This is a genomic window from Mesorhizobium sp., assembly GCF_004963255.1.
GTDB lineage: Bacteria > Pseudomonadota > Alphaproteobacteria > Rhizobiales > Rhizobiaceae > Mesorhizobium.
The window spans coordinates 1-52,096 of the sequence record NZ_SUGA01000037.1 but is presented as its reverse complement, the minus strand read 5'-3'; the positions used below and the strand labels follow the sequence as shown (position 1 = coordinate 52,096).

Genomic DNA, 52,096 nt, shown 5'->3' with positions numbered 1-52,096 from the left:
GTGCTTTTTTCTTGAAGGCCATCTGAAGTCGTCCGACTTCGCCCGCTGGTCGGCGCTGGTCATCTTCCTGCTCGCCTCGATCACCGATTACTTTGACGGCTATTTCGCGCGCGCCTGGCAGCAGACTTCCAACATCGGCAAGATGCTCGACCCGATAGCCGACAAGTTGCTGGTCGCCACCTGCCTGCTCCTGCTTGCGGCCGACACCGACCGCCACGCCGGCATCGCCGGCTGGTCGCTCTGGGCGGCGATCATCATCCTGTGCCGCGAGATCCTGGTTTCGGGCCTGCGCGAATATCTGGCCGCCTTGAAAGTGTCGGTGCCGGTCACCCAGCTCGCCAAATGGAAGACCACCATCCAGATGGTCGCCATCGCCTTCCTGCTGGTCGGCCCGGCCGGCGACAAGATCTTTCCGCTGACCACCCAGATCGGCCTGGTGCTGTTGTGGGTCGCGGCGCTCGTCACGCTCTACACAGGCTACGACTATTTCCGCGCCGGCCTCAAGCACATCATGGACGAGTGAGATGTCGACCAAGCTCATCTATTTCGCCTGGGTGCGCGAGCGGATCGGCAAGCCGGAAGAGGACGTCGACTTGCCGCCGGGCATCGAGACGGTGGGCGACCTGCTGCGCTGGCTGAAGTCGCGCGGCGAGGAATATGAGAATGCGCTGCAATACCCCGACGTGATCCGCGTCGCCATCAACCAGGAACATGTCGGCCACCGCGAGAAGATCGCCGGTGCGCGCGAGATCGCGCTGTTTCCGCCGATGACCGGAGGCTGACATGGCCGGCGCCGTCGTGCCCGCCATCCGCATCCAACGCGAGGATTTCGACGTCGCCGCCGAGATCGCCGGCCTGACCGAGGGCCGGACCGATATCGGCGCCGTGGTGACTTTCTCCGGCCTATGCCGCGACGAGCAGGGCGCACTGTCGGCGCTCGAGCTCGAGCACTATCCCGGCATGGCGGAGGCCGAGATCGGCCGCATCGCGGCTGAGGCCGGCGAACGCTGGCCGCTGCAGGGGCTGACCGTCATCCATCGCCACGGCAAGATTGCGCCGGGCGAGAACATCGTGCTGGTGGTCGCGGCCTCATCGCACCGGCAGGCGGCCTTCGAGGCGGCGAATTTCCTGATGGACTATCTGAAGTCGCGCGCGCCCTTCTGGAAGAAGGAACATCTTGCCGACGGCTCAGAGGGCGGATGGGTCGAGGCCAAGGAAGCCGACGACCACGCGGCGGACCGCTGGAAGAAGTCGCGTGAATAACCACGGCCGGGAACATGGTTTCATGTCACGTGCCAGTGTTGTGGTTCGCTCGCCGTAAGTGAGCCGGGCAACTATGAAATCTGCCAAAAATGCGGGTGGGAAGACGACCCGGTGCAGGCCGCCGACCCCGATTATGCAGGCGGGGCAAACGAACTCAGTCTAAATCAATACCGCGATCGAATTTCAAACGAGGCCACCGGTTGCGGCCATTGAACGACCGCAATCCTTCCCGACCTTGCCAATCGGTCTGATTTGCTTGGGCGTGCAATCTCATGCTGGATCGCATCGCGGAATTCTTCCTCTTCGGGCTGGTGCCGCTGGTCGTGGGCGTGCTGGCTGTGCCGGAAGTGATCAAGGCCGGGGAAACGACGATTGCCGGCGAGGTGACCTGCCGCGAGCGCATCACCCTGCCGCCGAATGCCGTGCTGGTGGTCGAGCTTGCCGATGTCTCGCTGGCCGATGCGCCGGCAATCGTGATCGCCAAGCGCAGGGTAGCGCCCACCGGACAGGTGCCGATCAAGTTCGATATCGGTTTCGACCCCAAGGCGATCCAGAAGGGCCGGACCTATGCGCTGCAGGCGCGCATCACGGTCGGCGAGCGGCTGATGTTCATCACCGACACAAACCACCAGATCGATCCGCTGGCCGGCACGCCCCAGACGGTGTTGGTGAAGATGCCGCGCTGACGTCGGGCGCCGACTGGACGGCAGCGATTTTTCAGCCAGGAAACCGTGCTCGCCGGAATAAACCGGCGGCGCCAGGCGTTGACCTATGCAGATGGCGGGCAGGCAAAGGGACAAACGTCCCTTCACTCAAACCGCCAGACCGAATGCGCGGGATCGATCTGGCACTCAATGGAGACCAGATATGAAAAAGCACGCGCTCATTCTCGCAGTCACAAGCGTATCGCTGATCGCCTTCGCCGGTTTTGCGCGCGCGGACGACCATCTGTTCAACGCCACGCAGCATGGCCTCAGCCCCGACGGTCAGCCCTTCCAGACCAACAAGGCCGGCCATAGCGGCGACCTTGCGCCTGGACAGGGCAGCCCGTTCAGCGGCGAGGAGACGAAGACGCCGGCCACGGACACAGAGGCGGCGAACGCCCATGCCAATGTGAAAGACCGTCAAGCCAAGTGATTCCTTTGCCCGCCGGGAGGGGCGGCGGGTTTGTCACAATTGACCCCGCCGCCATAGCCGCATAGGCTCGTCCGAAAATGGGGATGGGGTTCCCCCGAAACCGCCCTTGGGCTGATGACTCCTGCCAGGCGTGCTCTTGCGCGGCAGGATTTGTTTTTCCCGCTCGCATCATGCCTGATTTCGTGAAGTGATTCCCGTGCGGGGATCGCATTGGAAAGGCATTGAGACGATGACCCTTGCGGCCTGCGCCCTGGTCCTGATCGGCGGTTTCCTCGGCGGCGTCTCCCGCTTCTTCCTGTCCGGCGTGATTGGTCGCGGCGTTGGGGAGACCTTTCCCTGGGGCACGCTGGCGGTCAACGTCTCCGGCGCCCTTGCCATCGGCGCCTTCGCCGGCGCCGCGCGGACGGTGGGCGGCGCCTTCGCCAGCGATCTCGTGCGCGACCTGATCGTCGTCGGCCTGTTCGGCGGCTATACCACGGTATCGTCCTTCTGCCTGCAGACGCTGAACCTGGCGCTCGAGGGGGAGGGGCGGCTCGCCGCCTTCAACGTCGTCGCTTCGTCGGTGCTGTGCGTGCTGTTCGTCGCCCTCGGCTTCTGGGCGATCGTCTGGGTGGCTGAGTCAGCCACCTGGCTGGCTGATCCAGCAACGGGGATGGCGGGCTGAGCGATGACGGATAGACAGGCGGCAATGCGGCTTTATCTGGCGGTCGGCTGCGGCGCGGCGATCGGCTCCCTGACCCGGTTCCTGTCGGGCTACGTCATCGTCTCGCTGCTCGGCCTGAACGCTCTATGGTCGACCGCTTTCGTCAACATCGTCGGCTGCTGGATCATTATGGCCTTTGCCACGCTGACCGGACCGGATGGGCGCATGATGGCCGGACCGGTCAGCCGCAATTTCGTCATGGCAGGCTTTTGCGGCGGCCTCACCACGTTTTCGGCGATGAGCCTCGACACATTCATCCTGCTGTTCGAGGGCGACTTGCCGCTGGCCGCGACCTATCTCATCAGTGTGGTCGGGCTGTCGCTCGTCGCCGCGTGGCTGGGTTATCTCATGGCATCCAGGCTCAACCGCTTGCCGAAAGGCAGTCAGGCAACAGGTAGCTAGAACAATTCCAGGAAAAGTGTGAGCGGTTTTCCGTCCGGAATTGCGTCAAAACAAAGAGATAGAGCGGTTCGCCGTTTCTGTGAAACGGTGAACGCTCTAGGGAGGAGAATATGGAACTTCCCGCGCAATGCGCGCTGCTCAGGATCTTCTTCGGCGAGGACGACAGGGCGGCCGACGGCAAGCCGCTGCACGAGGCGATCGTCATCAAGGCGCGCGAAACCGGCATGGCCGGCGCCACGGTGCTGCGCGGGCCGCTGGGCTTCGGCCGCTCCAGCGTGCTCCACACCGCCAAGATCCTGCGCCTGTCGCAGGATCTGCCCATCGTCGTCGAGATCGTCGATGCGCCGGAGAAAATCGATGCGCTGATCCCTGTGATCAAGGCGCTGACGAGTGAGAAGAGCTGCCTGATCACCAGGGAGAAGGTCGAGGTCGTCCGCTACGGCGACGCGGACTGATCCTGGGACCCTCGATTAGCCGCCGCGCAGACGTCTTCCGATCGTTCCTTCGTCGAAGATACCGGCGGAAAAGAGGTTCATGGCCTCGATCGCCAGGTCCGATGCCTCCGAACTGCCGCGGGCAATACCGCGCTCCTCGCAGACCTGATCGTAAATGCGCTTCAGCAGGACAAGATCGTCCGGATAGGCAACGCCGCTCTTGGAAATATGGGGACCAATCATCGCGTCCTCCGTTGTGGTACGGAAGCGCGACAGAGGTTCGCGGGGGCGGGTGAACCCTCTATCGCTAGAGCTGGCTACCATAGGTTGATCTGCCCACGGCGCATTTACCCATGTTAAAAGGGCAGCCCAAAGGGCCGCCTTTGTTTTCGGCAGATTTCAGAGCGATTCCACGAAGCGGTTTTCCGTTCGGGATCGTGTCAGATAGATCAGCCGACGATCTCGGTGTCCGAGAACCAGTACTTGATCTCCTGCGCGGCGGTTTCCGGCGCGTCCGAGCCATGCACCGAATTCTCGCCGATCGACAGCGCATGCACCTTGCGAATGGTGCCCTCGGCGGCGTTGGCCGGGTTGGTTGCGCCCATCACTTCGCGATTCCGGGCGATGGCGTTCTCGCCTTCCAGCACCTGCACGATGGTGGGCGCCGACGACATGAATTCCACCAGCTCGCCGAAGAACGGGCGATCCTTGTGGACGGCGTAGAAACCTTCGGCCTCGCGGCGGCTCATCCACACGCGGCGCGATGCGACGACGCGAAGGCCAGCGTCTTCCAGCATTTTGGTGATGGCGCCCGTCAGGTTGCGCCTAGTCGCGTCCGGCTTGATCATGGAGAAGGTGCGTTCGATCGCCATAGGGTCGTCCTTGTTCTTGGGAATGGAAATTGGAGTGGCGGGCTCTATACAAGCCGCCCGGCGGCTTGCCAAGGGGAGGCGGCTTCTGGTCAAGGCGGCCGCTTTGCGGGATAATTAGACGGCTGCGAACATGCTTCGCACGGAAATCCGGGGCGTTGCGGCGGCGGAGCCGGACGCGATGAACTGGCCTTATCTCAACTGGCCTTATCTCAGACGCGGCGCCATTGTGGGTATCGTCTTCATGGCGCTCATATGCGCCGTGATCGCCTTCTTCCTGCTGGCTCTGCCGGCGCCGGATCACAATTTCGGCTTCGGCCCGGAATGGCAATGTACGCGCATGGGTGAAGGCGATCCGATCTGTGTCAAGCTGATCGACAAGGACGCGCTCAAGCGGAATTAAAGCGCGATCTCAATGGACACGATCGGCGCGTCGCCGGCCTTCAGCCTCTCAGCCTGCCGCACCGATGCCTTGACCGGCAACAGCAGGCTGCCGGTCGTCTTGTCGGGGAAAAGCGACGTGGTCCATTTTGTTTTGCCGATGACAGCCGTCACGCCAAGCGAGCCCCAGGGGCGCGCCAGCCCCGCCATGGCTGCCCTGATCCGCGCCGCGACATCCGTTGGCAGCGTGATGAAATGCCAGCCGCCCTTGCCGGGGTAGACCCAGATCTCGCCCTGCATCTCATAACGCAGCATGGCAATTCCGATGGCCGTCACGCCGCCGCCGCGACCTGCCGTCCGATCCCGCCATGCAGGTCGAGGCAGCGCTCGAACCAGCGGGCGATGCTGTCGCCGTCGTCGAGCAACTGGAAAGGCGAGGCAATGCGCCCCCATTGCAGCGCCCCGAACACGATGTAATCGGCAAACAGCGGCGCCTCGCCGCCGATGAAGGGCTGGTAGGTGAGCATCGAGCGCAGCGGCTCCAGCGCGGCGCGGAAGGCCGCGAGCCCGGCATCGCGTTTCGCCACGACCTCTTCCAGGCGCTTGCCGTAGCGCTGCTCGCGGCTTTCGCGGAAATAGGCGGCGTTGGGCTCGTCCTGCATGTCATGCAGATCGGTCAGCGCCACCGTCGCGACGTAGGGATGGATGGTGAATTGCGACCAGCGCTCGATGAAGCGCGCCAGCGCCTTGCCGCCTTCGCCGGCAAACAGGGTAGGCCGATCCGGGTAGGCTTCGTCGAGATAGAGCGCGATGGCGAAGGAATCGGCCACCACGCGCTCGCCGTCGCGGATCACGGGCACCGTCTTCGACAAGCCGCCTTCCACCTTGGGCACTTCGAGGAAGCGCGTCGGCACCTGGGTCGCGGTCAGTCCCTTGTGGGCCAGCGCCATCTTCGTCTTCCAGCAATGCGGGCTGAACGGGCGTTCGGCGTCGTGGCCGACGAGGTCATAGAGAAGAATGGTCATTGGCGCGTCCGTTGCTGCGGGTTACGTAGAGCCAGGATTCGTTGCGAACCGGTGGATGATGAAACAGCATTTCATGATGTTTGCGGCCTATAATCAATGGGCCAACCAGCGTCTCTACGATGCCGCGGCCCATCTCAGCGACGAGGAATTCAACCGCGACACCGGCGCCTTCTTCGGCTCGATGATGAGAACGCTCAACCATATCCTGACCGCTGATCGAATCTGGATGAAGCGTTTCACCGGTGAGGGACAGGCGCCGTCTTCCCTTGACGCCATTCTTTACAAGGCGCTGCCACCCTTGCACAGCGCGCGCGAGGCGGAGGACAAGCGGATCATCGACTGGGTCGGCGGCATGAGCGAAAAGGCGCTCGCCGGCCGCTTCTCCTATATGACCCTCTCCGACATGCGAACTGTCTCGCAACGCGTGGCGCCCGCGCTCAGCCATTTCTTCAACCACCAGACCCATCATCGCGGTCAGGCGCACATGGTGCTTACAGTGCTAGGTCGCCCCGCGGTGCCGCTCGATCTGGCGCTGTTCCAGCGCTCCGAGGAAGGCCGCGCCTACGCTTGAGGCTTGTTGGATACAAGAACTTTGATCCGGCAATTCCGTCAAACATCTAGTCGGCGGCACTGTCCACGCGCGGCCGATTTCACCGCTCGTTTAATGAGATCTTATAAGTTTAAGAAAAATCTAATACATTTTGGCAGGCGGAAGAAAGAAATAGAAAACTACAATATATTCATGCAAAGGCGCCTGCGAAACCACACGAAACTTCGCGCGTAACTCATCCGTGTATTCTGCACTGCATGCAGGCGATGCTTGTATGCGTAAGTGCTGATGTGCTGTCTGTGAAAAGGAGAGTGTCATGCGCAATATCGTTAAACAAGCCGCCGCGGCTCTGACTCTTGGCACGATGGTCGCCGTTCTGGCCATGCCTGCGAATGCTGCAAGCCTTGGCGTTGGAGCATCGATCGGCGGGTCCGGAGGCGTCAACGCTGGTGCCGGCGCCTCTGTCGGCGATGGCAGCGGTGTCAATGCCGGGCTTGGCGCTTCGGTTGGCGGCACGAACGGCGTGAACGCCGGCGCGGGCGCATCTGTTGGCGGTTCGGGCGGCATCGACGCAGGGGCCACGGCTTCGGTCGGTGGCTCGCAGGGCATCAATGCCGGCGTCGGCGCCAATGTCGGCAACGGCGTCAACGCTAATATCGATGCCAGCGTCGGCAATAGCGCCAATGTCGGCGTAGGGGTTGGCCTCGGCGCGGCGCCCTCCGCTACGGGAACTCCCGGCGCCCTCGGACCGGAGCCTTCGGCCGCTGTTGCGCAGATGTCGGGCACCCAACTTGCGCGCATGAAGAAGCGCTGCGCCGACGTGCTTTCGAGCCAAAACACCTATGACAGCGATCTCAGGGCGCTCTGCCTGATGATCGCACGCCGTTGACGCGTTCGAGTGGTAGCCGCAACGCCGGACCGGCCGTGAGGCTCTGCGGCATCTCCCAACCGACCGCCGCCATGGCTGGCGGTGCGTTGACGAGAACCTCCGGCCAGTCGGAAAGCCTGCTGCCTTTGGCGGCGGGCTTTCTGCTTGCCTGCCGCCACGGGAGGTCCCGACGGCCTGTTAACCACACTTGCATTGAAGCTAATATGTTAGGACTTCCTTTGCGCTCGCGCTCCACAATAGGCCGGTAGCAGTGGGAGCAACGGCATGCGCATCGATTTGTCCCCGACAAGCTGGGGCAGGGTCGTGGTGGTCACCGCCGCCGGCACGGCCTTTTTCATTGCCGTCGCCTTCTTCGTCGATTCCTTCAATTTTCCCTCGCTGTCGCCGCAGGCGCTGCTGTGGGCGCAGCTCACGGACCTTTTCTTGCCGCTTGTCCTCGGCGGCTCCTTTCTGTTTTTCCTGATGTGGAAGATGCGCCAGCTGGCGATCACGCAAAAGGAGCTCAGCGTCATCGCCGCGACCGACAGCCTGACAGCGGTATTCAACCGCGGCGCCTTCTCGATGCTCGTCGAGGCCTATCTCGACCAGGCGCGCGACCAGACGGTGGCCGACGCCGGCGCGCTGCTGATCGTCGATGCCGACCATTTCAAGTCGATCAATGACCGGCTGGGCCATGACTGCGGCGACCAGGCCCTGAGGTTGATCGCCGCGACGATCAAGGGCCAGCTGCACGGCGCCGACATCGTCGGACGCATCGGCGGCGAGGAGTTCGCGGTCTTCCTGCCCGGCGCCGATGCCACACGCTCCTTCCTGGTCGCCGAATCCATCAGGCGCCGCATCCGCGAGGCCGAGTTTGCCCCCGACGGGCGGCCCTGGCCGCTTTCCGTGAGCATCGGCGGCATCGCCTTCAGCGGCCCCACCACCTACCACGACATGTTCCAGGTCGCCGACCGTCATCTTTACAAGGCGAAGTCCAATGGCCGCGACCAGGTGAGCTTCGAGAGCCAGCGCAGCGGGACGGCTGGCAATGCCGGCGGCACCATGCACTAAAGCATGTCTCCCGAAAGTGGGAACCGGTATCGGGATAAAGACATGCGTAAAATCAAAAACCTAAAGCGCATGGAGCGAATCTGAAAGATCGCGACGCGCTTTAGGCGTCCCTTGGCGCCATCAACGGTCCGTTTATCCTTTGGCGGCTAGTGTCGGCGGCTGACCTCTGCCGATCCGCGAGCGACCGTGTTCGATCTTATCGACTTCAAGGCGGTGCTGATCATCGCCCTCATCTTCATCCCGCTGGAGCAGCTCCTGCCGCTGCATGGCGAGCAGTCGGCGACGCGCCGGCATTGGCTGAACGATGTTTTCTACCTGCTCTTCAACGGCATCGTCATCAAGGCCGGCATAGTATTGGTGGTTGGCGCGGCGATGCTGCTGGCGCAGCGTTTCGTTCCCGAGGTGCTCACCGCCGCCGTCCAGTCGCAACCTGTATGGCTGCAGGCGATCGAGGCTCTGATCATCGCCGACATCGGCTTCTATCTTGCCCATCGCGCCTTCCACGCGGTGCCGTTCCTGTGGCGCTTCCACGCCATCCACCACTCGATCGAGGAGATGGACTGGCTGGCCGCGCACCGCGTGCACCCGGTGGACCAGATCCTGACCAAGTCGGCTTCCTTCCTGCCGCTGTTCGCGTTAGGTTTTTCCGCCGAAGCTATTCTCATCTATGTGCTGATCTACCAGTGGCAGTCGGTGTTCATCCACTCCAACACGCGCATCAAATTCGGGCCGCTGAAATGGCTGATTGCCTCGCCGCAGTTCCATCACTGGCACCATGCCAACGAACGCGAGGCCTATGACAAGAACTTCGCCGGCCAATTGCCCTTTCTCGACCTGATCGGCGGCACTTTGTTCATGCCGCCGCGGATGCCGAAAAAATACGGTGTCGACGAGCCTGTGCCGCAGCTCTACCACCGGCAGCTCGTCTATCCTTTCGTCGCAGCGGCCGAACCGGCCGCGCCGATCGCCGAAGCCTCGGCCGCCGGCAAGCCGGAATAACGGTAAGGAAAGGCCTCTCGGTGAACTGACTCGGGGGCAGTTCATAGGCGGCGGGCCTGAGAAGATAGTCTTGCCGTAAGTTCAGGCGGCAAAACCGCCATAGCCGCGCGCGACCGGCTTCACCGAGACGATCGGCTGGTCCGACGGCCACAGAATGCCGGCCGTCACCGCGAAGGTGATCAGCGCGTCGCGCGCCGCCTCGGCGGAGATTTCTCCGGCCCGCGCCGCCTCGCATGCCTTTACCGCGGCGCCGTGGCTCAGCCGCCGCCGCGATGGCGGAAACTCGGTCAGGAATTCATGCATGTCGAACAGCGAGGCTATCATGCGCCGGTGGCCGGCGCCGACGCTAAGGGCAACCGGGGTGAAGAACATCCTGTCGTGCATTGAGACCTCGTCTGTTGGCTGCGGAGGCGGCGGCCTCCGGTCTGGGGAGGGACGCCACACAACGCGGATTGCGGCGTGAGGTTCCGCGCACGCCGATTTTTCCGTCTTGGACCTGATCCGTCGCGTGAATCGGCAGGAGGGGGCAGGCGGCCTATTTCCACATGCCGCGCATGCGGGCGCCAAGGTCGACCTTGACGCCTGGCCGCTGGCGCGGGTCGTCCTTGAGCGCCGCACTCGCCCAGGACGACTGTTCGAAGGCCGGAAGCATCGAGGCCGGGATGAAACGGGTGCGCGAGGCATAGACATGGCGGTCGCCGCGCGCCGCCTGGTTGTGCGGGTAAAAGCGCTGCGGCACCACCAGATGCAAACTGTCCTTGGCCCTGGTCATCGCGACATAGAGCAGCCGGCGTTCCTCCTCGACGTCCTCCTTGGTGCCGACTCCCAGATCGGCTGGAATGCAGCCATCGACCGTGTTCAGCACGAAGACGTTCTTCCACTCCTGGCCCTTGGCAGAGTGGATGGTCGACAGGATGAGGTAATCCTCGTCGCGATGCGGCGGCCCGGCCTGGTCGCTGGTGGCGTCGGGCGGATCGAGCGTCAGCTCGGTCAGGAAGCGTTCGCGCGACGGATAGGTCGATGCGATCTGCTCGAGCTGCAGGAGATCAGCGCGTCGCGTGATCGTGTCCTCGTGGATGCGTTCCATATGCGGTTCGTACCAGAGCCTGATCCGTTCCAGATCGGCCGGCCATTTGGCGCCGGCGCGTAAGCCGCTATAGATGTCGAGGAACACCGGCCAATCCTGCGCGGCGCGCTGCGGCGGCCGGAAGCGGGCAAGGCCGAGCGTCTCGTCGAGCGATGTCGCCATGGCATCCACGATCTGCGAGGCGGCGGACGGGCCGATGCCCGGCATCAGCTGCAGCACGCGGAAACCGGAGACGCGGTCGCGCGGGTTCTCGGCGAAGCGCAGCATCGCCAGCATGTCCTTGACATGCGCGGCGTCGAGGAATTTCAGTCCGCCGAACTTGACGAAGGGGATGTTGCGGCGCGTCAGCTCCACCTCCAGCGGCCCGCTGTGGCTCGAGGTGCGAAACAGCACCGCCTGCGCCTTCAGCGCTGTGCCGGCCTCGCGTTCGGCCAGGATCGCCTGGCAGACATAATTCGCCTGCTCGGCCTCGTCGCGCACGCTGACCAGCTGCGGCCTGTGCGAGGACCGGCGCTCGGTCCACAGATTCTTGGTGAAGCGCTCGTTGGCCTCGCCGATCACCCTGTTGGCGGCTGCCAGGATCGTCTCGGTCGAGCGGTAATTGCGCTCCAGCATGACGACCGCCGCTGCTTGCGCGAACTGCTTTGGGAAGTCGAGGATGTTGCGCACTTCGGCGGCACGGAAGGAATAGATCGACTGCGCGTCGTCGCCCACCACCGTCAGGCCGGCGCCGTCCGGCTTCAGCGCCAGAAGGATCGAGGCCTGCAGGCGGTTGGTGTCCTGGTACTCGTCGACCAGCACGTGGTCGAAGCGGGAACCGAGATGAGCGGCGATTTCCGGCTCGGCCGCTATCTGCGCCCAGTAGAGCAGCAGGTCGTCGTAATCGAGCACGTTCTGCGCTTGCTTGGCCTCGACATAGGCCGCGAACAGCTCCTTCAGCTGGTCCGCCCATGCCGCGCACCAGGGAAAGGCGGAGCCGAGCACCTCGTCCAGTGGCGCCTGCGCGTTCACCGCCCGCGAATAGATCTGCAGACAGGTGCCTTTGGTCGGAAAACGGCTTTCGGTTTTCGAGAATCCCAGCTCATGCCGTGCAAGGTTCATCAGGTCGGCCGAATCCTCGCGGTCATGGATGGTGAAGGCAGGATCGAGCCCGATCTGCTCGGCATAGTCGCGCAAGAGCCTTGCGCCGATGCCGTGGAAAGTGCCGGCCCAGGCGAGCGCGTCGGCGATGATCGCCGCGTCGCGCCCCAGCACCTCGCCGGCAATGCGCTCGACCCGCTTTGCCATCTCCGCCGCGGCACGACGGGAGAAGGTCATCAGCAGGATGCGGCGCGGATCGGCGCCCTTGACGATGAGATGGGCGACGCGATGCGCCAGCGTGTTGGTCTTGCCGGAGCCGGCGCCGGCGATCACCAGCAGCGGCGCCGCCACCTTGCCGTCGCCATGCACCACCGCCAGCCGCTGCTCATCATTCAGCCGGGCAAGATAAGCGGGCGTCTCGAAGGACGAATCACGGGCGGCGATGTTCATCGCCCATCAAGCATCGTTTCCGCTTTGTTCGCAATAATTTCCTCGCGTTGCGAGAGAGCCGGGAGGGGACCGCAGCGGCCGGAGAGGAGGCTGAGCCGGTGTGGGCGCATGCATTGTCTATGGAGCGCTGGTCGACCCCCACTCCGTCTCGGCTTCGCCGAGCCACCTCTCTCCCGATCGACGGGGTAGAGGAAAGGCGCCGAGCTCCAGCAACGCTCCCTTCCTTTCCCTCCGGAGAGGGGAAAGGTGGCGCTGCGAAGCAGCGACGGATTGGGGGGAACCACGTGGCAATCAAACCTCGGGTCGATCAGTCGCGCCGTCACAGACGATGTGTGCATGGCGTAGACGAAGGTGGGGCGAGCAAGGGCGCTACCGCTTCGGCTCCACCCCCATTGCCGCCGACTGGCGCCGCAACTTGCGCCTCTCATCGCCCGGCATGTCCAGCGGCGCGACATCGCCGGGCACCTCGTCGATGATCCTCACGGCGACGCGGTAGGCGGTGTAGGCGAAAAGGCCGGTAAGCAGCAGGCGGATCATCATCATCTCCTCATGCGGTTTGATTGGCTTTCAACCGGACGCGGGCCGGTTGGTTCCCCCTCACGCGCAACCAAACCGCCACCGCCTCGTTTGCCCTTTATGAAAGGGGCGAACGAGAGGAGGTAGTCATGATGAAGCTTCCTGTGCTGCTGGCTCTTGCGGCAGGGCTCGTGCTCGCCGCCTGCGACAACAGCGTGCAACCCACCAAGGCGCCGGGCGACGAAGTCAACCAGAACCCGCAGGTCGACAAGAACCCGGTGCCGAAATCGACCACCGGCGGCGACCAGCCGGGCACGCCTCCAAAGCAATAGGGCAGGGCGAGTCGGGTTATCGTCGGCCCTAAAGGTCAAGCTGTCGTCGGGCTGAAACGAAGAAGGCCGGCGCTGCTTGGGAGGAAGCTGGATAGCGCCGGCCAAGCGGGAAAATCAGGCCCGCCGCGCAATCCAACATAGCTGAGTCTCGACGTTGCGTCATGGTGCGATCGCGCTAGCCGGCTACACTCAGTGGAAACACCCGGAAAGTCAGTACGCTGCGCGAGCGGCGCTGCTTAGGCCACCGCCGCCCGTCCCGGCTGTCCGCCGGCGATCTCGATGTCGAGCTGGCGTTGCGTCAGCGCCGCTTCGGCCAGGATCCACTGCTTGAACAGTTCCACCTTGCGGGCGCCGAGCGCCTTGACGGGGCTGACGAAGTACCAGCCCGCCGTGTTGGGATGGTGGACCGCGAAGGGAGCCACCAGCCTTTCGGCGCGGATATCGCTTGCCATATAGGCGCGGTTGGCGACGGCAAAGCCCATGCCGGCATTGGCGGCTTCGTAGGACATCATGCAGCTATCGAAATAGACGCTCCTGGTCTCGCCAAGCACGAAGCTCGCGCCGGCAAAGCCCAGCCACGATTGCCAGTTCTGGGTGCAGGTGTCGGAATGCAGCAGCGTGAAGAAGCGCAGGTCCTCCGGCACCACCTTCGACAGCGGCTTGTCGCCCAGCACATCGTGAAACAGCTTGCGGCTGCACACCGGCGTCAGGTCTTCCTTGAACAGCAGTTCCGAGGTGAGGCCGGGGAAATTGCCGTCGCCGTAGCGGATCTCGAGATCGTATTCCGAGGTCGAGAATTCATGTGTGGCGTAGGATGTCGACACCCGCATCTCGATGTCGGGATATTGCTGCTGGAAGGTCATCAGCCTGGGAAACAGCCAGCGGGCCGCGAAGGTCGGCAGCACGCAGATACGCAGCACATGCGCCTGCGACTGGCCGGTAGCCTCCATGCTGGCCGCCACGATCCGTTCCAGCGCCTCGCGCACGCGCGCCACATAGGTCTCGCCCTCCGGCGTCAGCGACACCGCGTTGCCGCCGCGCTCGAAGATCTTGAAGCGAAGCTGATCTTCAAGGCTTTTCACCCGCTGGCTGACGGCGGAAGCGGTGATAAACTGCTCTTCGCCGGCGCGCGTGAAATTCCTGTGCCTCGCGGCGCTCTCCACGATTTTCAGCGAGTTGAGGTTGACCTGACTGAGCAGACGCACGGGGTTTCGACCTTAAGCTGGCCTTACGCTACCACCAGCTTTCCTAAATTTACAGGGGTGGGCGTTTAAATGACTGTTAACCAAGTGTTGCCCCCATCTTGGAGAAAGTACAATGAACGCCCATACAATTCCCGAACTGCGTTGTGCAATGAGCCGCGAGGCCATCATTGGTCATGAGACCGCCTGGAAAGTCTCGACCTTCGGCGTCGCCCAGTATCCTCACGGTTACGACCCGGCTCTGCTTGCCGCGATCGAGGAAGCCGCTCTGAAGCTGAAGGCCAGCCATGCCGTTCACAAACATCTCGACCTCACCTTTATCACCGGCGCCGACCGCTATATTCCCGAGATCAAAGAGCTTTTGCACGACAAGCTGCGCCTGGAAAGGCTGTCCGACATGATGGGCGCCAAGCTCGAACCCTATCCGCTGTCGATCGTCGGTTCGACCGTCACCTTCATGAACCCCAGGGATGGTGCCGTCGAATGGCATTGCGACGGCGTCCCGGTGACAGAACTCATCCCGCTCTCGATCAGCGAACCTCTCATCGGCGGTCATCTTGAGATCTATTGCGACGATTCCGAGACCGGCCGCTCGATCCTGGAATCCGGCCGCGACCTGCCGCGCAACAAGATCATGCGCATCGACCACAAGATGAACTACGCCACGCTCGGCCAGTTCCTGGGCGTGCTCCACCGCACCGCGCCGATCCAGCTCGGCGAGCGCGTCACGCTGGTGCTCAATCAGCGCTCGGCGATCAAGCCCTATGTCGACGACAACCGCATGTTCTACCTCGCCGCCGACAACGACCATGATCGTGCCTGGGTGAACGAGCTGGCCGAGGATGTCTGGACCAACCAGCTGCCCGCCTATCGCCGCCATGCCGAGGAGCATCCCATGCTGCAGCCCGCCGCGGAGCCGGTTTCCGGCGGAGCAAGGGAGTCGTGGTAGTGACCAACGATCCGGTCGAGCGCCAGCCGCGTTCAGCGTCGCTGAGCCTCGGCCCGGCCGTGCCGGACTGTCGAGACCGTCCCAGCGCCGCCCCGGCGGCGGCGCTGGCCTTCGCCCTCGGCGCCGTGGCGCTGTGGGCGACCAACGCCCTGGTCGGCAAGACGCTGCTTGCCCTCTATCCGGTATCGCAAGTGCAGTTCCTCCAATTTTGCGGGGCGGCCGTCGTGTTTGCGCTGATCCGGCTTTTCCCTTCTCCCCTTGTGGGAGAAGGTGGTCTCGCGAAGCGAGGTCGGATGAGGGGTGCTGGACGGATCGCCGAGGCTGGCGTTTCTTCCAACACCCCTCATCCGTCTCGGCGCTCCGCGCCGATCCACCTTCTCCCACAAGGGGAGAAGGAAAGAGTCTCGCTTGCCGCCTATGCCGTCGGCTTCCTGGGGCTGGTCGGCACCATGGTGTTGCAATATATCGGCTTCGCCTCGATGCCGGTCATCGAGGCGAACCTCGTCGCCTATACTTGGCCGCTGATGACCGCCGCGGCGGTTATCGTGCTGGGCCGGCCGCGCCGGCCGCTGCTGCTCGGGCTGGCCGCCGCTGTCGGCTTCGCCGGCGTGGCGCTGGTCATTTCCGGAGGGCGCGCCCATTCTTGGTTCAACAGGGCCTGGTTCGAAGGCGGCAGCGTCGTCGGCTATCTCGCCGCTTTCGGCTCGGCGCTCTGCATGGCCTTCTACTCGCTTACTGTCGGCCGCCTTGGCGTGCCGCCGGAACGTCTGCTTTTGCCCTCGGCGCTGATCGGCGTCGCGCTCACCTTGGCCTGGTGCCTGCATGACGGCGCTGGACGCCTGACCGGTGCGCATCTCCTGCTCGGCCTCTATCTCGGCGCCGGCCCGATGGGGCTCGGCTACTATTTCTGGTCGCGCGCGGCAAAGCTCGATCACGGCGGCAGGATAGCGGTCGTCGCCTATCTGACGCCGATCGCTTCCACGTTTCTGCTGGCCCTGTCGGGCGAAAGCCTGTCGATGACGGCTGTTGCCGGTGCCGTCCTCGTCATTGGCAGCTGTCTCGCGGTCGGCATCGAAGGTACGGAGACCAGACACAATGTCCAGAATGCCCGTTGACGAGGACGAACGCCGCGCCAGACAGGAGGCGCACTGGCTGGTCAGGGAATTTGGCGCGGAAGCGCCGCTCTATGCGGCCATGAAGGCGGAAAAGGCCATTGAGCAAAAAGACTTTGGCCGCTGCGCGCGTTGGAAACGCGTGCTGGAAATCCTGTCGGACAGCCCTTCGGTGGATATCAGGCGCGGCGTCGCCGTCAAATGAGCGATTTGCCCTGGCGCCGCCCAATTGCGAATGGCCGACATCCAACGGGCGGATTATCGTTGTCGTGGCCGGACTTGACCTGAACTTCGATTTTTCAGCAACTTCCTTGGCCGAGCGAGTGCTACAGTAGGTTCTACCTATCCATCCGGACCGCCGGTTCTATAAAGCATCTGTTATAGCTATTAGAAATCCTAACTTGCGCGTTTGCAGCCCGCGTAGAAACATCACCTCGTATTGAGTCGCGTAGCTTTACTGACTCTGGACGGTCCGTTGGGGGGCTTGTCCAATTCGATACACCGACAAAAGTCTTAAAAAAGAGCTGGCGATTTGAGGGCCGGCAGAAGGTGAAAAAATTGTCCAACATCGACGATAAAACAGCAATCGAACTGACCGCCGACATTGTCTCCGCCTATGTCGGCAACAATCCGCTCCCTGCTTCCGGCCTGCCTGATCTGATCGCCAGCGTCAGCGCGTCGGTGCGCAAGCTCGCCGGTGGCAGTGTCGTCAAGGAGGCGGTGGCGCTGACGCCCGCTGTTAACCCGAAGCGTTCCGTCTTCCCGGATCACATCATTTGCCTGGAGGACGGAAAGAAGTTCAAGTCGTTGAAACGCCACCTTGCGACCGATCACAACCTGACGCCGGACGAATACCGCGCCAAATGGGGCCTGCCTGCGGATTATCCGATGGTGGCGCCCAGCTATTCGGCGACCCGCTCGGCGCTGGCCAAATCTTCCGGCCTCGGACGCAAGCCGGCCGGCGGTGACGCGGGCAAAGGCAAGCGCAAGGGCAAGGCCTGAGGCCGGACCTAAAGCATGTCTCCCGAAAGTGGGAACCGGTTTCGGGATAAAGACATGCGACGCGCCTTAGCTGCTGCCTAAGGCAATGAATGACGCCGCGCCATCGTCATGGCGCGGCCGTCGGACCGCTCTCTGCATGTAGCGTCGCCGCGTGACTGGTTTCCGCAAACGCGCCGGACACGCGGCATCAGTTACGGGGCGGCTTGCTCCCGTCGTGGCGGTCGCGGTCCTGCTCGGCAGCGAGGCTGTCCGCTTCGACGGCGGTCATTTCAAGAAGATAGACGAGCATCTGGTAGCGCGTGCGCGAGAGCATCTTCGCCAGCCTGCGCGCGATCTCGGCCACATATCTCAGCGTTCGCAGATCGTTGACCGCTTTGCCCATCGTGAGCTCCTGACATTCCGTGGGCCAAGTTGCTTGGACCAACTTATCGTTGGCGCCCACTCACGACTCGCGGCGCGTCTGCAAGTTCGCAGGTTCGCGACAAAACTGAAATCAATTTTGATAAGCATCATGCTTGGCCGGGAAGATTTTGCCGCTCTTTTTTCAAGGGTATCGTCACTCGCTGCATAAATATTAAACACAAGGCAAACTTGCGGTTGTCTTGTTGCGCCGGATTGATCTTCCGCTCGGGAATGTTGATTCCCTCGGGCTTGCGGCTGGGCGGGCGCGCGGCTCAGCCCTTATAGGCGGAACAGAAGGCCGGCGGATTGTCATTGCCGATCATTGCGCAGCCGCGCTTGATCTCGTCGATCATCATGCTGCATGCGTTCTGGCCATTGCAGGGCGCGTTGGTCGCCGGCGAAACCTGGACGCATTGCGAGACATATTGGTCAGACTTCGCCTTGCCGGCGGACTGCACGCATGGCCGCGTGTCATTCTGGCCAGCCTGGGCAGGGGCGGGTTTCGCAGGCGCGGCTTTGGCCGTCGCAGGCGCGGCCTTCGCGGGCGCGGCATTGCCGCCGCTTTGCGGCACGCAGGAGAGATCGCCTTCCGGGCATTGCAACTGGTGCTGCAACTGCGCCAACCGCGCCTTGGTCAACTCCGCCTTGCAAACTCCGACCAGGCTCGAATAGATCGAGCCATCGGCATAGGGCTGGGTGCGGAAGGCGCATTCCTTGTCGCGAAATGGGATCCAGGCGCGCTGCGCGTCACGCAGGCGCTTCAGGTCGGCGGGAGCGAGACGTGCCGCCAGCGCCTTGTAGACAGCGTTGAGCCCAGCGTCGGCCGAAGCGGCATTCGCGGTCGTGCAGGTGGCAAGGTCGGCCTGCGTCTTCGCCGCCGCGCAGTCGACGGCTGCTGCGCGGGCGGCGGGCGTGGTGAGAAACAGGCCGGCCGCGACCGCGAAAATCGTGACCGCCAGCGAGGCCGAAAGGAGCGAGGTCTTGCCCGACATATCGTCTGCCCTCTGTTTGAAACGGCCCCGGCGCCTGTGCCAGCATAGGTTGAGACAATGGCGGCGATCAACGCCAAATCCATGACGTGGCAAGCAAAGTATGACCGGCGGGCGAAAGCCGGGAGTGAACGATCTCACTGCTTGTGTGGAGATGCCCGGCGGGGCGGTGGGAGCGCTGCCCAGCCAGCCTCTTAGTCATTCATGGGCCGGGCCGGAGTTGTTTACCGCTGTCGATCTGGATCAGCAGGTGTTCCGTCGCGCGCCTCACCACGGGGGAGATTGGCTGTGTTGGTGCCCCGCTTGTCGATTCAACTGGAAGCGCAATTGGAGCGGTCTCGCTCTCGAACAGAACCACCTGCGTCGCCAGCGCGGTTGTCGTGGCGACCTGGAAGAAGATGAAGGCGAGGGCGAGATAGCGGATCACGGGCCTCCAAACGCTGGGGCCGGCAACTGGTTCCAGCCCGGTCGCGTTTTTTTGCTGAACGCCACGGACGGCGTGCGGTGGGCCTCGTCCGGGCGCTGGCTCTTGCGAAGCGCCGATCTCCCGTGCAAAAGCCCGCTATGCTTATCATCAACGACCTTACGCTGCGCATGGCGGGGCGGCTGCTTCTCGATCATGCCTCATTGACCCTGCCGGCCGGCACCAAGGCCGGCCTCGTCGGCCGCAACGGCACCGGCAAGACCACGCTGTTCAAGGCGATCACCGGCGATTTCCCGTCCGAGACCGGCTCGATCAGCCTACCCAAGAACACGCGCATCGGCCAGGTGGCGCAGGAAGCGCCCGGAACCGAGGAGCCGCTGATCGAGATCGTGCTGAAAGCCGATGTCGAGCGCCAGGCTTTGCTCGAGGAAGAGAAGACCGCAACAGATCCGCACCGCATCGCCGAGATCCACACCCGGCTGGCCGACATCGACGCGCATTCGGCCGAATCCCGCGCCGCCACGATCCTGGCCGGCCTCGGCTTCGACGATGCCGCCCAGCGGCGGCCGGCTTCGTCCTTCTCCGGCGGCTGGCGCATGCGCGTGGCGCTTGCCGCCGTGCTCTTCTCCGAGCCCGACCTTCTGCTGCTCGACGAGCCGACCAATTATCTCGACCTCGAAGGCACGCTGTGGCTGGAAAACTACGTCTCCAAATATCCGCACACGGTGTTGCTGATCTCGCATGATCGCGACCTGCTCAACCGCGCCGTCAACTCGATCGTCCACCTCGATCAGAAGAAGCTCACCTTCTGGCGCGGCGGTTACGACCAGTTCGAGCGCCAGCTGACCGAGCAGCGCGAATTGCAGGAGAAGAGCCGCGTCAAGCAGGAAGCGCAGCGCAAGCACATGGAATCCTTCGTCGAGCGTTTTCGCGCCAAGGCTTCCAAGGCGAGGCAGGCGCAGTCTCGTCTGAAGGCGCTGGAGAAGCTGAAGCCGATCGCCGCGGTGGTGAATGACACGGTGCGGCCGTTCTCCTTCCCCGAGCCGGTGAAGACGGTGGCCTCGCCGATCGTGGCACTGAACGGCGTCAATGTCGGTTACACCGAGGGCAATCCGATCCTGAAGAAGATGACGCTGCGCATCGATGCCGACGACCGCATCGCGCTGCTCGGCGCCAACGGCAATGGCAAGTCGACCTTCGCCAAACTGCTCGCCGGCCGGCTGAAGGCCGAGACGGGTTCAATGACCATCGCGCCGGGCCTGAAGGTGGCGATCTTCGCCCAGCACCAGCTCGATGATCTGCGTCCCGAGGAGAGCGCCTACGAGCATGTGCGCCGGCTGATGCCAGATGCGCCGGAAGCCAAGGTGCGCGCCCGAGTCGCCCAGTTCGGCCTGTCGACCGAGAAGATGAACACGGCCGCCAAGGATTTGTCCGGCGGCGAGAAGGCGCGGCTCTTGATGGGGCTATCGGCCTTCGAGGGACCGAACCTCTTCATCCTCGACGAGCCGACCAACCATCTCGACATCGACAGCCGTGAATCGCTGATCCATGCGCTGAACGATTTTCCGGGCGCGGTCATCCTGATCTCGCACGATCGGCATCTTCTAGAGGCGACAGCCGACCGGCTCTGGCTGGTCAAGGACGGCGCGGTCAATCCCTATGACGGCGACCTGGAGGATTACAAGACGCTCGTCACCGGCGTCTCCTCCAACCGGCGCGAGCAGAAGGAAGCCGACAAGGCCTCCAAGGCCGATCGCCGCCGCGAGGCGGCCCAGCGTCGTGCGGCGTTCGAGCCTCTGGCCAAGGAGATCCGAGCCACCGAGGCGCTGATGGACCGCATCCGCAAGCGCATCGACCTGATCGAGGACGAACTCGCCAATCCGGCGATCTACGAAAAGGATCCGTCCACCGCGACGCGGCTCGCCAAGGAACGTTCGCAACTGGCGCACACGCTGGCGCTCAACGAGGACAAGTGGCTGACGATGTCGGCGGAATATGAGGAAGGGATCGCGGAGTAGCGCGGCTTCCCTTCTCCCGCAAGGGGAGAAGGGAAGAAGTCTGTGGCCCTACACCTCTCTCCGAAAACCCGCTACACAGCCCGCATGAACCAGCACGCCAAGCTCCGGATCGGCCATTCGGCCTGTCCCCACGATTGCCCTTCCACCTGCGCGCTCGAAGTCGAGCTGCTCGACAACAACCGCATCGGCCGCGTGCATGGCGCCAAGGCGAACAGCTATACGGCCGGCGTCGTCTGCGCCAAGGTCGCGCGCTATGCCGACCGCGTCCACCATCCCGATCGGCTGCTGAAGCCGCTGGTGCGCGCCGGCGCCAAGGGCGAGGGCGCCTGGAAGGAAGCGAGCTGGGAAGCGGCGCTCGATCTCGTGGCGGAAAAATTCATCGCGGCGGAGGAGAAATACGGCTCGGAGACCGTCTGGCCGTATTTTTATGCCGGCACGATGGGTCTGGTGCAGCGCGACGGCATCGAGCGGCTGCGCCACGCCAAGAAATATTCAGGCTTCTTCGGCTCGATCTGCACCAATCTCGCCTGGACCGGCTGGATGATGGGGGCGGGCGCCTTGCGCGGTCCCGATCCGCGCGAGATGGCCAAGGCCGATTGCGTGGTGATCTGGGGCACCAATGCCGTGGTCACCCAAGTCAACGTCATGACCCATGCGACTAGGGCGAGGAAAGAACGCGGCGCGAAAATCGTCGTCATCGACATCTACGACAACGCCACGATGAAGCAGGCCGATCTCGGCCTGGTCTTGAAACCTGGCACCGACGGCGCGCTCGCCTGCGCGGTCATGCACGTCTTGTTCCGCGACGGCATGGCCGACCGCGCCTATCTCGAAAAATACACCGACGATCCGCGCGGACTGGAAGAGCATTTGCGCACCCGCACGCCCGAATGGGCCGCCGCCATCACCGGCTTGAGCGTCGGCGAGATCGAGGCTTTCGCAAAGCTCGTCGGCACCACCAAGAAGACCTATTTCCGCCTTGGCTATGGTTTTGCGCGCCAGCGCAACGGCTCGATCAACATGCACGCCGCCTCCTCGATCGCCGCCGTTACCGGCGCCTGGCAATATGAGGGCGGCGGCGCCTTCCATTCCAATTCCGGCATCTTCAAGCTGAACCAGGACGTGCTCGAAGGCACCGCGATGCGCGATCCGAACATCCGCTATCTCGACCATTCGCGCATCGGCCCGGTGCTGACCGGAGCCGAAGACGCGCTCTATGGCGGTCCGCCGGTGACGGCGATGCTGATCCAGAACACCAATCCGGCCAATGTCGCGCCGGAGCAGCGGCTGGTGAGAAAGGGTTTCCTGCGCGAGGACCTGTTCACCTGCGTGCACGAGCAGTTCATGACCGATACGGCCAAGCTCGCCGACGTCGTGCTGCCGGCGACGATGTTTCTGGAGCATGACGACCTCTACAAGGGCGGCGGCAACCAGCACATCACGCTCGGCCCCAAGCTGATCGAGCCGCCGGAAGGCCCGCGCACCAACCACTATGTCAATGAGGAACTCGGCAAGCGGCTGGGTGTCGGCGATCGTCCAGGCTTCGGCCTGACCGAGCGCGAGCATATCGACATCATCCTCGGCAAGCGCGGGCTCGGCAGCTTCGACAGTTTGAAGGCTGAGAAGTGGGTCGACCTGCAGCCCGACTTCGACGACGCGCATTTCATCAACGGTTTTGGCCATGCCGACAAGAAGTTCCACTTCCGGCCCAACTGGACAGGGCAGTCGGCGCCCAACCGGCCGCCGAAAAGCATGGGCCTGTTCGGCCCGGTCAAACGGCTGCCGGAATTCCCCGACCATGTCGAGCTGATCGAAGTGGCGGACGAGGAGCATCCGTTCCGGCTGGCGACCTCGCCGGCGCGCAACTTCCTCAATTCCAGCTTTGCCGAGACGCCGGTGTCGAAGGCCAAGGAAGGCAGACCCGAACTGCTCATCCACCGCGAAGATGCCGCCGCGCTCGGCATCGAGGATGGCGGCCGCGTCGAGGTCGGCAACCGGCGCGGCGACCTTGTGCTGCACGCCAGATTCTTCGACGGCGTGAAGCGCGGCGTGGTCATCGCCGAAGGCATCTGGCCGAACAGCGCGCATGAGCGCGGCGAGGGCATCAACGTGCTGACCGGCGCCGACGCGCCCGCACCCTATGGCGGCGCCGCCGTCCACGACAACAAGGTGTGGCTCAGGGCGGTCTGACGAACCCGGCTACTTCGCCGCCTGCGCGTCGAGCGCCTTGATCTCTTCCGCGGCCGCCTTGCGCGCCGCCGCATCGACACCGGACGCGCCCTTGCCCTTGGCGAAGGCGATGAGGGCCGTGCGCGTACCCTCGTCGCATCCCTCCGGGCCCACGCCGGCGATGCCGGCTTTCCTGGCCGCGGCGAGCACGGAGTCGCAGGCGTCCGGCGCAAAGGCGAACTGACCCATGATGGCGCCGAGCGTCAGCGGGTCCTGCAGGCGCGGATCGTCGCGGATCGCCTGCAGAGTGGCGCCGCCGACCGCCTTCGATTTCCGGTCCTGCGCGATCTGCGTCAGGTCGAAGATGAACTCGAATTCCGGCTTCTCGACGCCCTCGGGCTTCGACACCAATATGTCCAGCGCGTAGCGGGTGATCTCGTCCGGCGTGACGACCGAGCGAATGGCCCTTGCCTGATGGTAGTTGCGCACCAGCACCCAGCGCGAGGGCAGGTCGCCGTAGCGGGCGAGAATGCCGAGCTGCTTGATGGCGGCAAGTTTCTGCTTGTCGGTCTTGGCGGCCTGCGCCTGGGCGAAGACCTTGTCGCGGATGCGGTTGACGACGTCCGCGTCGAGACCGCCGGGAGCTGGCGCGGCCTGCTGCTCCGCCGTGGTTTGCGGGCTGCGAGGGTCGCCAAGCGGACCCTTCGCATCGACCCAGGCGGCGAGCGCCTTGCGCGCGTCTGGGCCGAAATAGCCCTTCGGCTCGCCCGTATAGAAACCTTCGCTCTTCAGCCTCGTCTCGATGGCGACGCGGATCTCGTCGGGCAGCGCCTTGCCGATGCCGACCAGATTGTCGTCGTCGAGGCCGGCCGGCGCCTCGCGAAACGCATCCATCACCGCGGCCGCGATCGCCGCGTTTCCGGCGCTGGAGGCCGGTCCGGAAAAGAGGCCGCTCAGCTCAATGTCGGCGTCGTTGGCGCCGAACACACCGACGCCCATCCTGCCGATGCCGTCATTGTAAAGGGCGATGCGACCGGTGATGCCTTCGCGCAGCGTCATCAGATGGTCGAAACTGTCGAAGGTGAAGGCGTTGGCGAGCTTTCTCTTGGCCTTGAGCGAACCGAGCCGCGCCGCCTCGCGCCAGGCATGCAGCCGCTCGCGCGGGTTCTTGTCGACGCCGAGACCATCGTCATAGGCATCGCCCAGCAGCACGATCGCCTCGACGCTGCCGAGATTGGCGGCGTTGATCAGCATCGCGGTCGCCTTCTGGTCGTCTTGCGGATAGACCACGCCCTTGCGCAGAAGCTTCGCGTGCAGGAGATAGGCCTGCTGTTCCTTCTTGGCCTCGCCTTCGTCGATCAGTGTTTTCAGTTGATCGTCGCTTAGCCCGTCTTCGCGGCGCGACGGGCGATAGCTGGTCGAATCGAGATTGGCATATTGCGTCGAGGCGTAGAGCCAGAGCGCGTCGCGGTCGCCCGCATCCGCCAGCGGCTTCAGCATGGCGCGCGCCACAGCCTCGTTCTTGAACCGCTGATCGTCCGACAGTTGCAGCCGCGCCAGCGCCAGCGCAGCGCCTGGCTCGCCGGCCGCGGCGGCGTCGCTCAGGCGCTCGATCAGCTGGTCCGGATTGTCGATCTGAAAGCCGTCATAGTCGGGGAGCAGCTTCGCCAGCCTGATGCTGGCGTCGAGGTCCCACGGGGCATTGAGCAACCGGATCGCCTCGCGCGGCTGGCGGCCGACGAATTTGCCGTCGAGCAGCAGGCCGGCGAGCATCGGCCCGGCGCCGGCGACATTTTTGGAGGCGGCACGCAGCATGGCGATAGCGCGCTTGCCGTCGGCCGGCCCGCCTTCGCCCTTGGCCAGCATGTCGGCCAGCATCGGCACGGCGTACTGGTCGCTGCCGACGCGCGTTTCCAGCAATTGCCTGGCCTTCGCCGCGTCCTGCTGTGTGCCTCGGCCGAGCCGCAGCGCTTTGATATAAGCGAGCACCGACTGTTCAGGCCCGCCAGTGCCGGCCTTGGTATCCGCAGCCACGGCCTGAAAAGCCTTGTGCTGCTCCTCGTCGGCAAAGCCGTCGTTCTCCAGCGTCGTCCGCGCAATCAGCAGCGGCATGGCGGCACGGAACTGGCTGTCCCATTCGCCGGGCGATTGGCCTTGGGCCGGCGCGTCGATGACGCGTTGCGCGGTCTCGACCACCTTGTGCGCATCGCGGCGCAGCAGCGGCCCATCGATATACTGACGCAGCAGTATCTCGAGCGCCGTGAGATGGCCGGCAGCGCCTGCCTTCTGCAAGGCATCGAGCGCCATGCCGCGCGAGACGGGTAGCGGACCGGCATCGGCGGTGTCGTGCCGGTGCACCGAGTAGACCTCGTAGAGCAGATAATTCGCCTCGGGACTGCCGCCGTCGGCGATGAGCTGGATCTGCGGCAGGAGAAAGGCAAGTCCCGGCTGGTTGAGCGCGACCTGGACCCGCAGCCATTCAAGCGCCAGCCGCTTTTCCTGCGGCGCGCCGAGCATCGCCGCCTGGCATCTGTCGGCCAGGACTTTGAGCTTGGTGAGATCGAAGTCTTGCGGAAAGAGCGCGCCATATTGGACAGGCGGCGCCTTGGCTTCAGGATCGAGCGGCACGGAAGCGCCCCGGTCGCAGACGCCGAGCGCCTCGGCAAGCGCGGCCTTTTTCGCCGTATCGTCCGCAGCCTTTTTGGCCGCATCGTCGGACTTCTCGGAAGACGCCTGCGCTCCCAGGGCCGCTCCGGCAAGGGGCGTCAAGGCAAGGCAGGAAAGAACCAGGGCATGCACTGGCCGCAGCATGAGCGTCCCCCCTTGGACTTGGATCCGGCGTACCCGGACACAGGCGCTAAATTAGCATGCCACGTCAGTGATCTTGAGTGTGGCGCTTCACAGTCGCGTATAGTTCGCCCTCGTATCGCCCGCATGTCGCGGCCCGCAGTCGTTTGAATCAATTCGCCAAGGCGGCGTGCTAGAGGATTGTCACGACTCGGATTTGCAACAGGGACCGCCATGCCGCAGCCGCTCAGGATAGCCATCGCCGGCGCGCTCGGCCGCATGGGCCGGCAGATGGCGGAGACCGTCGCGGCCGACCCGCGGCTGCAGTTCGTCGGGCGCTTCCATCGGCCGGGCAGCACGGGCGAGGGATTGGTCGAGCGCGACGAAGCGCTGGCGCTTGCCGACGTGGTGATTGACTTCACCACGCCCGCGGCGTCCGCCGCGCTGGCCAAAGCCTGCGCCGCGCGCGGCGGCCCGCCGCTGGTGATCGGATCAACCGGTTTCACCGCCTCGGAGCTGACCGCAATCGCCGAAGCGGCAAAGACAATCGCCGTGGTGCGCTCCGGCAGCTATTCGATCGGCCTCAACATGCTGACCGGCCTGGTCGAGCAGGCCGCGAGGGCGCTTGGGCATGATGACTGCGACATCGAAATCCTCGAAGCGCATCATCGCATGAAGGTCGACGCGCCGTCGGGCACGGCGCTGATGCTCGGCGAAGCGGCTGCGCGCGGACGTGGCATTGAACTGGACGATGTGGCCAAGCGCGCCCGCGACGGCCTCGTTGGTCCGCGCGGTGCCGGGGAGATCGGCTTTGCCGTGCTGCGCGGCGGCGGCGTCGTCGGCGAGCACAGCGTGAGCTTCCTTGCCGAAGGCGAGACGCTCACGCTCTCGCATGCCGCGGGCGATCGCTCGATGTTCGCCCGCGGCGCCATCGCGGCGGCGCTCTGGGTCGTCCGGCGGCCGCCCGGCGAATACGATATGCGCGATGTGCTCGGCTTTGGCGCCGTTTGACCCGCTTGTATTGCAGGATTTCGTTTCAGCAGCCGTCAAAACGGCTGAAAGCCAGCTGAAAGCTTGGCCATGCCATGACAGTTTTGTGGCGTTCGCCACATGAGCGGCTGGGAGTGGCCGCGAGGAGGAAATGCGGCGCGCTGCGTCGCCCAGTGGAGGAAATTACGTGACCAGTCTCATCTCTAAACGCGTCCTGCGTTCGGCGCTGCTGACGCTTGCCATGGTTGGCGCTGGCGCATCGGCGGCCTCGGCTGCCGACAAGATCACCATCATCGTCGGCGGCATGGAAAAGCAGATCTATCTGCCGGCCGTGCTTACCCAGCAGCTCGGCTACTTCAAGGATGAGGGGCTGGACGTGGAGTTGGTGAACTCCCGTGCCGGCGTCGAGGCCGAGAACGAACTGCTGGCCGGCGCGGTGCAGGGCGTCGTCGGCTTCTACGACCACACCGTCGACCTGCAGTCGAAGGGCAAATACATCCAGTCGATCGTGCAGTTCAGCCAGGCGCCGGGCGAGGTCGAGCTGGTCTCGGCAAAACACCCGGAGATCAAGTCGCCGGCCGACTTCAAGGGCGCGACGCTTGGCGTCACCGGCCTCGGCTCCTCGACCGATTTCCTCACCCAGTATCTCGCCGTTCGCAACGGCCTGAAGCCGGGCGACTACACGCTGCTTCCGGTCGGCGCCGGCAACACCTTCATCGCCGCCGTCAAGCAGGACCAGATCCAGGCCGGCATGACCACCGAGCCGACCATCGCCAAGCTGCTCCAGACCGGCGAGGCCAAGGTGTTGGTCGACATGCGCACGCCTGAGAAGACCAAGGAAGCGCTGGGCGGCGACTATCCGGCGGCCTCCTTCTATGTGCAGTCGAGCTGGCTTGAGGGTCACAAGGACGAGGCGCAGAAGCTCGCCAACGCCTTCGTCAAGACGATGAAGTTCATCGCCAGCCATTCGGCCGAGGAGATCGCCGACAAGATGCCGAAGGACTATTACGCCGGCAACAAGGACCTTTACGTGCAGGGCCTCGCCGGCGGCAAGGCGCAGTTCACGCCGGACGGCCGCATGCCGGCCGATGGTCCTCAGACGGTGCTCAAGGTTCTGTCGACCTTCTCCAAGAGCCTGCAGGGCAAGCAGATCGACCTTTCCAAGACCTACACGACCGAGTTCGTCGACGCGGCGAAGTAGCAGCCGGCAGGCGAGGGCGGACGGACCTGTCCGCCCTGAAAAACAAGGGCTTGCGCCGGCTGCCTGAATCAATCCGGCAGCTGCGCCTTGAGATGCCGGCGAGCGGGCCGCCGGCCCCGAGCCGCCATCCCCGCATCACCACCACAGGAGTGTGCCATGCAGTCGCAGACCATGGCGGCAGAGAAATTGTCTCCCGCCGCGCCGCCGGCCGATGCCGCTATAGCCATCGACGATGTGACGCTGCGCTTCGTCACGCCGGACGGACACATGATGACGGCGATCCGCGATTTCACCATGACGGTGGCGCGCGGCGAGTTCGCCTGCGTCGTCGGCCCGACCGGCTGCGGCAAGTCGACTACGCTCAACCTCGTCACCGGGCTCTTGCGTCCGACGACCGGCGGCGTCCGCGTCATGGGCAATCCGGTCACCGACATCAGCCGCGACATCGGCTTCGTCTTCCAGGCCGATGCGCTGTTTCCCTGGCGCAGCGTCATCGACAATGTCGCTGCCGGCCCGCTCTTCCGCGGCACGCCGAAGGCGCAAGCCTATGAGAAGGCGCGCGACTGGATCGGCCGCGTCGGCCTTTCACGCTTTGAGAAGCATTACCCGCACCAGCTCTCGGGCGGCATGCGCAAGCGCGTGGCGCTGGCCCAGACCTTCATCAACCAGCCCAAGATCCTGCTGATGGACGAGCCGTTCAGCGCGCTCGACATGCAGACCCGCACCGCCATGCAGGACGAGTTGCTGGGCCTGTGGTCGGGACTCAAATCCTCCGTCGTCTTCGTCACGCATGATCTCGAGGAAGCGGTGGCGCTGGCCGACAAGGTCTATGTGCTGACCGCCGGTCCCGGCACGGTGAAAAGCGTCTACCGCATCGACCTGCCGCGCCCGCGCGTCATGGCCGACATCCGCTACGACCCGAAATTCATCGAGATCGCCAAGGTGATCTGGAACGATCTGCGCGAGGAAGTGCAGCTCGGCCAGAGCCGTGGGCTTCAGACCGGCCATTGAAAGGGGAAACAGCATGACTGCCATCTCTCCTACCGAACAGGCTGCCACCCGCGCGACGTCGATCGTCGCCGCCGAAGCGCAGGCGAGGGCGCGGCTGCGCAAGCGCCATGCCTTGGTTATCGGCCTGCGGCTTGCGATCCTCGTCGTCTTCCTCGGCCTTTGGGAACTTTGCGCCGATTACAACATCATCGACCCGTTCTTCTTCTCCAGCCCGTCGGGAATATGGGAACAGATCTGGTCCTGGGTCACCGAGGGCACCTCGCAGGGCCCGCTCTGGCTGCAGATCTATGTGACGCTCGAGGAGACCTTCCTCGGCTTTGCCATCGGCGCCGTCGGCGGCATCGTGGCAGGCATCATCCTCGGCCGCAACAAGCTGCTGGCGGATGTGTTTTCGATCTACATCAAGATCGCCAACTCGGTGCCGCGCGTGGTGCTGGGCTCGGTCTTCATCATCGCGCTTGGCCTCGGCATGGCGTCCAAGGTGGCGCTGGCCGTCGTCATGGTGTTCTTCGTCGTCTTCGCCAACGCCTTCCAGGGCGTGCGCGAGGCCGACAGGGCGATGATCGCCAACGCCCAGATCCTCGGCGCCTCGCCGATGCAGATCACGAGATCGGTCATCATTCCTTCGGCGATGAGCTGGATCCTCGCCAGCCTGCATGTCTCGTTCGGCTTCGCCCTTGTCGGCGCCGTGGTCGGCGAATTCCTCGGCGCCAAGCAGGGCATGGGCCTCCTGATCTCCACCGCGCAGGGCGCCTTCAACGCCAACGGCGTCTTCGCGGCCATGATCATCCTGGCGGTGATGGCGCTGGTGGTGGAGTTCCTGATCACCCGCTTCGAGAACTATGTGGTGAAGTGGCGCCCCGCGCCGTTCAACGAACAGGGGACGTGATCAGGCTGATCGCTGTTCGGGTGCGGCGAGTGGCAGCCGCACCTCGACCTTGAGCCCGCCGCCGGCGGCGTCGCCAAGCGTGACGCTGCCGCCGGCATTCTCGACCACCTCGCGCACAATCGCGAGCCCGAGGCCGCTGCCTTCCTCGACCGAGCCGGGGAGGCGGTAGAAGCGCTCGAAGACATGCTCCCGCTCTTCCGGTGGGATTCCTGGACCGGCATCGCTGACTGTGAGTTCCGCCTCGCCATCCGAGGCGGAGAGCCTCACGGTGACGCTGCCGCCCGGCCTGGAATAGCGCAGCGCATTGTCGACCAGGTTGACGATCATCTCGCGCAGCATCGTGCCGTCACCGATCACCCGCACCGGTCCGTTCTCATCGAGGCCAAGGTCGATATTCCGCTTGATCGCCGCCGGCGCTTGCGCTTCCAGCACCTGGCGGGCGGCTTCGGTGAGGTCGATCCGGTCGGCGCGCGGCCGCCGGCTGCCGGGTTCCGCTCTCGACAAGGTAAGCAGCTGTTCGGCCAACCGCGCCAATTTGCCGGAACTCGTCTGCAGCGCCACCAGCGCCTCCTGGCGACGGTCGGCCTTGGTCTCCCGCAACGCATAGCTTGCCTGTGTCGACAGGAGCGCCAGCGGCGTGCGCAGCTGATGCGCGGCATTGGCGATGAAGCGCCGCTGCGCCGCCATCTGCGCCCGCACGCGTTGCATATAGGCGTTGAGCGCCTCGATCAGCGGCCGGATCTCGCTCTGCGCGCCTGGAACCTCGACCGGCTCGAGATCGCTGCGGCTGCGCGAACGCACCGCGTCGCGCAGCCGGATCAGCGGCGCCAGCCCGCGGCGCAGGCCGAGCAGCACGAACACGCCGGCAATCGCCACCAGGGCAAGCTGCTGCGCGAAGGCGCTGAGCCACAGCCGCTTCACCATCGCGTCATGGCCGGCGAGCGTGACGCCGACCGTGACCTTGATTGGCGAATCTTCCCCGGCGCCGATCACCGCATGGCTTAGCGTCGCCAGGCGCAGCGGATGATCGCGATAGGAGGCTTCGATGCTGTTCCGCCCCGACGCCACGGGCAGGTCGGGATAGCCGGTCAGCAACCGTCCGCCGGCGGTCTCGACGCGATAATAGACGCTGTCGCGGTCGCCTGTGTCGAACATCTCGATCGCCGCCGGCGGCACGGTTGCGTCGAGCACGCCGTCGGCCATCGCCACCTGCTCGGCGATGGCGCGCGCCGAGCCGACCAGCATGCGGTCGGTGACGAGGTCCGCCGTCGCCAGCGCGTTGCGCTGGCTGGTCCACAGATTGATGGCGGCCAAACCGGCCAGCGGCAGCACCACCCAAGCCAGCAATTGCAGGCGAAGGCTGCCGATCCGAAGACTGCCGATTCTCATGGCGCCGGATCGTCTTGGCGCAGGAGGTAGCCGAGGCCGCGCAAGGTGGCGATCTGGACGCGCGATCCCTCGAGCTTCTTGCGCAGCCGGTGCACATAGATCTCGATGGCGCTTGGGTCGGCGTCGGTATCGAAGTCATAGATCGCCGCCGAGAGCGCCGCCTTGCTCACCGTGCGTCCGGCCTTGACGACGAGCTGTTCCAGCACCGCGTGCTCGCGCGGCGTCAGCGACAGCGTCGCGCCGGCAAGCGAGAACAGGCGGGTGTTGGTGTCGAAGACGAGGTCGCCGCAGGAAATGACTGGCGCGGTGCGGTCGTTGGCGCGGCGCAGCTGCACGCGGATGCGCGCCTCCAGCTCCTCGATCTGGAAGGGTTTCGCCAGATAGTCGTCGGCGCCTTCGTTGAGGCCCTTGACCCGGCCGTCGAGGCTGGCATTGGCTGTGAGCACGATCACAGGCACCGGGTTGCCGCGCGCACGCAGCCTTTTCAGCACTTCCATGCCGCCCATGCGGGGCAGGGCAAGGTCGAGGATGATCAAGGCATGGTCGCCGGCGGCCAAGGCATGCTCGACATCCTCGCCGTCATGCACGACGTCGACGACATAGCTCGCCTGGCGCAGCGTCTTGCTCAGCCAATCGGCCAGTTCGCGATTGTCCTCGACAAGCAGCAGCCGCATCGTTCGTCGCTGTTTCCTCCCAACGGCGTCGACCTTCGCCGGGACAGGCGGGCGGCGTCCGAATTGGTTCCCTGAGGCAACCGATAGTATCGATCCGCCCGCAAGGCAAATGTGGTTTGCCGGCGGCCACCAACCCGATCACGGCGCCCGCCGGGCCACTTCCCCGGCCATGCAAGTGATGAAACCGAACCGTTCGGTTCAAATAATGTTGACGGTTCGTGTAGCCACGGTGAACGCCGGCAGGTCTGGCCAGTGTGGCACCTCGACAATCGCTCGCCGTAACCGATTGACATCAAACGATAAGAGTTCGGCCGCTTAGCCTTTCACGGGATTTCAAGATCGAACCGAACGGTTCAGTTCACAACTTTTCGTGATTGGAATCGGCAGCAGGGCAGACCCATTTCGGGGTGGTCCGAGCGACGCGAATTTCCATCAAGGCACGCCACCAGACGGACATGACTTTGAAAATCCGGAGTACTTAAAATGACCAAGATTGCTCTTACTGCCGCTGCCCTCCTCGTCGCTACCAGCGGCGCTTTTGCCAGCAGCGACCATTACGGTTCCGACAACGTCAATCAGCCGGCCGTGACCGCTCCCGCGGGCAAGGTCGACAACAGCATCACCGGCTCGATCCGCAAGCTCGACAAGTTCGAGCAGCGCGACCTCCACATCAAGCCTGATCAGAACCAGCCGCAGTCGGGCCAGGGCATCTGGGGCCGCTAAGCGGCTCGGATCCCAATCGACCGCACCCTCAATTCTCAAATTTGGAGCAACTCAAATGACCAAGATCGCTCTTACCGCCGCCGCCCTTCTCGTTGCCACCGGCGCCGCTTTCGCCGGCTCGGACAATTACGGTTCGGCCAATGCCAACCAGCCGGCCGCTTCGGTCGACACCTCGTTCACCGCTTCGGTCAAGAAGTCGGACGCGGATGTCCAGAAGCCGGTCGTCACGGGCGCCAACCACGACCTTTTCGGCAACCGCTAAACGGATCTGTCCTCGACAGACCTCAAAGCGGCGGGCTTGTCCCGCCGCTCTGTTTTTATGCAGCCGGCTACCGGCAGCATGAATCACTTCACAAGTATTTGCATCACAAGCACTTGTAATCGTTTGTCTTTTTCTGAGCGAAATCCGGGTTGACGCTTCTGCCGTCGCTGAAACGCGGCCACGCCGGGAATAAATCCCGGACTCCACGGGTCTTGTCGGCAGCGGGGCCATCCTCCCAAGGCCACCGCCGATGAAACCAAGGAACGAGGAAATTGACATGATCAGGATCGCTCTCGCCTCTGCTGCAATGCTTCTCGCCGTGGGTTCCGCCTTTGCCGGCAGCGACCATTACGGCGACGCCAATGCCAACCAGTCGACCGTGGGTGTCGACAGCGCCTACACGGCGTCGGTCCGCAAGCACGAGGTTGCCAAGCCGGCCCCCAAGGTCGATAGCACGATCAAGACGGGAGCGAGCGCCGCCACGGATTGGCCGGGCCCGCCCGCGGACAATTGGGGCAATTGATCCGCTTCTTCGAAATACCAAAGGCGGCGGGCAAAACCCGCCGCCTTTGCTTATCGGACCGGCAAGCTTCGGGCCCTAGGCCAAATCCTTCGGCCGCAGGCAATGCGTCAGCCTGGCGCTTCCGAACGCAAGATCCGCCCAGTCGCCGTGCAGCGTGAAACGGGCAAGCGCCGCCGTCGGAAACTTCGCTTCGATCTTCTTGAACACGCTGTCATCCGATCCGGCGCCGGCCAGCCGCAACACAAACTGCTGCAGGCCGGGATTGTGGCCGATCACCAGCAGATTCGTCGCCTTGGCCTGCCGCACCTGCGCCAGGATGGTGGCAGGCGCCGCCTCGTAGAGCTCTTCCGCGAATTCCGCCTGCACATGCTTCGGTAGTTCCTGGGCGACCAGCCGCCAGGTATCGCGGGCGCGCAGCGCCGGCGAGACCAGCGCCAGATCCGGCAGCCAGCCGCGCTGCGAAAGCTCGCGCCCGATCGGCGGCGCGGTCTTCAGCCCGCGCGCGGCGAGAGGACGGTCGAAATCGGCAAGTGCCGGATCGTCCCAGCTCGACTTGGCGTGGCGCAGGATGAGGAGCTGTTTCACGGGCATCGATCAGGACCAGGATTGCTGTCCAGCCGGGCGCGGGCCTTCCGCTTGATCTCGTCGATGTTGAAGGGAGCAAACGGGCCGCTGCTTAACCCGTCTATCCAAGCCTTACGCAGCCGGTCCGTTTCAGTTTGACCCAGGGATTGGCTCGGCAGTTCCGGGGTAAGCGCCATGCTGCAATTTCCGGCCGAGGCCCTACGGCGTGATCCGCGCCAGCTGTTCGAGGTCCGTCTCCTCGCGCAGCGGATCCGGCGCCATCACCACCGAGCTGGCGTTCTCCGCATCGTCGGCGAAATGCGCAAGCACGGTGTGGCTCTTCTCCATCCTCGCCTTGCCCTCGGCGACGAGGCCGAGCGCCAGCGGATAGAGCCGATGCTCGGCCTTCAGCACGCGCGCGGCAAGCGTGTCCTCATTGTCGCCGACCATCACCGGCACGGCGGCCTGCGCGATGATCGGGCCGTCATCCATCTCCGGCGTGACGAAATGCACCGAGCAGCCATGGATGCGCACGCCGGCGCGGATCGCCCGCGCATGCGTGTCCAGCCCCTTGAAGGCTGGCAGCAGGGCAGGGTGGATGTTGATCATGCGCCCCTGCCATTTCTCGACGAGGCCGCGGCCGAGGATGCGCATATAGCCGGCGAGCGCCACGATGTCGGCGCCGAAGCCGGTGAGCGCGGCATCGATCGCGGCGTCGAAGGCGTCCTTGCTCGGGTGGTCGGCGCGCTGGATCACCTTGGTGGCGATGCCGCGCGACTGGGCGATGCCGAGGCCGGCGGCGTTGGCGCGGTCGGAGACGACGCCGACGATTTCGGCCGGATAGGCGGGATCGGCGGCGGCCGCGATCAGCGCCGTCATGTTGGAGCCGCGCCCCGAGATCAGGACGACCGTGCGCTTCCTGCTCATAGGCCGATCGAGCCCCTGTAGATGACGCCGGCGTCGCGGCGCGGCACGATCCGGCCGATCGGCGTCACCGTCTCGCCGGCTTCCTGCAGCACTGCTGCCACCTGCGCCGCCTGGCCGGAGGCGACGGCGAGGATCATGCCGATGCCGCAGTTGAAGGTGCGCATCATTTCTTCCGGCGCGACGCCGCCGGTCTTTGCCAGCCACGAGAACACCGGCGGCACGTCGATCGCCTCGAGGTCGAGCTCGGCGGAAAAATCCTTGGGCAGCACGCGCGGGATGTTTTCCGGGAAACCGCCGCCGGTGATGTGGGCCAGCGCCTTGATGCCATGCGTGTTGCGGATCGCCTTCAGGATCGACTTCACATAGATGCGCGTCGGCTCGAGCAGCGCCTCGGCAAGGCTGACCTCCTCGTTGAACGGCGCCGGATCGCTCCAGCCAAGGCCGCTGCTAGCCACGATCCGGCGCACCAGCGAAAAGCCGTTGGAGTGCAGGCCCGACGAGGAAAGGCCGAGCAGCACGTCGCCCTCGACGATGTCGTCGGTCGGCAGCAACTGGCCGCGTTCGGCCGCGCCGACCGCGAATCCGGCAAGGTCGTAGTCCTTGTCGTGGTACATGCCGGGCATTTCGGCCGTCTCGCCGCCGATCAGCGCGCAGCCGGCCTGCCGGCAGCCCTCGGCGATGCCGCCGACGATCGCGGCGCCCTGGTCCGGATCGAGCTTGCCGGTGGCGAAATAGTCGAGGAAGAACAGCGGCTCGGCGCCCTGCACGACGATGTCGTTGACGCACATGGCGACGAGGTCGATGCCGATCGTGTCATGCTTGCCGGAATCGATGGCGATCTTGAGCTTGGTGCCGACGCCGTCATTGGCCGCGACCAGCACCGGATCGGTGAAGCCGGCGGCCTTGAGGTCGAACAGGCCGCCGAACCCGCCGATCTCGCCGTCGGCGCCCGGCCGGCGCGTCGCGCGCACCAGCGGCTTGATCTTCTCGACCATCAGATTGCCGGCGTCGATATCGACGCCCGCCTCGGCATAGGTGAGCCCGTTCTTGCGCTTGGCCGGATCGCCCTTGCTCATCGTCGGCTCGTCCCTGTTTGTCATTGCGGGCTCTTCGCATGAATGGTTTCGGGGAGCAAGGATGACGCGCGGGTGAGGGAGGTTGTTCCCGAGGAAAGTGCCGGCGAGTGAGGTGATTGGCAGCTTCGCCGCCCCGCCACTTGCGCCGATCTCCCATCTCCCTCATCTTTTTCCCAACAAAAGACACGACGGGACCTCACGTGACCCTTCCCAACATGATCACGATCATGCGGCTGCTGCTCGTGCCCGCCGTGGTGCTGGCCATGCTGCAGTCGCTTTGGGGTTGGGCTTTCACCGGATTCCTCGTCGCCGGCATATCCGACGGCGTCGACGGCTTCATCGCGCGCCGCTGGAACCAGTCGTCCCGCCTGGGCGCCTATCTCGATCCGGTCGCCGACAAGCTCCTGCTTGTCTCGGTGTTCGTCGTCATGGGCTTTGCCGGCGAATTGCCGCTCTGGCTGGTGGTGACTATGGTCTCGCGTGACGGGCTCATCGTCTGCGCCGTGCTCCTGTCCAGCGTGATGAGCAATCCGGTCGAGGTGAAGCCGCTCTTCGTTTCGAAGGCCAACACCGCCGCGCAGATCGTGCTGGCGGCGCTTGTGCTGGGCGAGCTGGCCTTTGCCGTGCATCTCGGCCCACTGCGGACCGCGCTCATATTGCTGACCGGGGTCTTGACCGTGGCTTCGGCCGCGGCCTATCTCGTGGCTTGGCTAAGGCATATGAGCGGCTATGGCGAAGGCTCCCGGACGAGCGACTCCCAAAACGACAACACCAAGTCGGACAACACCAAGTCGGGCATCGGCAGATCAGGCGGCTCCGGCACCGACGCCTGATTACGATGGCGCCGTGATCGCCGCTGACGACAGCTCCGGCGCGCTTCGCCGCCAAGTCTTCTTCTGGCTGGCGACGGCGGTCCTGCTGGCGCTGTTCCTCTATGTCTTCTCGGGCATCCTCCTGCCTTTCGTCGCCGGCATGGTGCTCGCCTATTTCCTCGATCCGGTCGCCGACTGGCTGCAGCGGCTCGGCCTCTCGCGCCTGATGGCGACCGTGGTCATCCTGATCGCCTTCATCGTCGTTGTGGTGCTGGCCTTCGTCATCCTGGTGCCGGTGCTGGCGACCCAGATGGCCGATTTCGCCCGCAAACTGCCGGAATACCTCACACGCCTGCAGTCGCTCATCACCAGCTTCGACCCGAAATGGCTGGAGCAGCGTTTTGGCGTCAACGCCGCCGGCCTGCGCGACGGGCTGAACTCGCTGTTGACCTCCGGTTTCAGCCTGCTCACCACCGTCTTCACCTCGATCTGGAGCTCCGGCGTGGCGCTGGTCTCGGTGGTCAGCCTGTTCGTCGTCACCCCGGTCGTCGCCTTCTACATGCTGCTCGACTGGGACCGCATGGTGGCCGAAGTCGACGGCTGGGTGCCGCGCGACCATGTCGAGACGGTGCGCGCGCTTGCCCGCGACATCAACACCGCCACGGCCGGTTTCGTGCGCGGGCAGGGCACGCTATGCCTTGTGCTCGGCGCCATGTATGCCACCGGCCTGACGCTGACCGGATTGAACTTCGCCATCCTCATCGGCTTCTTCGCCGGGGTGATCTCCTTCATCCCCTATGTCGGCTCGCTGACCGGGCTGGTGCTGGCCATCGGCGTCGCCTTCGTCCAGTTCTGGCCGGACTGGACCATGGTGGTGCTGGTTGCCTGCGTGTTCTTCGTCGGCCAGTTCATCGAGGGCAACATCCTGCAGCCCCGGCTGGTCGGAAAGAGCGTCGGCCTGCATCCGGTGTGGCTGATGTTCGCGCTGTTTGCCTTCGGCGCGCTGTTCGGCTTCGTCGGTCTGTTGATTGCCGTGCCGGCCTCGGCGGCGATTGCCGTGCTGGTGCGTTTCGCCATCGCCCGCTATCTCGAATCGCCGCTCTACAAGGGTCACGCCACAGAGCCCGTGCCGCCATTGCCGGCCGATCGCGGCGGCGGCCATCGCGCGAAGCCGCGTGGCTGACGTGGCCGGCGAGCGAACCGACATGCCGCGTCAGCTGCCGCTCGATCTCGGCCACGGCACCGGCTATTCGCGCGACGAGCTCGTCGTGTCGGGCACCAACGCGCAAGCCGCATCGCTGATCGACCGCTGGCCGGACTGGCCGTCGCCGGTCGTGGTGCTGGCCGGGCCGCCCGGCTCGGGCAAGACGCATCTCGCACGGATATGGCAGGAACGGGCGCATGCGCTCGCCATCGAGCCAGGCCGGATCGGCGAGCACATTGCCGGCCTGGGCATGAGGCCGGCGCTCATCGACGACGTCGACAAGGCGGCGATCAATGAGCAAGGCCTGTTCCACCTGATCAATGAAGTGCGCGGCGCGGGCTCGACGCTGCTGCTTACGGCGCGGCGTTTCCCCTCGGCCTGGCGCGTCGCGCTGCCCGACCTCGTCTCGCGGCTGAAGGCGGCGGCGACGATCGAGATCCACGAGCCCGACGATCTGCTGCTTGCCGGCGTCATCACAAAGCTGTTCGCCGACCGCCAGGTCGAGGTCGAGCCGCATGTGGTGCAATATCTGGTGCGCCGCATCGAGCGTTCGCTCGGCACCGCCATGCGTGTCGTCGAGCGCCTCGACCGCACCGCGCTTGAGCGCAAGACGCCGATCACCCGCGCGCTCGCGGCCGAGACGGTCAGCGCCATGGACGAGGGGCAGGGCGAGTTCGATATCTAGGGCGGTCACGCCCATAGCCCGGTCAGATGCCGAGCCAAAAGATACACGCCCGTATGCGCCGCGATGTAACAGGCAGCGACAAGGACGAAAACCATCAGGCCGGCGGATCGCGACCGGGCGACGCCGTTCTGCCGCTTGCTCGGCCGGTTGTTCCAGACCCACAGGGCGGCGCACAGAACTGCCCACACGACCCATGACCGGAACTGCGAAGCCGTAATAGGCCAGGTATGCCGGGCCGATCAGCGACAGCACCGCCTCGACAACAGGCATCGACAATCCCACTTCGTCCGAAGTCTAGACCGGCGACAAAGTTGGAAGCGAGGGGGATTGTTCGAGCCGCATACCGGCAGGTTCACATGGCTAGGCCCGATGATAGAAAGGCTGATCGGCCGGCACGTGACATCGAACTGATGACGTGCTAAATTGATATCAATGTAATCGGTTTGATATCAATGACTGCCGTTACGATCAGAAACCTTCCCGAGGAAACGCATCGTGCCTTGCGGGTGCGCGCGGCCATCAATGGCCGCAGCACCGAGGCGGAAATCCGCGCCATTCTTGAAGACGCGGTTCGACCGGAGGGCCGCGTCAGGGTGGGCACGCTATTGTCCGCCATCGCTCGCCGGGCGGGCGTGATGGACGAGGATGTTGAAGCACTCGAACAGGCCCGTGGGAAAAGCCCGGCTGAGCCGCTGAAATTCGAATGATCCTCCTGGACACCAACGTCGTTTCGGAGGTGATGAGACCGCAACCTAATCCCGCGGTCGTGGCTTGGCTGGACGACCAGGTCGCCGAGACACTTTATCTGTCCAGCATTACGCTGGCGGAGGTGCTGTTCGGCATCGAAGCCATGCCGGCCGGCCGGCGCAAAAATGCGCTGGCCGAAGCCTTTGCCGGAATATGCGAAATCTTCGATCAGCGCATGCTGGTCTTCGATATCGGGGCCGCGCGCCACTATTCCGGCCTTGCTGCAAAGGCGAGAGCCGCTGGTAAAGGGTTCCCCGTGCCTGATGGGTACATCGCGGCCATTGCTGCCGCGAAGGGCTTTCAGGTTGCGTCGCGTGACACGGCGCCGTTTCATGCGGCCGGCGTGTCGGTGATCAATCCGTGGGAGCCTGCATCGTAGCCGTCCCATTCCGGAACAGTCTTTCCGGTATCGATCTTGCAACACCGACGGTGCCGGTTAACCCCGGCCCCGGTCGCGTTCCAGATCGGGTGTAGGCTCGCCGGGCTCGAGGGTGTTGGGGTTCTCGCCCGGCGGGTTTACCGTCCCGGCGGCCAATGGGCTCGCTTACCCGTTGATCCTGTCCCTCAACCGGCGCAACCAAGCGGCGAAGGCCTGACCATGGGCTGCATGCATTGGGATTTGATCAAGGTCATCTACTGCCACGAATGCCGCGCCGCCAGCCGTGACGATCGAATTTGCAGTTCACCAATCATGCGGTGACGCCGGAGCAGCGGAACGGCTGGACGCCTTGTCCATAAAGCGGCCCGACAGTTCCGCGCTCTGTTGGGGTGCGTTGAGTTAAACCGCCGGGCCTAGCCGACTCGGGGTGGGGAGTCGGCCGACGCAGAGGTTACATTAGAAAGGCTGCATGGATATCACGGTTGGTTACATTCCACCGGTTTCGCTGAACTCGCCGGGCGAGGCCCCCAACAACTGCCTCAAGCCCGACGAGCTGCCGGAGATCAACCCGGCAATCGCTGCCTTGCAAGGCCGATGCCAGCGTTTCCGTCCTTGAATGATACGCCTAAGCCTCTGAACGCCTTAAAGGAACATGTCGTTTATCGAGATGTTGGGGCGCCCATGGAACCCTGCCACACCAATTCGCCAATGGCAGCGACACTTGCCAAACTTCGCTGGCAGGAACGACTTAACTCGGCGAGGAGGCGGGTTTGGCCGTAAATCCTTGATTTCAAGTGGTCGGAGTGGCGTGATTCGAACACGCGACCCCCTGATCCCAAATCAGGTGCGCTACCAGGCTGCGCTACACTCCGACGTCCCGCGGCGTATAGGGGGCGCACGCCCGGAAGGCAACACAAAAACAGAGCGCGGTTCGATCCGGCGGATGATGATGTCAAGACAGCCTAGAGATCGACCTTGGCGACGTTGTCCTTGTACTCCTCCTTCGGATCGTAGCCGAGCAGCATCTTGATACCCGAGACGACGCTGGAGGCGTCGAGCCAAATCTCGGCCTGTTCAGGCTCGAAGCCAAGCAGCGTCAGCTTCGGATCGTCCCTGCCGCCTTCGAACCACGCTTCCACGTAGCGGTTCCACAGCCGGTCGATCACGACCCGGTCGTTATCGATCTGCAACCGGCCTTGCACCGTTGCAAAAAGGTCATGACCCTTGGATACAAACGTCGCCGTTGCCTGGCTGCCGGAGGAAAGTCCAAGCACAAGCTCGGTTTCACTGGCGGTGAAGAACCAGATCGGGCCCCTGGCCTCGGCTTCCAGTTGCGCCGTCATGGGGCGCGGGACGATGTTCGAGCCGTCAAGCCCGATCATCATTGTCATATCCGATTTCAGGGCTTTCCAGAATTTTGCTTCGAGCTCATCGGGCGTCGGCATCTCGCTTCCTTTCATCAGAGAAAGGCAAACGACCGACCGTCCTGTCTGTTCCTTGTAGCGCACTCAGCGCTTCAGGCCAGCGATCTTCCTGGCAATCGCCGCGGCTTGGATTGTCGAGTTGGCGAAGCAGCCGCGAATGCTGGGCCGCATGCCGGTGAACCAGAGCCCGGGCAGCTTCGGGTCGTTCACGGCGCCATTGAACAGCGGCACGCCCTTGGCGTCCAGCACGCCGAGCTTGCCCAGCATCGGTTCCAGTCCGGTGCGGTAGCCGGTGGCGGCGATGACGATGTCGGGCGCTATTCGCTGGCCATTGTCGAGCACGACGCCGTCGCGCCTGAATTCGCGCAACTGCGGCACGACGATGATGCGCCCGGCCTTGATGGCTTCGACCGCGCCGTCGTCGGCCGCGATCGCGGTATAGTCGGAGCCGAGCCGGCTGGCGCCGCCCGACGGGGCAGGGGGCAGGCCGTATTTCGTCAGATCTCCGAACACCAGGCGTTGCGTTGCCGCCATGACCGCGTCCGCGAGCCATGTGGGCAGGTTGGCCATGAGCGGCGACATGCGGTGCACCGCGATCTTGCCGATGCGCTTGGGCAGCAGCGAAGGTCCGTTGCGCGCCGAAAGCCAGATCTGGCCGGTCTCGACGCGCGAAAGATGGTTGAGCGCGTCGAAGCCGGAATTGCCGGCGCCGACCACCAGCACCTTCTTGCCGGCATAGTCGCTTGCCTTTCCGAAATCGGCCGAATGGATGATCCTGCCGGAAAAATCCTCCATGCCCGTCCAGGCCGGGATGAAGGGCTGCCGGTCCCGTCCGGTGGCGATCACCACATATCGCGCCGCCTTCAAGCCCTCGCTTGTCCGCAGCAGCCAATGGTCGCCATGGAATTCGATCTCGTCGACCTCGACCCCGAAGGCGATCGGCAGCCGGTGCGTCTCGGCGAACTCGTTGAGATGGCGCGCGACGGCGCTGCGGTGCGGGAAGGCCGGTGTCCCCGCCGGATAGGACACGCCGGGCAATGAGGAGAGGTCGCGATGCGTGTTGAGGTGCAGATTGTCGTGGCGGCGGTGCCAGGGCTCGGCCAGCCTCTGCTCGCGCTCAAGGATTTGCGTCGTCACGCCGGCCCTGGTCAACGCATGCGCGGCGGCAAGCCCGGCGGCGCCCCCGCCGACGACAATCGCGCCGTCCAATATCGCTGGCTTGCCGGCCCCCGACGGCGAGACTTCCGTATCCGCGCTCATTCGTATCTTTGTCGTCGCCATCATGCCATCAAGTGGCACGACCATGTATCCGATGTATGCCGCTCGCAGGCCAAAAGGAATAGGCGGGTGTTGCAACGCACCCCGGCATTGTGTCGCGGATTTTGCAAGCGCCGGCTAATGAACCGGGTCGGCATGGCGATGCACCAGCTTGAACGCGCCATCCTCCAGCCGAAACACTTCCGTCACCCGCAAGGTCATCTCGGTCGCCTCGCCGTTCTTGCCGATGCGCGCCTTGGCATGCTGCAACCCGCTCCAGAACGCCAGATCCCCGCTGGACGAGGCTTGCAGCACCTCGAGGTCGGTGTTGCCGCCTTTGTGGAAGCTTGCGGCGTCGCGTTCGTAACGGCCGGCAACCGCTTCGGCGCCTTCGAGATGGTCGCCGCGCGGTGAGAAGAATGTCGCCGGCCCGGCACGGGTGACGATCGCCTTCAGCGAGGCCGCATCGCCATTGACATAGTCCTCGGCGATCTTCTCGCGCTGCTTCATGAAGGCATCGAAGGACGAGCCGCCAGGATGCACCGTCCTGATCCAGGTTTCCAGGCTGGCCATGAAATTCTCGAGGAAGGCGGCGGTGTCGGCATTGGTCACCGCGCCTTTGCCGTCCAAGAGTTCCGCGACATTGCCGATATAGGCCTCCGGCTGCTGCATCACCGGCATGTCGAGGAAGGCGAAGGTTTGTCTCAGCGCATGATTGGCGCCGAAAGCGCCAAGCTTATGCGGTGTGACACTGACGACCCCTGCGGGCAGTCCCTTGAACGCGTTCTTGCTCGGCGGCCGCGAGCCGACATCGAGCGCGTTCTTCAAGCAGCCGGGGATCGAGCGGTTGTATTCCGGGGTGACGAACAGCACCGCGTCGCATTCGCGTATCGCCGCACGGAAGGCCGACCATGCCGCCGGCGGGTCGTCACCGTCCAGATCCTCGTTGTAGAGCGGCAGGTCGCCGATCTCGATGAAGCGGCAGCGCACCGAATCCGGCGCGCGGGCAGCCAAGGCCTTGGCGATCTTGCGGCTGAAGGACTGGGCGCGCAGGCTGCCGACAAGCACGGCGAGCTGCAGGACGGCATGTTCGGTTGCATTGGTCATGGCGAAATGTCCGCTTCTGATTGAGGCTCACAGGAAGGCTTGCCCGGCCCGGCCGCCCGACCTTTCGATAATGTCGCCGGCGCGGCGAGGTTCCCTGCGCCGCGGGAGCGCAGGCGCGCTTGCGGCCTTGCCGCCGCGGCCATTGCACAGTAATGACGGGTTGGCGCGAGATTTCGGGCTCCCGATGGGACCCCGGGAATGGCGCCGAACAACGGTGCCCGGTCTCCGGGCGTTAAAGAGGTGCTCATGTCCGCGCGCATTTTCAGTCCAGCCAAAACCGCGATGCAGTCCGGCAAGGCCAAGACCGGACATTGGGTGCTCGAGTTCGATCCCGCCCAGCGCAAGAAGATCGACCCGCTGATGGGCTACACCACCTCCGGCGACATGCTGAGCCAGGTGAAGCTCACCTTCGACACGAAGGAAGAAGCGGTGGCTTATGCCGAGAGGGAAAAGATCGCCTATCGCGTCGAAGAGCCGAAGGAAGCCAAGCGCCGGCAGATTTCCTATTCGGACAATTTCCGCTATGACCGCAGGACGCCCTGGACGCACTGACTTTCCGAGTCTTGCATCGCCAGGCGTAACGCAGCAGCCGGCCCGGCCGGCCGACGGTCCCGTAGCTCAGCTGGATAGAGCACCGGCCTTCTAAGCCGATGGTCGCAGGTTCGAATCCTGCCGGGATCGCCATTCCTGCCTTTCAAATACCCCGAAATCCTTTCGTGGCAATGCGCCAAGCGCATGAAATCGCTTCGATTTCGGCCTCAACTCCATTCGTTGCCGTGTAAAAGCTTTCGCTGGCTTTCAGCAAAATTCTTGGTATCACTCTTGGTATGGGCGAGAATGCCAAGGCCGCGATACCAAGAATTCGGGGTGGGATGATGGCTCTTTCGGACACTGCAATTCGAGCCCTCAAGGGGCAGGGCACAGCGAAGAAATACTCGGATGGCGGAGGGCTCTTCCTCTTCGTCCCGCCGAACGGCTCGCGGCTCTGGCGCATGGCCTATTCCTTTGGGGGCAAACAGAAGACGTTGGCGATCGGTGCTTACCCCGCTGTGGGGCTTGCGGTTGCGCGCAAAGCCCGAGACGCCGCAAAGGAATTGCTTGCGCAAGGCGTCGATCCTGCCAGGCAGAAGAAGCTGGAAAAGATCAGGTCCGCCGAAGCCTCCGAAAACACGTTCGAGGCTGTTGCTGCCGATCTGCGGAAGAAGCTAAAGGCGGAGAACAAGTCCCCACGCACTATCGAGCGCTTTGACTATCTCATCGGCTTGGCGAATGCCGATATCGGGAAGCTGCCGATCGCTTCGATCTCTGCGGCCGAGATACTAGCCGTGATCCGCAAGCAGGAAAGGCGCGGCAAGCTGGCGTCGGCGGCCAAGCAGCGGCAGGAGATTGGGTCGGTGATCCGATATGCGATCGCTACCGGGCGCGCTGAGAACGACCCTACGATCGCGCTCAAAGGCGCGATCGCCACGCGGAAGATTGTCCATCGACCTGCGATCCGTGACCGGAAGGCGTTCGGTGGTCTCCTACGGGCGATATGGGGCCATGATGCGATGCCCGAAGTCGTGAACGGTTTAAAGCTACTAGCATATGCTTTTCCGCGCCCTGGCGAGCTAAGGCAAGCCGAATGGCGGGAATTCGATCTCGACGCCGGGATCTGGACCATCCCCGCCGACCGCATGAAAGCCCGGAAAGCGCACAGGAAGCCGCTGTCGAAGCAGGCTATCGAGGTGCTGCGGGAACAATTCGAACTTACCGGCGACGGCAAGCTCGTCTTTCCGTCGATCCGAAGCTGGGGGCGTCCGATCTCGGATGCGACGTGGAGCGCCGCACTGCGCGCCATGGGCATTGCACAGGATGCGCACTGCCCCCATGGGTTTCGAGCCTCGGCATCAACGATAATGAATGAAGGTGGGCAATGGGCATCGGACGCGATTGAGCGCGAGCTGGCGCATGTTGATGCGAACGAAATTCGGCGCGCCTACGCGCGGTCGGAGTTTTGGGACGAACGCGTTAAGATGCAGCAATGGTGGGCTGATCTGTGCGACAGCTTGCGCCAAGGCGCGAAGGTGATCTCAATGGCGGAGGCGGTGGCGTAAGTTGGAGCCTGAGCTGCGTTTCGAAATCAATTTGCTGGCGGATGGCTCCGTCGTCACCAAAGACGGCGAGTATCTCGGCACATGGATTACCGACGAAACAGACGCTTTCTATGAGTTCACGCCAGAGGGAGCGTCCGAAGCCACCATCAGCAGCGCGTTCATAGGATCGCTCTGCAAAATGATTGCAGATTGGCACGACGAACGGCCTGAAGGGTAGGTCTGCACGCTCTGCGCCTTGTGGCGCAGAGCGGGTCAATCTTATTCTCGCATTAGCTTTGGCGAGCGGCTCGCAGCCGTTGCTGTCCTTGTCGCTTGCCCGCCGATAGCTGAAAGCCGTTGTCGTCAGCCGTCCGAGCCGACCGGCTCACAATGCTCCCGCCCAGGAGAGCATGCCCGCCACAAACCCGAATGTGAGGAGTATGATTGTTAGCGAAAACATGAGCCCGATGACTGTGGCAAATGCGACAGAAGCAATCTTCGTCACAGCGCCGGCGCCGGCCGAGCTCCTCTCCCGCCACTCCCGTAGGGAAAAAGTGACTGGCCCCCCGACGAAGTCGAGATAACCCCAAAAAACCGTGCGGGATCGATCTAGGATGATGGATGGCAGGTTCGAACGGTTGGCTCGCAACCAGCGGAAAGCGTTCCGTAGTCCGTATAGCCCGTACCCCGTCATTAGCGATAAAACGAACGCTGCCCACGCCCATCCAAGCCAACTGTTGATGGCCACACGCAGGGGATTTGGCACGCCGGTAAGCCCCAACCAAAGCAGATAGGCGGCGAGAGGCGTAAGTATGAAGCCAGCGGCTGTGCTCGCAATAACTGACAGGCGAGCCTCCAAGTTCGACGCGGCGTGCCACTCGTCCCTGATCCAAGATGCAATTGCACCGCACAAAGCGAGAATGGCGAAAACAACGGCGATCGCGACTGCCACATAGCTAAAGCCCTGGAGCCCGCTGACCATTGCATCTTTGCCAAACAGCAGCACGCCAGCGATTATTGCAAGCAGAAGGTTCGTCAGCCCCCGATTGTTCATTGCAGTCACCCCTAGCCAATCATTGCACAACGAGCGCGGGCGGCCAATGGCCGCCTGCAGCGGCTTTAGGAGGTGGCGCGGCCTCGATCGCTTTAGCCCCGAGATCGCGGTACCTCGCCATCGCCTTGGGCGAGGACGAATAGGGGGTTGATCTCGATCGCCTTAATCGCTTGGGCGTCTCAGCAGCTCTCGCCCCGGGCTCGGTTGTAGTGCTCCAAATCAACCGCGTCGAAAACCTGTGGCCGATAGAAGAAGATACCGGAACCGACCTCGGCGGAGCCAGCCTGAGCCTCTCCCCAGGTTGTCACCGTATCGACATCCAATTTTAGCGGACGCCCTGGAACCAGTGAATTCAAGGCGAGAGGCATCTCCATCAGAAAGCGCCAAAATCCGTTCGCGCTGATCGGCGATACGCGATCTCGCACTGCTCGGTAAGCTAAGTGTTGCAAAAATAGCCCGCTCCCTTCATCCAAAACACATATGCCGTGGATGTGGGCACCATCCATTGTTTGGGTCAGATTGGCGAACGTGCGCGAAAGGCCCTCGGCGCTTGGTCCTTCGTAGCCAAATACGAAGAAGCGCGGAGGAACACCACTCGAATATGACTGATGCTCAGCCGACTGCTTTGGTTTTGGTGTTACCGGCCGCAGATACCTCTTGTTGGGCTTCCCTTCTGGCGTCCTGCACAAGGCCCGGATACGGGCACATTTTTCAAATGCGTCTGCAAGCTCGGTGGTGTCTATGCGGGTTTTGACTTCGATGACCCCATAGACCATCTCGACAGGATAAACCTGCCATGCTTCGGAGTAGTAGAACGGCGCGTTGTTAATCGCATCATAAATAACAATGTCACATTGCGCGCTCTGGTCCGCCTTTTCTCCTCCAGACACGATGAAGCCCGTTCCGATCCCGAACTTGGGTGGCAAATACCTGCGAAGCATTCGAACAAGGTGGGTCTCATTCAGTCGGCCAATTTCCCCGCGATGGGAAGTGAGCGAACTGAAATATTCTCGCTCTAGCCGCAGCTGCGCTATGTTGCCTGCCATCAATTTTTCAATATCGAATTCGAACGATGCCATGACTGCCCCCGCTTTTCAAAAGCTCTCCGCGAGACTTATCGCACAAACGTAATTGGGCGGCCAACGGCCGCCCAATTCGCAGTGATGCATCGACCAGATCAGCGCGCTGTGCGGGCCTCGATCGCCACGACAGCGAGATCGCGATAGCGGGCCATGGCCTTCGGCGACGACGAGTACGGCTTGATCTCGATCGCCTTCAAACCGGCGGCATCGCCGACCTGGACGAGGGCGACGAGCTGCGCGAGCTTTCCCCGGAAGCGCTTGTGCGTCTCGGCGCTGAAATCGGGCGCGGCTGGCACTCGCCGCGCTGCGCCGCTTCGAGGGCCGAGGCGGCCCTGCCACCTGCCTTGGGAGCGCCGCTACCTGCCTTGGGAGCGCCGGTCGCCTTCCCGGGGCCGCTACGGGGCGCTGTGGCCCCTTCCTTGCGCGCCTGGGCGATCATGTCGGCCGGCACGTGGATCGATTGCTTGTCGGCGGTGATGGCGTAGATCAGGGCCTTCCTGCCGCTGGGCGTCTTGCCGAGGGCATCGGCGGCCCTGATAACCGCCGCCAGCGTCTTGGCCCGCTTGACGATCTTGTCGTGCGGACCGGTGCGTAAATGCGCTGCGAAGCTCTTCGCCCCCGCGATCTTCTCCAAATCAGACACATCAGCGGGATGCAGATTTAGTGCCATCGATAACCTCCGTGTTTGGACACGGATGGTTTGGTTATAGGCACCTCCGCAAAGAGCAACACCCTCACGCCACACACACAGGATGATCACCTTCGGCACGATTTCCCTGTCTCAGGATGCTTCCAACCCGCTGTTATCGCCGCCACGCGTTCGGCACGACCTGGGTGAGATTTCGATGGCCTTTCATCGAGGATTGGGATGGCAGCCAAGGCATCGTCGAGAGATTGGCCAGCTTTTCGCATTGAGGCGCCGGCAAATCTGTCAGCTTCAAGTTCAAGTCCGGGGCTAGGCCTTCTTCCAAGGTGATGGCAATAGTGATGGCCGAGTTCATGGCCGATGATCATCATAGCGCCCGCATATCCAACCATGGGGCTGAGGCGACGATCGAAGACAATGATACGATTGTCATCCTGGATTATTGCGATGGCGTTTAAGCCGATCTCTGCATTCATCGGATAGATGCGGCATTCATCCTTAACGGCGAGTTGCATGGCGTCGCAGAGGTCGAAAAACATTTCCGTATAATCTTCGAACGCAGGGGTCGCAAGGACGACGCGCTTTCCTGCAGGCATGTGAAGTGCTGGGCTGGTCCTGTCAAGGTTTAACTGTATGCCGTCCTCCGCACATACTATCACCGCCAGTTTGAGGACGATCGCGATGGAACAGGCGAACATTTTGAGGAGCTTCAGAATATTTAACGTACCAGATCTAAACATTGTCGCGAACCTCTGGCGGAACCTAAGACTGAAACACCGGCCTGGCCATGATACCGCGGCGGCCGGATTACCTGCTGCCAACTTCATACGATTTCTGTCAAAAACGAGCCGATAGACCTTGCCGTTAACACCCGTCTTGTGATTTTTTCACCAGCGCTGGGGGGGCGAGATGAAGTCGTCTATCAAGGCATTTATTGATGAATATTTGAGCGAGCTGATTGAAGGCAACGCCGCGATTTTCGCCGGGGCGGGTCTATCGGTGCCGGCAGGATACGTAGATTGGCGGGAGTTAATCCGCCCTTTGTCAAAGGAACTCGACCTCGACATTGATCTCGAGAGTGACCTTGTCACCGTTGCTCAGTTCCATGTAAACGCCAACGGCTACAACAGGCATAAGCTTCATAAGGCTGTGATCGAAGCGTTGTCCGTGGACAACCCACCGACTGAAAACCATCGACTTTTGGCCCGTCTCCCCATCCGAGTTTGGTGGACCACCAACTACGACAAGCTGCTGGAAACGGCGCTTAGAGAGGCAGGCAAGGTTGTAGATGTCAAAAGTGCTGTCCCTCAGTTGGCAACGACACGCCCGCGCCGAGACGCGACCATCTATAAGATGCATGGTGATGTTGATCGGCCAGATGAGGCTGTCGCCACACGAGACGATTTTGAACGGTACTTCAGAGATCGAGGCGCATTCATAACGGCTTTGGCGGGTGATCTCGTTTCCAAAACCTTCCTGTTCCTCGGGTTTAGCTTTACTGACCCTAACCTCGAACAGGTGCTTGCAAGGGTTCGCTTAACCTTCACTTCGAACCAGAGACGCCATTTTGCCGTATTTCGCACCCGCAAAAAGGCTCCAGGTGAGACTGAGAAAGCCTTCGAGCACTTTCGTAATAGACAGGCCTTGGTGATCGAGGATCTCAAGCGGTTCAATGTCCGTGTTTTGCTCGTAGATGAATACTCCGAAATTACAGAATTCCTTGCGGAGCTGGTCAGCCGATATCGTCGCCGGACGGTTTTTGTATCTGGCAGCGCTGCGAACTTCGAGCCATGGGGGCAGACGGCTGTTTTGGATTTTTTGCAGCAGCTAGGTCAGAGGTTGGTCGCCAGCGGAACGAGGACCGCGACAGGACTAGGGACAGGCGTTGGAGATGCTATTTTTACTGGAGCGCTCCGCGAGGTCAGGAGGTCGAACGGCAGCATAGAGGACAGTTTGGTCTTGCGGCCATTCCCGCACACAGGAACTGCGGACGACCTTGCCGCTCTTTGGGAGGACTATAGGCAGGAGATCGTCTCGCACGCAGGAATATCATTATTCCTTTTCGGGAATAGATACCTGGAGGGCGACGTGGTCACTGCCAAGGGAGTTTTTCGCGAATTTGAGATAGCAGTTGCACAAGGATCGGCGGTCGTTCCCGTCGGCGCTACTGGATCGGCGTCGAAAGAGTTAGCGGATGTGGTCCTGGGCGATCCGGCAAAATTTGTTCCCAGCCTGGACGAGGAAGGGATAAACGTGCTGCGCGCCATATCCGCCCCTACAGAAGACTTGATTTCCCTCATCGAGCCAATTCTACATTTAGTGCGCAAGCTTCAGGAAGGGACGCCATAAGATGGCACGAAAGGTATTTTTTAGCTTCCACTATGCTCGCGATGTTAGGCGTGTCCAACAGGTCCGAAACTCGTGGGTAGTTCGCGAACAAGGGGCTGCGACGCCATTTTACGACAATGCAGATTTTGAGGAAGCAAAGCGCCGAGCTGGCGGCATCCAGAAGTGGATCGAAGATCAGCTCGTTGGGTGCTCAGTTATTGCGGTCTTGTTCGGGCGGGAAACTGCTTCTCGAGAGTGGGTGAAGTTCGAAATCAAGCGTAGTTACGAGAGGGGAATGGGGATATTAGCTATCGATATCCACAACATAAAAGATCCTTTGACTGGTACTGATCTCCCTGGTCGGAACCCTCTCGACGAGTTGAGCGTCCGTGGCACCCCTTTTAGCGCCCTGTACCGAACTTACGATTGGGTATACGACGACGGCTACAACAATATTGGCTCCTGGATCGAACTAGCTGCAAGGAATGCCGGCCGCTAGATTTGGCCGCAAAGGCTCATCGCTTCGCCTTCCGCCATCCAGCCGATATAGCTTCAAGCTCGCTGCAAAACCACCGCTCGCCCTTGCTGACCGTGATCACCGTCTCGTCATAGTGCTCTTGCCCAGGCACGTGATAGATGCGCTCTCCCGTGCTCACGCTGATATTACCCTTGATGCTGCAACCTGAGCTGCTACCGAGCGCAAACGCCGGTGCCGCTGGTGTTCGCGCATCATAGGTATGCTGGGCTCGCCAGTCCCATGGCGCTTGAAACGATCCGATCCACAAACCGACCGTAAGCGGTGTTCTCAGGCCACGGCCTTGAGCTCGAGCTTGTTGATGTAGACCC

At 63.3% G+C, this 52,096-nt stretch carries 64 protein-coding genes, 2 tRNA genes, 1 pseudogene and 1 riboswitch (1 of these 68 cut by a window edge); of the genes and pseudogenes, 40 read left to right on the top strand and 27 right to left on the bottom strand.

Features of this window, described 5'->3' with window-relative positions; genetic code table 11:
* From pgsA to E5X34_RS27205, 9 genes and pseudogenes are all read left to right on the top strand, one after another.
* Positions 1 to 523, top strand: the 3' portion of a protein-coding gene (gene pgsA, locus E5X34_RS27240) for a CDP-diacylglycerol--glycerol-3-phosphate 3-phosphatidyltransferase (protein ID WP_027165584.1). It extends 74 nt beyond the left edge of the window; only the last 523 of its 597 coding nucleotides appear in the window; its start codon lies beyond the left edge, outside the window; it ends in the stop codon at positions 521 to 523.
* Between the two features lies 1 nt (position 524).
* The gene (moaD, locus tag E5X34_RS27235) at positions 525 to 782 is read left to right on the top strand and encodes a molybdopterin converting factor subunit 1 (protein ID WP_127882928.1); all 258 of its coding nucleotides are present in this window, start codon (positions 525 to 527) and stop codon (positions 780 to 782) included.
* 1 nt (position 783) lies between these two features.
* A complete protein-coding gene (locus E5X34_RS27230; protein ID WP_292571331.1) occupies positions 784 to 1,263 on the top strand; it encodes a molybdenum cofactor biosynthesis protein MoaE in 480 nt (159 codons plus the stop codon).
* A 39-nt stretch (positions 1,264 to 1,302) separates the two neighbouring features.
* Positions 1,303 to 1,476, top strand: a pseudogene (locus tag E5X34_RS32920) (CPCC family cysteine-rich protein); the annotation flags it as partial.
* 59 nt (positions 1,477 to 1,535) lie between these two features.
* Positions 1,536 to 1,949 carry a YbaY family lipoprotein gene (locus E5X34_RS27225; RefSeq protein ID WP_292571328.1) on the top strand — a complete coding sequence of 138 codons (414 nt, stop codon included), beginning with the start codon at positions 1,536 to 1,538 and terminating at the stop codon, positions 1,947 to 1,949.
* Positions 1,950 to 2,130: 181 nt separating this feature from the next.
* The gene (locus E5X34_RS27220) at positions 2,131 to 2,400 is read left to right on the top strand and encodes a hypothetical protein (RefSeq protein ID WP_292571325.1); all 270 of its coding nucleotides are present in this window, start codon (positions 2,131 to 2,133) and stop codon (positions 2,398 to 2,400) included.
* Between the two features lie 70 nt (positions 2,401 to 2,470).
* Positions 2,471 to 2,531, top strand: a riboswitch (Fluoride riboswitch).
* Positions 2,532 to 2,629: 98 nt separating this feature from the next.
* On the top strand, positions 2,630 to 3,064 hold the full coding sequence (crcB, locus tag E5X34_RS27215) for a fluoride efflux transporter CrcB (RefSeq protein WP_292571322.1): 435 nt from the start codon (positions 2,630 to 2,632) through the stop codon (positions 3,062 to 3,064).
* Between the two features lie 3 nt (positions 3,065 to 3,067).
* On the top strand, positions 3,068 to 3,505 hold the full coding sequence (crcB, locus tag E5X34_RS27210; protein WP_292571319.1) for a fluoride efflux transporter CrcB: 438 nt from the start codon (positions 3,068 to 3,070) through the stop codon (positions 3,503 to 3,505).
* Between the two features lie 110 nt (positions 3,506 to 3,615).
* Positions 3,616 to 3,960: a DUF190 domain-containing protein gene (locus E5X34_RS27205; protein WP_292571315.1), complete on the top strand. Its 345-nt coding sequence runs from the start codon at positions 3,616 to 3,618 to the stop codon at positions 3,958 to 3,960.
* Between the two features lie 15 nt (positions 3,961 to 3,975).
* Here E5X34_RS27205 and E5X34_RS27200 read toward each other — a convergent pair whose 3' ends face one another.
* Both E5X34_RS27200 and ndk read right to left on the bottom strand, forming a co-directional pair.
* Complete coding sequence (locus tag E5X34_RS27200; protein WP_292571312.1) at positions 3,976 to 4,182, bottom strand: hypothetical protein; 207 nt, start codon at positions 4,180 to 4,182, stop codon at positions 3,976 to 3,978.
* A gap of 206 nt (positions 4,183 to 4,388) precedes the next feature.
* Entirely contained in the window at positions 4,389 to 4,811 is a 423-nt protein-coding gene (ndk, locus tag E5X34_RS27195) for a nucleoside-diphosphate kinase (RefSeq protein ID WP_040984737.1), read from the bottom strand.
* A gap of 130 nt (positions 4,812 to 4,941) precedes the next feature.
* Between ndk and E5X34_RS27190 the strand changes: the two genes are divergently transcribed.
* Positions 4,942 to 5,211 carry a hypothetical protein gene (locus E5X34_RS27190; RefSeq protein ID WP_292571309.1) on the top strand — a complete coding sequence of 90 codons (270 nt, stop codon included), beginning with the start codon at positions 4,942 to 4,944 and terminating at the stop codon, positions 5,209 to 5,211.
* On the opposite strand, the gene E5X34_RS27185 is transcribed toward E5X34_RS27190, so the two are convergent.
* Both E5X34_RS27185 and E5X34_RS27180 read right to left on the bottom strand, forming a co-directional pair.
* Positions 5,208 to 5,504 carry a DUF1905 domain-containing protein gene (locus tag E5X34_RS27185; protein ID WP_292571306.1) on the bottom strand — a complete coding sequence of 99 codons (297 nt, stop codon included), beginning with the start codon at positions 5,502 to 5,504 and terminating at the stop codon, positions 5,208 to 5,210. The genes E5X34_RS27190 and E5X34_RS27185 overlap by 4 nt on opposite strands.
* 17 nt (positions 5,505 to 5,521) lie before the next feature.
* Positions 5,522 to 6,214 carry a glutathione S-transferase family protein gene (locus tag E5X34_RS27180; protein WP_292571302.1) on the bottom strand — a complete coding sequence of 231 codons (693 nt, stop codon included), beginning with the start codon at positions 6,212 to 6,214 and terminating at the stop codon, positions 5,522 to 5,524.
* A gap of 58 nt (positions 6,215 to 6,272) precedes the next feature.
* Between E5X34_RS27180 and E5X34_RS27175 the strand changes: the two genes are divergently transcribed.
* From E5X34_RS27175 to E5X34_RS27160, 4 genes are all read left to right on the top strand, one after another.
* Positions 6,273 to 6,785: a DinB family protein gene (locus E5X34_RS27175; protein WP_292571373.1), complete on the top strand. Its 513-nt coding sequence runs from the start codon at positions 6,273 to 6,275 to the stop codon at positions 6,783 to 6,785.
* Between the two features lie 295 nt (positions 6,786 to 7,080).
* Positions 7,081 to 7,653, top strand: a complete 573-nt coding sequence (locus E5X34_RS27170; protein ID WP_292571299.1) for a hypothetical protein — start codon at positions 7,081 to 7,083, stop codon at positions 7,651 to 7,653.
* 264 nt (positions 7,654 to 7,917) lie between these two features.
* Positions 7,918 to 8,703 (top strand): GGDEF domain-containing protein, encoded by a 786-nt coding sequence (locus E5X34_RS27165; protein WP_292571295.1) that lies wholly within the window; start codon positions 7,918 to 7,920, stop codon positions 8,701 to 8,703.
* A 186-nt stretch (positions 8,704 to 8,889) separates the two neighbouring features.
* Positions 8,890 to 9,702 carry a sterol desaturase family protein gene (locus E5X34_RS27160; RefSeq protein WP_292571292.1) on the top strand — a complete coding sequence of 271 codons (813 nt, stop codon included), beginning with the start codon at positions 8,890 to 8,892 and terminating at the stop codon, positions 9,700 to 9,702.
* Between the two features lie 81 nt (positions 9,703 to 9,783).
* On the opposite strand, the gene E5X34_RS27155 is transcribed toward E5X34_RS27160, so the two are convergent.
* The 3 genes from E5X34_RS27155 to E5X34_RS27145 form a co-directional block, all read right to left on the bottom strand.
* The gene (locus E5X34_RS27155) at positions 9,784 to 10,086 is read right to left on the bottom strand and encodes a DUF982 domain-containing protein (RefSeq protein ID WP_292571288.1); all 303 of its coding nucleotides are present in this window, start codon (positions 10,084 to 10,086) and stop codon (positions 9,784 to 9,786) included.
* A 151-nt stretch (positions 10,087 to 10,237) separates the two neighbouring features.
* Positions 10,238 to 12,319: an ATP-dependent helicase gene (locus E5X34_RS27150; protein WP_292571285.1), complete on the bottom strand. Its 2,082-nt coding sequence runs from the start codon at positions 12,317 to 12,319 to the stop codon at positions 10,238 to 10,240.
* A 369-nt stretch (positions 12,320 to 12,688) separates the two neighbouring features.
* Positions 12,689 to 12,856: a hypothetical protein gene (locus E5X34_RS27145; RefSeq protein WP_189341710.1), complete on the bottom strand. Its 168-nt coding sequence runs from the start codon at positions 12,854 to 12,856 to the stop codon at positions 12,689 to 12,691.
* Positions 12,857 to 12,984: 128 nt separating this feature from the next.
* Here E5X34_RS27145 and E5X34_RS27140 point away from each other — a divergent pair, with 128 nt between their 5' ends.
* Positions 12,985 to 13,167, top strand: coding sequence for a hypothetical protein (locus E5X34_RS27140; protein ID WP_095816012.1), 183 nt, complete (start codon positions 12,985 to 12,987; stop codon positions 13,165 to 13,167).
* 236 nt (positions 13,168 to 13,403) lie between these two features.
* Here the strand turns inward: E5X34_RS27140 and E5X34_RS27135 are convergent, their stop codons facing one another.
* On the bottom strand, positions 13,404 to 14,372 hold the full coding sequence (locus E5X34_RS27135) for a LysR substrate-binding domain-containing protein (RefSeq protein WP_292571282.1): 969 nt from the start codon (positions 14,370 to 14,372) through the stop codon (positions 13,404 to 13,406).
* Positions 14,373 to 14,484: 112 nt separating this feature from the next.
* Here E5X34_RS27135 and E5X34_RS27130 point away from each other — a divergent pair, with 112 nt between their 5' ends.
* From E5X34_RS27130 to E5X34_RS27115, 4 genes are all read left to right on the top strand, one after another.
* The gene (locus E5X34_RS27130; protein WP_292571279.1) at positions 14,485 to 15,318 is read left to right on the top strand and encodes a hypothetical protein; all 834 of its coding nucleotides are present in this window, start codon (positions 14,485 to 14,487) and stop codon (positions 15,316 to 15,318) included.
* Positions 15,319 to 15,359: 41 nt separating this feature from the next.
* A complete protein-coding gene (locus tag E5X34_RS27125) occupies positions 15,360 to 16,433 on the top strand; it encodes a DMT family transporter (protein ID WP_292571370.1) in 1,074 nt (357 codons plus the stop codon).
* Positions 16,423 to 16,635 carry a hypothetical protein gene (locus tag E5X34_RS27120; protein ID WP_292571276.1) on the top strand — a complete coding sequence of 71 codons (213 nt, stop codon included), beginning with the start codon at positions 16,423 to 16,425 and terminating at the stop codon, positions 16,633 to 16,635. Before E5X34_RS27125 ends, E5X34_RS27120 begins: the two co-directional genes overlap by 11 nt.
* Before the next feature lie 353 nt (positions 16,636 to 16,988).
* Positions 16,989 to 17,432, top strand: a complete 444-nt coding sequence (locus E5X34_RS27115) for a MucR family transcriptional regulator (RefSeq protein ID WP_127864989.1) — start codon at positions 16,989 to 16,991, stop codon at positions 17,430 to 17,432.
* A 187-nt stretch (positions 17,433 to 17,619) separates the two neighbouring features.
* On the opposite strand, the gene E5X34_RS27110 is transcribed toward E5X34_RS27115, so the two are convergent.
* The 3 genes from E5X34_RS27110 to E5X34_RS27100 all read right to left on the bottom strand — a co-directional run bounded on the left by E5X34_RS27110 (position 17,620) and on the right by E5X34_RS27100 (position 19,250).
* Positions 17,620 to 17,814, bottom strand: a complete 195-nt coding sequence (locus E5X34_RS27110; protein WP_292571273.1) for a hypothetical protein — start codon at positions 17,812 to 17,814, stop codon at positions 17,620 to 17,622.
* 292 nt (positions 17,815 to 18,106) lie between these two features.
* Positions 18,107 to 18,826: a lysozyme inhibitor LprI family protein gene (locus tag E5X34_RS27105; RefSeq protein WP_292571270.1), complete on the bottom strand. Its 720-nt coding sequence runs from the start codon at positions 18,824 to 18,826 to the stop codon at positions 18,107 to 18,109.
* A 199-nt stretch (positions 18,827 to 19,025) separates the two neighbouring features.
* A complete protein-coding gene (locus E5X34_RS27100; protein WP_292571268.1) occupies positions 19,026 to 19,250 on the bottom strand; it encodes a hypothetical protein in 225 nt (74 codons plus the stop codon).
* Between the two features lie 137 nt (positions 19,251 to 19,387).
* On the opposite strand from E5X34_RS27100, the gene E5X34_RS27095 reads away from it, so the two are divergent.
* Positions 19,388 to 21,265, top strand: coding sequence for an ABC-F family ATP-binding cassette domain-containing protein (locus E5X34_RS27095; protein WP_292571265.1), 1,878 nt, complete (start codon positions 19,388 to 19,390; stop codon positions 21,263 to 21,265).
* 84 nt (positions 21,266 to 21,349) lie between these two features.
* A complete protein-coding gene (locus tag E5X34_RS27090) occupies positions 21,350 to 23,455 on the top strand; it encodes a molybdopterin oxidoreductase family protein (RefSeq protein ID WP_292571367.1) in 2,106 nt (701 codons plus the stop codon).
* 9 nt (positions 23,456 to 23,464) lie between these two features.
* Here the strand turns inward: E5X34_RS27090 and E5X34_RS27085 are convergent, their stop codons facing one another.
* Positions 23,465 to 26,245 (bottom strand): hypothetical protein, encoded by a 2,781-nt coding sequence (locus E5X34_RS27085; RefSeq protein WP_292571262.1) that lies wholly within the window; start codon positions 26,243 to 26,245, stop codon positions 23,465 to 23,467.
* Between the two features lie 210 nt (positions 26,246 to 26,455).
* On the opposite strand from E5X34_RS27085, the gene dapB reads away from it, so the two are divergent.
* From dapB to E5X34_RS27065, 4 genes are all read left to right on the top strand, one after another.
* Positions 26,456 to 27,232: a 4-hydroxy-tetrahydrodipicolinate reductase gene (gene dapB, locus E5X34_RS27080; RefSeq protein ID WP_292571259.1), complete on the top strand. Its 777-nt coding sequence runs from the start codon at positions 26,456 to 26,458 to the stop codon at positions 27,230 to 27,232.
* A 220-nt stretch (positions 27,233 to 27,452) separates the two neighbouring features.
* The gene (locus E5X34_RS27075) at positions 27,453 to 28,412 is read left to right on the top strand and encodes an ABC transporter substrate-binding protein (RefSeq protein WP_292571364.1); all 960 of its coding nucleotides are present in this window, start codon (positions 27,453 to 27,455) and stop codon (positions 28,410 to 28,412) included.
* Positions 28,413 to 28,568: 156 nt separating this feature from the next.
* Positions 28,569 to 29,423, top strand: a complete 855-nt coding sequence (locus E5X34_RS27070) for an ABC transporter ATP-binding protein (RefSeq protein WP_292076590.1) — start codon at positions 28,569 to 28,571, stop codon at positions 29,421 to 29,423.
* 13 nt (positions 29,424 to 29,436) lie between these two features.
* On the top strand, positions 29,437 to 30,312 hold the full coding sequence (locus tag E5X34_RS27065; protein WP_042638053.1) for an ABC transporter permease: 876 nt from the start codon (positions 29,437 to 29,439) through the stop codon (positions 30,310 to 30,312).
* Here the strand turns inward: E5X34_RS27065 and E5X34_RS27060 are convergent, their stop codons facing one another.
* Positions 30,313 to 31,701 carry a sensor histidine kinase gene (locus tag E5X34_RS27060; RefSeq protein ID WP_292571253.1) on the bottom strand — a complete coding sequence of 463 codons (1,389 nt, stop codon included), beginning with the start codon at positions 31,699 to 31,701 and terminating at the stop codon, positions 30,313 to 30,315.
* The gene (locus tag E5X34_RS27055) at positions 31,698 to 32,375 is read right to left on the bottom strand and encodes a response regulator (RefSeq protein WP_292571250.1); all 678 of its coding nucleotides are present in this window, start codon (positions 32,373 to 32,375) and stop codon (positions 31,698 to 31,700) included. The genes E5X34_RS27060 and E5X34_RS27055 overlap by 4 nt, the downstream gene beginning before the upstream one ends.
* 483 nt (positions 32,376 to 32,858) lie before the next feature.
* On the opposite strand from E5X34_RS27055, the gene E5X34_RS27050 reads away from it, so the two are divergent.
* From E5X34_RS27050 to E5X34_RS27040, 3 genes are all read left to right on the top strand, one after another.
* Positions 32,859 to 33,098, top strand: coding sequence for a DUF680 domain-containing protein (locus tag E5X34_RS27050; RefSeq protein ID WP_127865002.1), 240 nt, complete (start codon positions 32,859 to 32,861; stop codon positions 33,096 to 33,098).
* Between the two features lie 55 nt (positions 33,099 to 33,153).
* Complete coding sequence (locus E5X34_RS27045) at positions 33,154 to 33,360, top strand: DUF680 domain-containing protein (RefSeq protein ID WP_292571245.1); 207 nt, start codon at positions 33,154 to 33,156, stop codon at positions 33,358 to 33,360.
* A 277-nt stretch (positions 33,361 to 33,637) separates the two neighbouring features.
* Entirely contained in the window at positions 33,638 to 33,883 is a 246-nt protein-coding gene (locus tag E5X34_RS27040) for a DUF680 domain-containing protein (RefSeq protein WP_292571242.1), read from the top strand.
* 75 nt (positions 33,884 to 33,958) lie between these two features.
* Here E5X34_RS27040 and E5X34_RS27035 read toward each other — a convergent pair whose 3' ends face one another.
* Genes E5X34_RS27035 through purM form a run of 4 tightly spaced genes read right to left on the bottom strand, consistent with a single transcriptional unit; the run spans position 33,959 to position 36,450 of the window.
* Positions 33,959 to 34,474, bottom strand: coding sequence for a histidine phosphatase family protein (locus E5X34_RS27035; RefSeq protein WP_292571240.1), 516 nt, complete (start codon positions 34,472 to 34,474; stop codon positions 33,959 to 33,961).
* Entirely contained in the window at positions 34,465 to 34,644 is a 180-nt protein-coding gene (locus E5X34_RS27030) for a hypothetical protein (protein WP_292571238.1), read from the bottom strand. Before E5X34_RS27030 ends, E5X34_RS27035 begins: the two co-directional genes overlap by 10 nt.
* A gap of 22 nt (positions 34,645 to 34,666) precedes the next feature.
* Positions 34,667 to 35,374, bottom strand: a complete 708-nt coding sequence (purN, locus tag E5X34_RS27025; RefSeq protein WP_292571236.1) for a phosphoribosylglycinamide formyltransferase — start codon at positions 35,372 to 35,374, stop codon at positions 34,667 to 34,669.
* A complete protein-coding gene (gene purM / locus E5X34_RS27020; RefSeq protein WP_292571361.1) occupies positions 35,371 to 36,450 on the bottom strand; it encodes a phosphoribosylformylglycinamidine cyclo-ligase in 1,080 nt (359 codons plus the stop codon). Before purM ends, purN begins: the two co-directional genes overlap by 4 nt.
* 200 nt (positions 36,451 to 36,650) lie before the next feature.
* Between purM and E5X34_RS27015 the strand changes: the two genes are divergently transcribed.
* From E5X34_RS27015 to E5X34_RS26990, 6 genes are all read left to right on the top strand, one after another.
* The gene (locus tag E5X34_RS27015) at positions 36,651 to 37,283 is read left to right on the top strand and encodes a CDP-alcohol phosphatidyltransferase family protein (protein WP_292571233.1); all 633 of its coding nucleotides are present in this window, start codon (positions 36,651 to 36,653) and stop codon (positions 37,281 to 37,283) included.
* Positions 37,284 to 37,296: 13 nt separating this feature from the next.
* Positions 37,297 to 38,445: an AI-2E family transporter gene (locus E5X34_RS27010; RefSeq protein ID WP_292571231.1), complete on the top strand. Its 1,149-nt coding sequence runs from the start codon at positions 37,297 to 37,299 to the stop codon at positions 38,443 to 38,445.
* 1 nt (position 38,446) lies between these two features.
* Positions 38,447 to 39,151 (top strand): DnaA regulatory inactivator HdaA, encoded by a 705-nt coding sequence (gene hdaA, locus E5X34_RS27005; protein WP_292571358.1) that lies wholly within the window; start codon positions 38,447 to 38,449, stop codon positions 39,149 to 39,151.
* A gap of 452 nt (positions 39,152 to 39,603) precedes the next feature.
* On the top strand, positions 39,604 to 39,858 hold the full coding sequence (locus tag E5X34_RS27000) for an Arc family DNA-binding protein (protein ID WP_292571229.1): 255 nt from the start codon (positions 39,604 to 39,606) through the stop codon (positions 39,856 to 39,858).
* Positions 39,855 to 40,277, top strand: a complete 423-nt coding sequence (locus E5X34_RS26995; protein ID WP_292571226.1) for a type II toxin-antitoxin system VapC family toxin — start codon at positions 39,855 to 39,857, stop codon at positions 40,275 to 40,277. The genes E5X34_RS27000 and E5X34_RS26995 overlap by 4 nt, the downstream gene beginning before the upstream one ends.
* A gap of 469 nt (positions 40,278 to 40,746) precedes the next feature.
* Positions 40,747 to 40,893 (top strand): hypothetical protein, encoded by a 147-nt coding sequence (locus tag E5X34_RS26990; protein ID WP_292571223.1) that lies wholly within the window; start codon positions 40,747 to 40,749, stop codon positions 40,891 to 40,893.
* A 179-nt stretch (positions 40,894 to 41,072) separates the two neighbouring features.
* On the opposite strand, the gene E5X34_RS26985 is transcribed toward E5X34_RS26990, so the two are convergent.
* From E5X34_RS26985 to E5X34_RS26970, 4 genes are all read right to left on the bottom strand, one after another.
* Positions 41,073 to 41,149 (bottom strand) — tRNA-Pro (locus E5X34_RS26985).
* Between the two features lie 90 nt (positions 41,150 to 41,239).
* Entirely contained in the window at positions 41,240 to 41,722 is a 483-nt protein-coding gene (locus E5X34_RS26980; RefSeq protein WP_292571220.1) for a pyridoxamine 5'-phosphate oxidase family protein, read from the bottom strand.
* A 63-nt stretch (positions 41,723 to 41,785) separates the two neighbouring features.
* A complete protein-coding gene (locus tag E5X34_RS26975; RefSeq protein ID WP_292571217.1) occupies positions 41,786 to 42,961 on the bottom strand; it encodes an NAD(P)/FAD-dependent oxidoreductase in 1,176 nt (391 codons plus the stop codon).
* A 135-nt stretch (positions 42,962 to 43,096) separates the two neighbouring features.
* The gene (locus E5X34_RS26970; protein WP_292571214.1) at positions 43,097 to 44,065 is read right to left on the bottom strand and encodes an NAD(P)H-dependent oxidoreductase; all 969 of its coding nucleotides are present in this window, start codon (positions 44,063 to 44,065) and stop codon (positions 43,097 to 43,099) included.
* A gap of 246 nt (positions 44,066 to 44,311) precedes the next feature.
* On the opposite strand from E5X34_RS26970, the gene E5X34_RS26965 reads away from it, so the two are divergent.
* The 4 genes from E5X34_RS26965 to E5X34_RS26950 all read left to right on the top strand — a co-directional run bounded on the left by E5X34_RS26965 (position 44,312) and on the right by E5X34_RS26950 (position 46,378).
* The gene (locus E5X34_RS26965; protein ID WP_292571211.1) at positions 44,312 to 44,617 is read left to right on the top strand and encodes an ETC complex I subunit; all 306 of its coding nucleotides are present in this window, start codon (positions 44,312 to 44,314) and stop codon (positions 44,615 to 44,617) included.
* A 55-nt stretch (positions 44,618 to 44,672) separates the two neighbouring features.
* Positions 44,673 to 44,749, top strand: a tRNA-Arg gene (locus E5X34_RS26960).
* A 191-nt stretch (positions 44,750 to 44,940) separates the two neighbouring features.
* Positions 44,941 to 46,161, top strand: a complete 1,221-nt coding sequence (locus E5X34_RS26955) for an integrase arm-type DNA-binding domain-containing protein (RefSeq protein WP_292571208.1) — start codon at positions 44,941 to 44,943, stop codon at positions 46,159 to 46,161.
* Position 46,162: 1 nt separating this feature from the next.
* On the top strand, positions 46,163 to 46,378 hold the full coding sequence (locus tag E5X34_RS26950; protein ID WP_292571205.1) for a hypothetical protein: 216 nt from the start codon (positions 46,163 to 46,165) through the stop codon (positions 46,376 to 46,378).
* 147 nt (positions 46,379 to 46,525) lie between these two features.
* On the opposite strand, the gene E5X34_RS26945 is transcribed toward E5X34_RS26950, so the two are convergent.
* From E5X34_RS26945 to E5X34_RS26930, 4 genes are all read right to left on the bottom strand, one after another.
* Complete coding sequence (locus tag E5X34_RS26945) at positions 46,526 to 47,194, bottom strand: hypothetical protein (protein WP_292571204.1); 669 nt, start codon at positions 47,192 to 47,194, stop codon at positions 46,526 to 46,528.
* 179 nt (positions 47,195 to 47,373) lie between these two features.
* Complete coding sequence (locus tag E5X34_RS26940) at positions 47,374 to 48,273, bottom strand: DUF6602 domain-containing protein (protein WP_292571201.1); 900 nt, start codon at positions 48,271 to 48,273, stop codon at positions 47,374 to 47,376.
* A gap of 196 nt (positions 48,274 to 48,469) precedes the next feature.
* Positions 48,470 to 48,946 (bottom strand): hypothetical protein, encoded by a 477-nt coding sequence (locus E5X34_RS26935; RefSeq protein WP_292571199.1) that lies wholly within the window; start codon positions 48,944 to 48,946, stop codon positions 48,470 to 48,472.
* Positions 48,947 to 49,032: 86 nt separating this feature from the next.
* A complete protein-coding gene (locus tag E5X34_RS26930; RefSeq protein ID WP_292571197.1) occupies positions 49,033 to 49,662 on the bottom strand; it encodes a hypothetical protein in 630 nt (209 codons plus the stop codon).
* Between the two features lie 169 nt (positions 49,663 to 49,831).
* Here E5X34_RS26930 and E5X34_RS26925 point away from each other — a divergent pair, with 169 nt between their 5' ends.
* Entirely contained in the window at positions 49,832 to 51,271 is a 1,440-nt protein-coding gene (locus tag E5X34_RS26925) for an SIR2 family protein (protein WP_292571194.1), read from the top strand.
* A 1-nt stretch (position 51,272) separates the two neighbouring features.
* Positions 51,273 to 51,749: a TIR domain-containing protein gene (locus E5X34_RS26920; RefSeq protein WP_292571191.1), complete on the top strand. Its 477-nt coding sequence runs from the start codon at positions 51,273 to 51,275 to the stop codon at positions 51,747 to 51,749.
* A gap of 16 nt (positions 51,750 to 51,765) precedes the next feature.
* Here the strand turns inward: E5X34_RS26920 and E5X34_RS26915 are convergent, their stop codons facing one another.
* Positions 51,766 to 52,035 carry a hypothetical protein gene (locus E5X34_RS26915; protein ID WP_292571355.1) on the bottom strand — a complete coding sequence of 90 codons (270 nt, stop codon included), beginning with the start codon at positions 52,033 to 52,035 and terminating at the stop codon, positions 51,766 to 51,768.
* Between the last annotated feature and the right edge of the window lie 61 nt (positions 52,036 to 52,096).

Excerpts from the sequence above, each read along its gene's own strand:
- moaD (WP_127882928.1), top strand. The coding sequence starts at position 525 with ATGTCGACCAAGCTCATCTATTTCGCCTGGGTGCGCGAGCGGATCGGC.
- E5X34_RS27230 (WP_292571331.1), top strand. The coding sequence starts at position 784 with ATGGCCGGCGCCGTCGTGCCCGCCATCCGCATCCAACGCGAGGATTTC.
- E5X34_RS27225 (WP_292571328.1), top strand. The coding sequence starts at position 1,536 with ATGCTGGATCGCATCGCGGAATTCTTCCTCTTCGGGCTGGTGCCGCTG.
- E5X34_RS27220 (WP_292571325.1), top strand. The coding sequence starts at position 2,131 with ATGAAAAAGCACGCGCTCATTCTCGCAGTCACAAGCGTATCGCTGATC.
- crcB (WP_292571322.1), top strand. The coding sequence starts at position 2,630 with ATGACCCTTGCGGCCTGCGCCCTGGTCCTGATCGGCGGTTTCCTCGGC.
- crcB (WP_292571319.1), top strand. The coding sequence starts at position 3,068 with ATGACGGATAGACAGGCGGCAATGCGGCTTTATCTGGCGGTCGGCTGC.
- E5X34_RS27205 (WP_292571315.1), top strand. The coding sequence starts at position 3,616 with ATGGAACTTCCCGCGCAATGCGCGCTGCTCAGGATCTTCTTCGGCGAG.
- E5X34_RS27200 (WP_292571312.1), bottom strand. The coding sequence starts at position 4,182 with ATGATTGGTCCCCATATTTCCAAGAGCGGCGTTGCCTATCCGGACGAT.
- ndk (WP_040984737.1), bottom strand. The coding sequence starts at position 4,811 with ATGGCGATCGAACGCACCTTCTCCATGATCAAGCCGGACGCGACTAGG.
- E5X34_RS27190 (WP_292571309.1), top strand. The coding sequence starts at position 4,942 with ATGCTTCGCACGGAAATCCGGGGCGTTGCGGCGGCGGAGCCGGACGCG.
- E5X34_RS27185 (WP_292571306.1), bottom strand. The coding sequence starts at position 5,504 with ATGCTGCGTTATGAGATGCAGGGCGAGATCTGGGTCTACCCCGGCAAG.
- E5X34_RS27180 (WP_292571302.1), bottom strand. The coding sequence starts at position 6,214 with ATGACCATTCTTCTCTATGACCTCGTCGGCCACGACGCCGAACGCCCG.
- E5X34_RS27175 (WP_292571373.1), top strand. The coding sequence starts at position 6,273 with ATGAAACAGCATTTCATGATGTTTGCGGCCTATAATCAATGGGCCAAC.
- E5X34_RS27170 (WP_292571299.1), top strand. The coding sequence starts at position 7,081 with ATGCGCAATATCGTTAAACAAGCCGCCGCGGCTCTGACTCTTGGCACG.
- E5X34_RS27165 (WP_292571295.1), top strand. The coding sequence starts at position 7,918 with ATGCGCATCGATTTGTCCCCGACAAGCTGGGGCAGGGTCGTGGTGGTC.
- E5X34_RS27155 (WP_292571288.1), bottom strand. The coding sequence starts at position 10,086 with ATGCACGACAGGATGTTCTTCACCCCGGTTGCCCTTAGCGTCGGCGCC.
- E5X34_RS27150 (WP_292571285.1), bottom strand. The coding sequence starts at position 12,319 with ATGAACATCGCCGCCCGTGATTCGTCCTTCGAGACGCCCGCTTATCTT.
- E5X34_RS27145 (WP_189341710.1), bottom strand. The coding sequence starts at position 12,856 with ATGATCCGCCTGCTGCTTACCGGCCTTTTCGCCTACACCGCCTACCGC.
- E5X34_RS27140 (WP_095816012.1), top strand. The coding sequence starts at position 12,985 with ATGATGAAGCTTCCTGTGCTGCTGGCTCTTGCGGCAGGGCTCGTGCTC.
- E5X34_RS27130 (WP_292571279.1), top strand. The coding sequence starts at position 14,485 with ATGAACGCCCATACAATTCCCGAACTGCGTTGTGCAATGAGCCGCGAG.
- E5X34_RS27120 (WP_292571276.1), top strand. The coding sequence starts at position 16,423 with ATGCCCGTTGACGAGGACGAACGCCGCGCCAGACAGGAGGCGCACTGG.
- E5X34_RS27110 (WP_292571273.1), bottom strand. The coding sequence starts at position 17,814 with ATGGGCAAAGCGGTCAACGATCTGCGAACGCTGAGATATGTGGCCGAG.
- E5X34_RS27105 (WP_292571270.1), bottom strand. The coding sequence starts at position 18,826 with ATGTCGGGCAAGACCTCGCTCCTTTCGGCCTCGCTGGCGGTCACGATT.
- E5X34_RS27095 (WP_292571265.1), top strand. The coding sequence starts at position 19,388 with ATGCTTATCATCAACGACCTTACGCTGCGCATGGCGGGGCGGCTGCTT.
- E5X34_RS27090 (WP_292571367.1), top strand. The coding sequence starts at position 21,350 with ATGAACCAGCACGCCAAGCTCCGGATCGGCCATTCGGCCTGTCCCCAC.
- E5X34_RS27085 (WP_292571262.1), bottom strand. The coding sequence starts at position 26,245 with ATGCTGCGGCCAGTGCATGCCCTGGTTCTTTCCTGCCTTGCCTTGACG.
- dapB (WP_292571259.1), top strand. The coding sequence starts at position 26,456 with ATGCCGCAGCCGCTCAGGATAGCCATCGCCGGCGCGCTCGGCCGCATG.
- E5X34_RS27075 (WP_292571364.1), top strand. The coding sequence starts at position 27,453 with ATGGTTGGCGCTGGCGCATCGGCGGCCTCGGCTGCCGACAAGATCACC.
- E5X34_RS27070 (WP_292076590.1), top strand. The coding sequence starts at position 28,569 with ATGCAGTCGCAGACCATGGCGGCAGAGAAATTGTCTCCCGCCGCGCCG.
- E5X34_RS27065 (WP_042638053.1), top strand. The coding sequence starts at position 29,437 with ATGACTGCCATCTCTCCTACCGAACAGGCTGCCACCCGCGCGACGTCG.
- E5X34_RS27060 (WP_292571253.1), bottom strand. The coding sequence starts at position 31,701 with ATGAGAATCGGCAGTCTTCGGATCGGCAGCCTTCGCCTGCAATTGCTG.
- E5X34_RS27055 (WP_292571250.1), bottom strand. The coding sequence starts at position 32,375 with ATGCGGCTGCTGCTTGTCGAGGACAATCGCGAACTGGCCGATTGGCTG.
- E5X34_RS27050 (WP_127865002.1), top strand. The coding sequence starts at position 32,859 with ATGACCAAGATTGCTCTTACTGCCGCTGCCCTCCTCGTCGCTACCAGC.
- E5X34_RS27045 (WP_292571245.1), top strand. The coding sequence starts at position 33,154 with ATGACCAAGATCGCTCTTACCGCCGCCGCCCTTCTCGTTGCCACCGGC.
- E5X34_RS27040 (WP_292571242.1), top strand. The coding sequence starts at position 33,638 with ATGATCAGGATCGCTCTCGCCTCTGCTGCAATGCTTCTCGCCGTGGGT.
- E5X34_RS27035 (WP_292571240.1), bottom strand. The coding sequence starts at position 34,474 with ATGCCCGTGAAACAGCTCCTCATCCTGCGCCACGCCAAGTCGAGCTGG.
- E5X34_RS27030 (WP_292571238.1), bottom strand. The coding sequence starts at position 34,644 with ATGGCGCTTACCCCGGAACTGCCGAGCCAATCCCTGGGTCAAACTGAA.
- purN (WP_292571236.1), bottom strand. The coding sequence starts at position 35,374 with ATGAGCAGGAAGCGCACGGTCGTCCTGATCTCGGGGCGCGGCTCCAAC.
- purM (WP_292571361.1), bottom strand. The coding sequence starts at position 36,450 with ATGAGCAAGGGCGATCCGGCCAAGCGCAAGAACGGGCTCACCTATGCC.
- E5X34_RS27000 (WP_292571229.1), top strand. The coding sequence starts at position 39,604 with ATGACTGCCGTTACGATCAGAAACCTTCCCGAGGAAACGCATCGTGCC.
- E5X34_RS26995 (WP_292571226.1), top strand. The coding sequence starts at position 39,855 with ATGATCCTCCTGGACACCAACGTCGTTTCGGAGGTGATGAGACCGCAA.
- E5X34_RS26990 (WP_292571223.1), top strand. The coding sequence starts at position 40,747 with ATGGATATCACGGTTGGTTACATTCCACCGGTTTCGCTGAACTCGCCG.
- E5X34_RS26980 (WP_292571220.1), bottom strand. The coding sequence starts at position 41,722 with ATGCCGACGCCCGATGAGCTCGAAGCAAAATTCTGGAAAGCCCTGAAA.
- E5X34_RS26975 (WP_292571217.1), bottom strand. The coding sequence starts at position 42,961 with ATGAGCGCGGATACGGAAGTCTCGCCGTCGGGGGCCGGCAAGCCAGCG.
- E5X34_RS26970 (WP_292571214.1), bottom strand. The coding sequence starts at position 44,065 with ATGACCAATGCAACCGAACATGCCGTCCTGCAGCTCGCCGTGCTTGTC.
- E5X34_RS26965 (WP_292571211.1), top strand. The coding sequence starts at position 44,312 with ATGTCCGCGCGCATTTTCAGTCCAGCCAAAACCGCGATGCAGTCCGGC.
- E5X34_RS26955 (WP_292571208.1), top strand. The coding sequence starts at position 44,941 with ATGGCTCTTTCGGACACTGCAATTCGAGCCCTCAAGGGGCAGGGCACA.
- E5X34_RS26945 (WP_292571204.1), bottom strand. The coding sequence starts at position 47,194 with ATGAACAATCGGGGGCTGACGAACCTTCTGCTTGCAATAATCGCTGGC.
- E5X34_RS26940 (WP_292571201.1), bottom strand. The coding sequence starts at position 48,273 with ATGGCATCGTTCGAATTCGATATTGAAAAATTGATGGCAGGCAACATA.
- E5X34_RS26935 (WP_292571199.1), bottom strand. The coding sequence starts at position 48,946 with ATGGCACTAAATCTGCATCCCGCTGATGTGTCTGATTTGGAGAAGATC.
- E5X34_RS26930 (WP_292571197.1), bottom strand. The coding sequence starts at position 49,662 with ATGTTTAGATCTGGTACGTTAAATATTCTGAAGCTCCTCAAAATGTTC.
- E5X34_RS26925 (WP_292571194.1), top strand. The coding sequence starts at position 49,832 with ATGAAGTCGTCTATCAAGGCATTTATTGATGAATATTTGAGCGAGCTG.
- E5X34_RS26920 (WP_292571191.1), top strand. The coding sequence starts at position 51,273 with ATGGCACGAAAGGTATTTTTTAGCTTCCACTATGCTCGCGATGTTAGG.